General features: G+C 72.0%; 55 protein-coding genes and 2 pseudogenes (1 of these 57 running past the window's edge). 29 read left to right on the plus strand and 28 right to left on the minus strand.

Annotated features, from left to right (window positions below; all coding sequences use genetic code 11):
* Positions 1-315, minus strand: a pseudogene (locus AB0K07_RS25790) (hypothetical protein); the annotation flags it as partial.
* A gap of 1196 nt (positions 316-1511) precedes the next feature.
* Here AB0K07_RS25790 and AB0K07_RS25795 point away from each other — a divergent pair.
* The 4 genes from AB0K07_RS25795 (at position 1512) to mshC (ending at position 5111) form a co-directional block, all read left to right on the plus strand.
* The gene (locus AB0K07_RS25795; RefSeq protein WP_363758433.1) at positions 1512-2225 is read left to right on the plus strand and encodes an MSMEG_4193 family putative phosphomutase; all 714 of its coding nucleotides are present in this window, start codon (positions 1512-1514) and stop codon (positions 2223-2225) included.
* Between the two features lie 181 nt (positions 2226-2406).
* Positions 2407-2991, plus strand: a complete 585-nt coding sequence (locus AB0K07_RS25800; RefSeq protein ID WP_363758435.1) for a DUF3090 domain-containing protein — start codon at positions 2407-2409, stop codon at positions 2989-2991.
* Entirely contained in the window at positions 2988-3806 is an 819-nt protein-coding gene (locus AB0K07_RS25805; RefSeq protein ID WP_363758438.1) for an SCO1664 family protein, read from the plus strand. The genes AB0K07_RS25800 and AB0K07_RS25805 overlap by 4 nt, the downstream gene beginning before the upstream one ends.
* Positions 3807-3872: 66 nt before the next feature.
* A complete protein-coding gene (gene mshC / locus AB0K07_RS25810) occupies positions 3873-5111 on the plus strand; it encodes a cysteine--1-D-myo-inosityl 2-amino-2-deoxy-alpha-D-glucopyranoside ligase (RefSeq protein ID WP_363758441.1) in 1239 nt (412 codons plus the stop codon).
* Positions 5112-5266: 155 nt separating this feature from the next.
* Here mshC and AB0K07_RS25815 read toward each other — a convergent pair whose 3' ends face one another.
* On the minus strand, positions 5267-6058 hold the full coding sequence (locus AB0K07_RS25815; RefSeq protein WP_363758444.1) for a GntR family transcriptional regulator: 792 nt from the start codon (positions 6056-6058) through the stop codon (positions 5267-5269).
* A 128-nt stretch (positions 6059-6186) separates the two neighbouring features.
* Complete coding sequence (locus AB0K07_RS25820; protein WP_363758447.1) at positions 6187-7056, minus strand: PAC2 family protein; 870 nt, start codon at positions 7054-7056, stop codon at positions 6187-6189.
* 262 nt (positions 7057-7318) lie between these two features.
* Here AB0K07_RS25820 and metH point away from each other — a divergent pair, with 262 nt between their 5' ends.
* On the plus strand, positions 7319-10834 hold the full coding sequence (gene metH / locus AB0K07_RS25825; RefSeq protein ID WP_363758450.1) for a methionine synthase: 3516 nt from the start codon (positions 7319-7321) through the stop codon (positions 10832-10834).
* Between the two features lie 248 nt (positions 10835-11082).
* Here the strand turns inward: metH and AB0K07_RS25830 are convergent, their stop codons facing one another.
* Positions 11083-12285, minus strand: a complete 1203-nt coding sequence (locus AB0K07_RS25830; RefSeq protein ID WP_363758453.1) for an erythromycin esterase family protein — start codon at positions 12283-12285, stop codon at positions 11083-11085.
* A 231-nt stretch (positions 12286-12516) separates the two neighbouring features.
* Between AB0K07_RS25830 and AB0K07_RS25835 the strand changes: the two genes are divergently transcribed.
* Positions 12517-12957 (plus strand): VOC family protein, encoded by a 441-nt coding sequence (locus AB0K07_RS25835; RefSeq protein WP_363758456.1) that lies wholly within the window; start codon positions 12517-12519, stop codon positions 12955-12957.
* A gap of 17 nt (positions 12958-12974) precedes the next feature.
* Here the strand turns inward: AB0K07_RS25835 and AB0K07_RS25840 are convergent, their stop codons facing one another.
* Entirely contained in the window at positions 12975-13895 is a 921-nt protein-coding gene (locus AB0K07_RS25840; protein ID WP_363758459.1) for an NAD(P)H-binding protein, read from the minus strand.
* A gap of 310 nt (positions 13896-14205) precedes the next feature.
* On the opposite strand from AB0K07_RS25840, the gene AB0K07_RS25845 reads away from it, so the two are divergent.
* Positions 14206-14469, plus strand: coding sequence for a hypothetical protein (locus tag AB0K07_RS25845; RefSeq protein WP_363758462.1), 264 nt, complete (start codon positions 14206-14208; stop codon positions 14467-14469).
* Here AB0K07_RS25845 and AB0K07_RS25850 read toward each other — a convergent pair.
* Together AB0K07_RS25850 and AB0K07_RS25855 are read right to left on the minus strand one after the other, a co-directional pair.
* The gene (locus AB0K07_RS25850; protein ID WP_363758465.1) at positions 14466-15308 is read right to left on the minus strand and encodes a CPBP family intramembrane glutamic endopeptidase; all 843 of its coding nucleotides are present in this window, start codon (positions 15306-15308) and stop codon (positions 14466-14468) included. The two genes, AB0K07_RS25845 and AB0K07_RS25850, sit on opposite strands and share 4 nt — an antisense overlap.
* A 37-nt stretch (positions 15309-15345) precedes the next feature.
* Positions 15346-16089 (minus strand): methyltransferase domain-containing protein, encoded by a 744-nt coding sequence (locus tag AB0K07_RS25855; RefSeq protein ID WP_363758468.1) that lies wholly within the window; start codon positions 16087-16089, stop codon positions 15346-15348.
* Positions 16090-16191: 102 nt separating this feature from the next.
* Between AB0K07_RS25855 and mug the strand changes: the two genes are divergently transcribed.
* Entirely contained in the window at positions 16192-16755 is a 564-nt protein-coding gene (mug, locus tag AB0K07_RS25860; RefSeq protein ID WP_363758471.1) for a G/U mismatch-specific DNA glycosylase, read from the plus strand.
* Positions 16756-16761: 6 nt separating this feature from the next.
* Here mug and helR read toward each other — a convergent pair whose 3' ends face one another.
* The 3 genes from helR to AB0K07_RS25875 form a co-directional block, all read right to left on the minus strand.
* Positions 16762-18906: an RNA polymerase recycling motor ATPase HelR gene (gene helR / locus AB0K07_RS25865; protein ID WP_363758820.1), complete on the minus strand. Its 2145-nt coding sequence runs from the start codon at positions 18904-18906 to the stop codon at positions 16762-16764.
* Positions 18907-19107: 201 nt separating this feature from the next.
* Entirely contained in the window at positions 19108-19617 is a 510-nt protein-coding gene (locus AB0K07_RS25870) for an SRPBCC family protein (RefSeq protein ID WP_363758474.1), read from the minus strand.
* Complete coding sequence (locus AB0K07_RS25875; RefSeq protein ID WP_363758477.1) at positions 19614-19976, minus strand: metalloregulator ArsR/SmtB family transcription factor; 363 nt, start codon at positions 19974-19976, stop codon at positions 19614-19616. The genes AB0K07_RS25870 and AB0K07_RS25875 overlap by 4 nt, the downstream gene beginning before the upstream one ends.
* 152 nt (positions 19977-20128) lie before the next feature.
* On the opposite strand from AB0K07_RS25875, the gene AB0K07_RS25880 reads away from it, so the two are divergent.
* Positions 20129-21229 (plus strand): ionic transporter y4hA, encoded by a 1101-nt coding sequence (locus AB0K07_RS25880; protein ID WP_363758480.1) that lies wholly within the window; start codon positions 20129-20131, stop codon positions 21227-21229.
* A 9-nt stretch (positions 21230-21238) separates the two neighbouring features.
* On the opposite strand, the gene AB0K07_RS25885 is transcribed toward AB0K07_RS25880, so the two are convergent.
* Positions 21239-22516 (minus strand): DUF6596 domain-containing protein, encoded by a 1278-nt coding sequence (locus tag AB0K07_RS25885; RefSeq protein ID WP_363758483.1) that lies wholly within the window; start codon positions 22514-22516, stop codon positions 21239-21241.
* A gap of 3 nt (positions 22517-22519) precedes the next feature.
* Entirely contained in the window at positions 22520-22912 is a 393-nt protein-coding gene (locus AB0K07_RS25890) for a YciI family protein (RefSeq protein WP_363758823.1), read from the minus strand.
* A 227-nt stretch (positions 22913-23139) separates the two neighbouring features.
* On the opposite strand from AB0K07_RS25890, the gene AB0K07_RS25895 reads away from it, so the two are divergent.
* The gene (locus AB0K07_RS25895) at positions 23140-23352 is read left to right on the plus strand and encodes a hypothetical protein (protein WP_363758486.1); all 213 of its coding nucleotides are present in this window, start codon (positions 23140-23142) and stop codon (positions 23350-23352) included.
* A 4-nt stretch (positions 23353-23356) separates the two neighbouring features.
* Here AB0K07_RS25895 and AB0K07_RS25900 read toward each other — a convergent pair whose 3' ends face one another.
* Positions 23357-23719, minus strand: coding sequence for a hypothetical protein (locus AB0K07_RS25900; protein WP_363758489.1), 363 nt, complete (start codon positions 23717-23719; stop codon positions 23357-23359).
* A gap of 181 nt (positions 23720-23900) precedes the next feature.
* Here AB0K07_RS25900 and AB0K07_RS25905 point away from each other — a divergent pair, with 181 nt between their 5' ends.
* Entirely contained in the window at positions 23901-24644 is a 744-nt protein-coding gene (locus AB0K07_RS25905; RefSeq protein WP_363758492.1) for a neutral zinc metallopeptidase, read from the plus strand.
* Positions 24645-24764: 120 nt separating this feature from the next.
* The gene (locus AB0K07_RS25910) at positions 24765-25421 is read left to right on the plus strand and encodes an HAD family phosphatase (protein WP_363758826.1); all 657 of its coding nucleotides are present in this window, start codon (positions 24765-24767) and stop codon (positions 25419-25421) included.
* 10 nt (positions 25422-25431) lie between these two features.
* Here AB0K07_RS25910 and AB0K07_RS25915 read toward each other — a convergent pair whose 3' ends face one another.
* The 5 genes from AB0K07_RS25915 to AB0K07_RS25935 all read right to left on the minus strand — a co-directional run bounded on the left by AB0K07_RS25915 (position 25432) and on the right by AB0K07_RS25935 (position 31263).
* Positions 25432-25626 carry a carboxymuconolactone decarboxylase family protein gene (locus AB0K07_RS25915; protein ID WP_363758494.1) on the minus strand — a complete coding sequence of 65 codons (195 nt, stop codon included), beginning with the start codon at positions 25624-25626 and terminating at the stop codon, positions 25432-25434.
* A 124-nt stretch (positions 25627-25750) separates the two neighbouring features.
* Positions 25751-28306: an FtsX-like permease family protein gene (locus tag AB0K07_RS25920; protein ID WP_363758497.1), complete on the minus strand. Its 2556-nt coding sequence runs from the start codon at positions 28304-28306 to the stop codon at positions 25751-25753.
* On the minus strand, positions 28306-29073 hold the full coding sequence (locus AB0K07_RS25925; RefSeq protein WP_363758500.1) for an ABC transporter ATP-binding protein: 768 nt from the start codon (positions 29071-29073) through the stop codon (positions 28306-28308). The genes AB0K07_RS25920 and AB0K07_RS25925 overlap by 1 nt, the downstream gene beginning before the upstream one ends.
* Before the next feature lie 356 nt (positions 29074-29429).
* Positions 29430-30116, minus strand: a complete 687-nt coding sequence (locus AB0K07_RS25930; protein WP_363758503.1) for a response regulator transcription factor — start codon at positions 30114-30116, stop codon at positions 29430-29432.
* A gap of 232 nt (positions 30117-30348) precedes the next feature.
* The gene (locus tag AB0K07_RS25935) at positions 30349-31263 is read right to left on the minus strand and encodes a PD-(D/E)XK nuclease family protein (RefSeq protein ID WP_363758506.1); all 915 of its coding nucleotides are present in this window, start codon (positions 31261-31263) and stop codon (positions 30349-30351) included.
* A gap of 77 nt (positions 31264-31340) precedes the next feature.
* Between AB0K07_RS25935 and AB0K07_RS25940 the strand changes: the two genes are divergently transcribed.
* The 4 genes from AB0K07_RS25940 to AB0K07_RS25955 are packed head-to-tail and all read left to right on the plus strand — an operon-like array spanning position 31341 to position 34213.
* Positions 31341-32495 (plus strand): M50 family metallopeptidase, encoded by a 1155-nt coding sequence (locus tag AB0K07_RS25940; RefSeq protein WP_363758509.1) that lies wholly within the window; start codon positions 31341-31343, stop codon positions 32493-32495.
* 44 nt (positions 32496-32539) lie between these two features.
* Positions 32540-33493: a tRNA (adenine-N1)-methyltransferase gene (locus AB0K07_RS25945; RefSeq protein ID WP_363758829.1), complete on the plus strand. Its 954-nt coding sequence runs from the start codon at positions 32540-32542 to the stop codon at positions 33491-33493.
* 22 nt (positions 33494-33515) lie between these two features.
* The gene (locus AB0K07_RS25950; RefSeq protein WP_363758512.1) at positions 33516-33644 is read left to right on the plus strand and encodes a hypothetical protein; all 129 of its coding nucleotides are present in this window, start codon (positions 33516-33518) and stop codon (positions 33642-33644) included.
* Positions 33641-34213 carry a hypothetical protein gene (locus AB0K07_RS25955; RefSeq protein WP_363758515.1) on the plus strand — a complete coding sequence of 191 codons (573 nt, stop codon included), beginning with the start codon at positions 33641-33643 and terminating at the stop codon, positions 34211-34213. Before AB0K07_RS25950 ends, AB0K07_RS25955 begins: the two co-directional genes overlap by 4 nt.
* 54 nt (positions 34214-34267) lie before the next feature.
* Here the strand turns inward: AB0K07_RS25955 and AB0K07_RS25960 are convergent, their stop codons facing one another.
* Entirely contained in the window at positions 34268-34558 is a 291-nt protein-coding gene (locus AB0K07_RS25960) for a ferredoxin (RefSeq protein WP_363758517.1), read from the minus strand.
* 178 nt (positions 34559-34736) lie between these two features.
* Between AB0K07_RS25960 and arc the strand changes: the two genes are divergently transcribed.
* The gene (arc, locus tag AB0K07_RS25965) at positions 34737-36518 is read left to right on the plus strand and encodes a proteasome ATPase (RefSeq protein WP_363758520.1); all 1782 of its coding nucleotides are present in this window, start codon (positions 34737-34739) and stop codon (positions 36516-36518) included.
* Between the two features lie 67 nt (positions 36519-36585).
* Here the strand turns inward: arc and AB0K07_RS25970 are convergent, their stop codons facing one another.
* Positions 36586-36936, minus strand: a complete 351-nt coding sequence (locus AB0K07_RS25970; RefSeq protein ID WP_363758523.1) for a GtrA family protein — start codon at positions 36934-36936, stop codon at positions 36586-36588.
* 171 nt (positions 36937-37107) lie between these two features.
* On the opposite strand from AB0K07_RS25970, the gene AB0K07_RS25975 reads away from it, so the two are divergent.
* The 7 genes and pseudogenes from AB0K07_RS25975 to prcA form a co-directional block, all read left to right on the plus strand.
* The gene (locus tag AB0K07_RS25975) at positions 37108-38742 is read left to right on the plus strand and encodes a DUF2142 domain-containing protein (RefSeq protein ID WP_363758832.1); all 1635 of its coding nucleotides are present in this window, start codon (positions 37108-37110) and stop codon (positions 38740-38742) included.
* 37 nt (positions 38743-38779) lie between these two features.
* Complete coding sequence (gene dop / locus AB0K07_RS25980) at positions 38780-40297, plus strand: depupylase/deamidase Dop (RefSeq protein ID WP_363758526.1); 1518 nt, start codon at positions 38780-38782, stop codon at positions 40295-40297.
* A 77-nt stretch (positions 40298-40374) separates the two neighbouring features.
* Positions 40375-41646, plus strand: a complete 1272-nt coding sequence (locus tag AB0K07_RS25985; protein WP_363758529.1) for an acyltransferase — start codon at positions 40375-40377, stop codon at positions 41644-41646.
* A gap of 136 nt (positions 41647-41782) precedes the next feature.
* Positions 41783-41998 carry a ubiquitin-like protein Pup gene (locus AB0K07_RS25990; RefSeq protein WP_363758532.1) on the plus strand — a complete coding sequence of 72 codons (216 nt, stop codon included), beginning with the start codon at positions 41783-41785 and terminating at the stop codon, positions 41996-41998.
* A gap of 5 nt (positions 41999-42003) precedes the next feature.
* A complete protein-coding gene (locus AB0K07_RS25995; RefSeq protein ID WP_363758534.1) occupies positions 42004-42675 on the plus strand; it encodes an endonuclease VII domain-containing protein in 672 nt (223 codons plus the stop codon).
* Positions 42594-43433 carry a proteasome subunit beta gene (prcB, locus tag AB0K07_RS26000; RefSeq protein ID WP_363758537.1) on the plus strand — a complete coding sequence of 280 codons (840 nt, stop codon included), beginning with the start codon at positions 42594-42596 and terminating at the stop codon, positions 43431-43433. The genes AB0K07_RS25995 and prcB overlap by 82 nt, the downstream gene beginning before the upstream one ends.
* A gap of 61 nt (positions 43434-43494) precedes the next feature.
* A pseudogene (prcA, locus tag AB0K07_RS26005) lies at positions 43495-44205 on the plus strand (proteasome subunit alpha); the annotation flags it as partial.
* 186 nt (positions 44206-44391) lie between these two features.
* Here the strand turns inward: prcA and AB0K07_RS26010 are convergent.
* The 6 genes from AB0K07_RS26010 to rfbB are packed head-to-tail and all read right to left on the minus strand — an operon-like array spanning position 44392 to position 49671.
* A complete protein-coding gene (locus AB0K07_RS26010) occupies positions 44392-45417 on the minus strand; it encodes a glycosyltransferase family 2 protein (RefSeq protein WP_363758540.1) in 1026 nt (341 codons plus the stop codon).
* Entirely contained in the window at positions 45414-46721 is a 1308-nt protein-coding gene (locus AB0K07_RS26015) for a polysaccharide biosynthesis protein (protein ID WP_363758542.1), read from the minus strand. The genes AB0K07_RS26010 and AB0K07_RS26015 overlap by 4 nt, the downstream gene beginning before the upstream one ends.
* Positions 46718-47419 carry a glycosyltransferase family 2 protein gene (locus AB0K07_RS26020; RefSeq protein WP_363758545.1) on the minus strand — a complete coding sequence of 234 codons (702 nt, stop codon included), beginning with the start codon at positions 47417-47419 and terminating at the stop codon, positions 46718-46720. Before AB0K07_RS26020 ends, AB0K07_RS26015 begins: the two co-directional genes overlap by 4 nt.
* Entirely contained in the window at positions 47412-47783 is a 372-nt protein-coding gene (locus AB0K07_RS26025) for a DUF2304 domain-containing protein (RefSeq protein ID WP_363758548.1), read from the minus strand. The genes AB0K07_RS26020 and AB0K07_RS26025 overlap by 8 nt, the downstream gene beginning before the upstream one ends.
* Positions 47780-48673 (minus strand): dTDP-4-dehydrorhamnose reductase, encoded by an 894-nt coding sequence (rfbD, locus tag AB0K07_RS26030; protein WP_363758551.1) that lies wholly within the window; start codon positions 48671-48673, stop codon positions 47780-47782. Before rfbD ends, AB0K07_RS26025 begins: the two co-directional genes overlap by 4 nt.
* On the minus strand, positions 48670-49671 hold the full coding sequence (gene rfbB / locus AB0K07_RS26035; protein WP_363758554.1) for a dTDP-glucose 4,6-dehydratase: 1002 nt from the start codon (positions 49669-49671) through the stop codon (positions 48670-48672). The genes rfbD and rfbB overlap by 4 nt, the downstream gene beginning before the upstream one ends.
* Positions 49672-49758: 87 nt before the next feature.
* Between rfbB and rfbA the strand changes: the two genes are divergently transcribed.
* From rfbA to AB0K07_RS26055, 4 genes are all read left to right on the plus strand, one after another.
* Positions 49759-50646 (plus strand): glucose-1-phosphate thymidylyltransferase RfbA, encoded by an 888-nt coding sequence (rfbA, locus tag AB0K07_RS26040; RefSeq protein ID WP_363758557.1) that lies wholly within the window; start codon positions 49759-49761, stop codon positions 50644-50646.
* A complete protein-coding gene (gene rfbC / locus AB0K07_RS26045; protein WP_363758560.1) occupies positions 50643-51266 on the plus strand; it encodes a dTDP-4-dehydrorhamnose 3,5-epimerase in 624 nt (207 codons plus the stop codon). Before rfbA ends, rfbC begins: the two co-directional genes overlap by 4 nt.
* Positions 51267-51334: 68 nt before the next feature.
* Entirely contained in the window at positions 51335-52693 is a 1359-nt protein-coding gene (gene pafA, locus AB0K07_RS26050; RefSeq protein ID WP_363758563.1) for a Pup--protein ligase, read from the plus strand.
* Positions 52694-52760: 67 nt separating this feature from the next.
* Positions 52761-52955, plus strand: coding sequence for a hypothetical protein (locus tag AB0K07_RS26055; protein WP_210910883.1), 195 nt, complete (start codon positions 52761-52763; stop codon positions 52953-52955).
* Positions 52956-53137: 182 nt separating this feature from the next.
* Here AB0K07_RS26055 and AB0K07_RS26060 read toward each other — a convergent pair whose 3' ends face one another.
* On the minus strand, positions 53138-54223 hold the full coding sequence (locus tag AB0K07_RS26060) for a DUF3866 family protein (RefSeq protein ID WP_363758566.1): 1086 nt from the start codon (positions 54221-54223) through the stop codon (positions 53138-53140).
* Positions 54224-54281: 58 nt separating this feature from the next.
* On the minus strand, positions 54282-55283 hold the full coding sequence (locus tag AB0K07_RS26065) for a cation diffusion facilitator family transporter (RefSeq protein WP_363758569.1): 1002 nt from the start codon (positions 55281-55283) through the stop codon (positions 54282-54284).
* 129 nt (positions 55284-55412) lie between these two features.
* On the opposite strand from AB0K07_RS26065, the gene AB0K07_RS26070 reads away from it, so the two are divergent.
* Positions 55413-56135, plus strand: partial view of a WYL domain-containing protein gene (locus AB0K07_RS26070; protein WP_363758572.1) — the 5' portion only. The gene runs 273 nt beyond the window's last position; the window shows 723 of its 996 coding nt (coding positions 1-723); the start codon lies at positions 55413-55415; the stop codon falls past the right edge of the window.

A 56135-nucleotide genomic window follows, 5' to 3' on the forward strand; every position in this document is an offset into this window, starting at 1 on the left:
GTCGTGGTCGTTGCGGTCGCCGAGGTGGCCCAGGTTCTCCAGCTTCGACTCCTGCAGGCTCGTCGCGATCGAGATGACCGCGGCCCGCTTCGGCAGGCCGGCCTTCTTCGTGGCGGCGATGATCGCCTTGACGTTGGCGGTCTGCTCGTCGTTGAGGTCGATGTGCGACTGCGCACCCTGCGCCTTGGTCACCGCGACGGCGGCGGGCTTGCCCTCAACCGGGGCGGCGTGGGCGGCGATCGGACCGGCGAACACACCACCGGCGAACGCCAGACCAGCAACAGACAGCACGCTCTTACGAAGGATCGTGTTCATCGGGGGCTCCTTCAGGGGGTAGACACCCACCGGGCCGTTCGGGGGAACGGCACGCAGGGTGCAAGCACCTCGTCCGGCGCTCTCACAACGGGGGAAAGTCTTCGGGGGTCGGCGGCCATCCAAGCGCGGGGCTTGTGGCGCCGGGGGTCCGGCGACCTACGGGCGGGGGCCTCGTAGCGCCGGGTCCCTGTGTAACGACCGCTAGGCCGAGGTCATTCCGGGTTCGGCTCATCCATTGCCACCCTCGTGGAGGGTGCTGGTGCGGTCGTTCGGGGGGTCTGTAACGACCGCGGCCTGGCCGGCATTCCATCCCGGGCGGGCCCGGGGGTGGTGGGCCGTGGTCCTGCGATCGTCAGGGTATGTAACGACCCCCGGCCCGCCCCGATTCCACCCCACGAGTGCAGCCGGCCACACACCAGAGACCCCAATACCGGACATCCGGTGCCAGAACACCGGGTCTACGGGCGTCAGACCGGCCGATCAGGGGCTGATCGACTCCGTATCCCTGACATCGGGGGCATCCCCGCCACCGGGACCCCGCGACATCGCCGACACCGGAGTCGACCAGCCCGGGCGGGGCGGGGCGAGGTTGATGGTGAGCGCCATACCTCACAGGCATATCTATGACTCACAGGTATATCGCCAACAACAACAACCGCCGCCACAGCGGGTGTGGCAGCGCAGGGGCCAGGGACGGATGACGGTCGCCCGCCGGATGGAGCTCGTAGGACGACCGGGCGCAGGGATCGGGACGGACATTCGGGACAGCGCGGGCACCGAGCACGGACAACTCGGGACGGGACGTCCCGCCGGGCCCGCCGAGCCCTGCCCGTAGATCACGTCGGGCGGTACCCCGACCGAGGGTGGGCTTGCCGGACGCAGCGCACGGATCACGACGGACGGCGACCCCGACGGGGTGGGGCCCGCCGTGCCCGGCGCAGGGATCAAGCCTGACCGCCCGGAGCCGGGCACGGCGGGCCCCACCCCGCACGAGCCCGGCACAAACCGAGCCCGTCCCATACCGACCCCGGCACAAAACCCGAGCCCGGCCAAAACCGATCCCGGTTCGAAATCGAACCCGACACAACCCGAACCCCGGCACAAACCCCGAACCCGACACACAGAACGAAGCCGCACCGACAGGCTGCCCCCGGGACAGCCCGCCGCCGATCCGGAGCACGGGACCAGGCCCTAGGGTGGTCAGCGTGGCAACCCTTCTGCTTCTGCGACACGGCCGGACCACCGCGAACGCGGACGGTGGGCTGGCCGGCCGGCAGCCCGTCGAACTGGACGAGACGGGCCGGGCCCAGGCGACCGCGGTGGGCGAGCGGTTGCGGCAGGTGCCGCTCGCGGCGGTGGTGACGAGTCCGCTGATCCGCTGCCGGCAGACCCTGGAGCTGGCGCTTCCGCAGGCCACTCCGGTGGTCGAGGAGGGGCTGATCGAGTGCGACTACGGCAGCTGGGAGGGGCAGCCGCTGAAGAAGCTCGCCAAAGAGCCGCTCTGGCCGGTGGTCCAGCAGCACCCGAGCGCCGCGGTCTTCCCGGACGGGGAGGCGATGGCCGCGATGGCGGCGCGCGCGGTGGCGGCGGTGCGTTCGTGGGACGCCCGGGTGAGCGCCGAGCACGGGCCTGAGGCGGTCTGGCTGGCGTGCAGCCACGGTGATGTGATCAAGGCCATCGTGGCGGACGCGCTCGGCGTACACCTGGATCTTTTTCAGCGGCTCGTGGCCGACCCGGCGTCGGTGACGGCGATCCGGTTCACGCCGCTGCGGCCGTTCCTGGTCCGGCTCAACGACACCGGCGGTGATCTCGCCGCCCTAGTGCCGCCGCCGCGTAAGCGGCGCCGGCGGGCGACCCGCGCGGGTGACTCGGACGCGGCCGTCGGCGGTGGGGCGGGGGCGTCACGATGACCGCCGCGACGCCTCCGCCCGCTGACCGCGTCGACGCTCGCCGGCTGACGACGGCGTCGGCGGGCGGCCGAGGGGCCGCCACGCCCGGGCGCAGGCGCCGGTACGCCGGGCGCGCCGCCACCGGGGCGATTCGGGTCGGTGGGGTGCGCGATGGCACGGTGGGCCGGATAGGGTCGTGGGTATGACCCACCAGGTGCACGCCTTCGAACCGCCGGAGCGGTTCGTCGCCGGGACCGTCGGCCCGCCGGGGGAGCGCACGTTCTTCCTGCAGGCTCGCGGCGGCGGCCGGCTGGTCAGCGTCGCGCTGGAGAAGGTCCAGGTGTCCCTGCTCGCCGAGAAGCTTGAGGAGCTGCTCACCGAGGCGCAGCGCCGCTTCGGCGTGGACCTGCCCGAGGCCCCGGCGTCGGTGGGCGACAACGAGCCGCTGGACACTCCGGTCGACGAGGAGTTCCGGGTCGGGACCCTCGGGCTGGCCTTCGACGTGGACACCGCGACCGTGGTGATCGAGGCGATCGCCGCCGGCGAGGTCGAAGTCGAGGTCGAGCTGGGCGACGAGGACGACGAGGACGAGGACGACGACGAGGACGACGAGCCGGACGAGGACCTGGACCGGCTCCGGGTCCGGCTCACCCCGCAGGCGACCCGCCAGTTCATCGAGCGGGCCCGGCGCGTGGTGAACGCGGGCCGGCCGCCGTGCCCGCTGTGCGGCCAGCCGTTGGACCCCGCCGGGCACCTCTGCCCGCGGCACAACGGTTACCACCGGTGACGTCGTCCGGCCTCCAGCCTCGCCAGGACGGCGACGCCGCGCTGCGGCTGTTGCGTGACGGCGCACTCGACCTGGAGGGGCGGCTGGTCGACGCGTCGAACACCACCCTGCGCGGCATTCTGACGCTGGACGACCTCTCGGCCCGCTGCGTCTACAAGCCGGTCCGGGGTGAGCGCCCCCTCTGGGACTTCCCGGACGGCACCCTTGCGGGCCGGGAGGTGTCGGCGTACCTGGTGTCCCGGGCCACCGGTTGGGATCTGGTGCCGCCCACGGTGCTGCGGGACGGCCCGTTCGGCCCGGGCTCCTGCCAGCTCTGGATCGACGAGCCGGAGGACGCCGAGCCACTGGTGGGGTTCGTGCCCGCCGAGGAGCTGCCGCCGCGCTGGTTCCCGATCGCCGCGGCGCGTGACGACGACGGTGCCGCGTACGCGCTGGCACACGCCGACGACCCGCGGCTGGCCCGGCTCGCGGTGCTCGACGCGGTGATCAACAACGCGGACCGTAAGGGCGGCCACGTGCTGGTCGGTGACGACGACCGGATCTACGGCGTGGACCACGGGGTGAGCTTCCACGTCGAGGACAAGCTGCGTACGGTGCTCTGGGGCTGGGCGGGGAAGCAACTGCCGCCGGACGCCGTGGAGATGCTCGACGGGCTCGCCGGCCAGGTCGCCGGGCCGCTCGGCGCGGAGCTGGCCGACCACCTGACCATCAGCGAGATCGCCGAGCTGGCCGCCCGCATCGACCGGCTGCGGCAGACCGGCCGGTTCCCGCAGCCGTCCGAGGACTGGCCGGCGGTGCCCTGGCCGCCCATGTGATCCGCTGTCATCTTGATCACCCGTGGGGCGGCCCGGGCCGGCTGTGGGGCTGGCTAGGCTGAGGCCATGGAGTCTTGGGCGGGACACGAGGTGCCACGGCTGCCGGGCAGGGGCGAGCCGTTGGCGTTGTACGACTCGGCGCGGCAGGGCGTCCACCCGAGTGAGCCGGTCGACGCGGGAAGCATGTACGTCTGCGGCATCACCCCGTACGACGCCACCCACCTCGGCCACGCCGCCACCATGATCACCTTCGACCTGGTGCAGCGGATGTGGCGCGACGCCGGCCGTCCGGTGCGCTACGTGCAGAACGTCACCGACATCGACGACCCGCTGCTGGAGCGGGCCGCCCGCGACGGTGAGGACTGGGTGGTCCTGGCGATGCGCGAGACGGCGCTGTTCCGCGAGGACATGGAGGCGCTGCGGATCATCCCGCCGGAGCACTACGTGGGCGCCGTCGAGTCGATCCCGGACATCGCCGACAAGGTCGAGGTGCTGCTCAAGGACGGGGCCGCGTACCGGCTCGACGACGGCACCGGCGACGTCTACTTCGACGTCTCCGCCTCGCCGCGGTTCGGCTACGAGTCGAACCTGACCCGCGAGCAGATGCTGGAGATCTTCCCGGAGCGCGGTGGGGACCCGGACCGCGCCGGCAAGCGCGACCCACTGGACCCGCTGCTGTGGCGCGGCGCCCGCGAGGGTGAGCCGTCCTGGCCGGGCGGAGAGTTGGGTGAGGGCCGCCCGGGTTGGCACATCGAGTGCGCGGTGATCGCGCTGAACCTGCTCGGTGACCGGATCGACGTGCAGGGCGGCGGCAACGACCTGCTGTTCCCGCACCACGAGGCGTCCGCCGCGCACGCCGAGCGGCTGACCGGCCAGGCGCCGTTCGCGCAGCACTACGTGCACGCCGGGATGATCGGCCTGGACGGCGAGAAGATGTCCAAGTCCCGCGGCAACCTGGTCTTCGTCTCGCGGCTGCGCGCTGACAAGGTCGACCCGATGGCGATCCGGCTGGCGCTCCTGTCCGGGCACTACCGCAGCGACCGCACCTGGACCGACGAGCTGCTGGATGCCGCGCAGGAGCGGCTGGGCCGCTGGCGGCGGGCCGCCGCCGCGCCCGCCGGGCCGTCCGGGGCCGAGCTGCTGGCCGGGGTACGCGAGCGCCTCGCCGACGACCTCGACACACCCGGCGCCCTGGCGGTGGCCGACCGCTGGGCCGACGCAACCCTGTCGGGCACCACTGACGACGCCGACGCGCCTGCCCTCTTCACGAAAACGGTAGACGCCCTCCTAGGCATCCGCCTCTAACCCCACCGGGCTCCCCGGCCCCTGGCCCCCGCCCCGACGCTGTTGATCATGAAGTTATTGTGTCGACACGCCGCGATAGGTGGCAATAACTCCATGATCAACGGGCGGGCCGGTCCGGGGCTGGGCGGGCCGGGCGGTCTGGGCGGTCCGGCGGGTCAGCCCAGGACCAGGCCGGGGTCGGGTTCCGGGTCCGGGGTCGGGGCGGGGATCTTGTACTCCTCGGTGAGGGTCGTCATCGGGCCGGGCCAGGTGGCCTGGGCGACCTCGATCGGCTTGCGGTGGCTGTCGTACGCGACGTGCAGCAGGTGCAGCACCGGGGTGTCCGGCCGGATCTGGAGGGTCTCCGCCTCCTCCCGGCTGGGCTGGCGGGCGCTGATCGTGTCAGTGGCCGAGACGTACCGCCGCCCGGTGGCCTCCTCCGCCTCCTGGTAGAGCGGCCGGCCGAACGCCTCGGCGCGCTCCAGGGAGGTGCCGGCGGTGTCGGCGGGCAGGAACCAGGAGGCGCCGACCTCGACGGGGGAGTCGTCGGTGCGTACCAGGTGCCGGCGGCAGAGCAGGTCGGTGCCGTCGGGCACCCCGAACGCGTCGGCGACCTCGGCCGGGGCGGGAGCATGGCCGACCGAGACGAGCTGCTGGCGGTACCGGGCGGCCAGGTCGGTGTGGTAGCCGCGGAAGCCGCCGTACCGGCCGCGGGAGAGCCGGTTGAGCCGGCGGCGGGTGCCCCGGACGTACGTACCGGAACCGGGCTTGGTGATCAGGATGCCTTCGACCCGCAGCTGGTCGACGGCGCGTTGCACGGTCTGCTTGGCAACGCCGAACATCTCGGCGATGGCCGGGATGGACGGCAGACGCTCGCCCGGCGCCCAGTCGCCGCGGCGGACCTGGGCCTTGAGCTGCGCCGCGATCTGCCGGTGCGGGAACTCGGCGGCCCCGGGATTGATCTGCATACCCGCCTCCTTGATCACAGCTAGGTTCCTAGGATGCCGTAGAGGGTGTGACGGCGCCACCCCGGACACGCGAAAACGGGCCCCGAACCACGAAGGTCCGGGGCCCGCCGTAGAACGGGGGAGAGGCGCTACCAGGAGCCGGCGGTGGGGCCAGCCGAACCGCCCCGGCGCCGCAGGTACTTCTCGAACTCCTGAGCGATCTCGTCACCGGTCAACGGGGTGATCCCCTCGTCGCCGACCCGCTCCTCCAGCTCGCGGACGTACTCGCCGAGCTCGGCGTCCTGCTCGGCGGCGCTGCGCACGCGCTGCTCCCACTCGGCGGACTCCTCGGCCAGGTCGGCCATCGGGACCGGCAGGTCGACGATCTCCTCGACCCGGTGCAGCAGGGCCAGGGTGGCCTTGGGGCAGGGCGGGTTGTTGGCGTAGTGCGGCACGTGCACCCAGAACGAGACGGCGTCCACCTCGGCGCGGGTGCACGCGTCGTGCAGCACTCCGACGATGCCGGTCGGCCCGTCGTAGCGGGTGGGGGTGAGCTGGTAGCGCTCGGCGGCCTGCGCGTCGGAGGCGCTGCCGCTGATCGGCAGCGGCCGGGTGTACGGCACGTCGGCGAGCAACGCGCCCAGGAGCACCACCCGCTCCACCTCGAGGCTGTGGCAGATCTCCAGCACCTGCTCGCAGAACGTCCGCCAGCGCATGCTCGGCTCGATGCCCCGGATCAGCACCACGTCCCGCTCGGTGCCCTCCGGGCTGGCCACCATGAACCGCGTCGTCGGCCACTCCACCCGACGGGTCTCTCCGTCGGCCATGGTGATGGTCGGTCGGCTGACCTGGAAGTCGTAGAAGTCCTCCGGGTCCAGCTCGGTGACCTGCCGGGCGTTCCAGACCTGCTCCAGGTGCTCGACCGCGGCGGTGGACGCGTCGGCGGCGTCGTTCCAGCCCTCGAACGCGGCGATGGCCACCGGGGACCGCAGCACCGGCAGTCCGTCGAACTCGGTCACGCCGTCACCCCACCCTGCTCGTCGCGGCCGACGCCGGGGCCGTGCCCGGTCGTCGGGCCGTGGGGCACGGCGGCGTCCCTGTTGTCCTTCACGTCCGTCAGCCTACGTCCCGGGCGGGGGCGCGGCCCGTCGGCCGCGCCGGTCGGCCGGACCGACGACCGGGCATACGGCGACGAACCGGACGACGTGATCCCGCTGACACAATATGGGATCGGGCGCGGACGGCGGTGGGGCGCGCTGGGCGCCGCACTAACCTGAACGGGTGCGGACTTCGTTGATGGATGTGCTGGCCGATCGGATCCTCATCGCCGACGGGGCGATGGGCACGATGCTGCAGGCCGCGGACCTCACGCTCGACGACTTCGACGGGCTGGAGGGCTGCAACGAGATCCTCAACGTCACCCGGCCGGACGTGGTGCGCGGGGTGCACGACGCGTACCTGGCCGCCGGCGCGGACTGCGTGGAGACCAACACGTTCGGCGCCAACCTGGCCAACCTCGGCGAGTACGACATCCCGCACCGCATTCGGGAGTTGTCCGAGGCGGGTGCCCGGATCGCCCGGGAGGCCGCCGACGCGGCCAGCACCACGGAGCGGCCCCGGTTCGTCCTCGGCTCGATCGGGCCGGGCACCAAGCTGCCCACCCTCGGGCACGCCGATTACGCCACGCTGCGCGACGCGTACCAGGAGAACGCCGCCGGGCTGATCGCCGGCGGTGCCGACGCGCTGATCATCGAGACCTGCCAGGACCTGCTCCAGGTCAAGGCGGCGGTGGTCGGGTCGAAGCGGGCGATGGCGGAGCTGGGCCAGCCGGTGCCGATCATCTGCCACGTGGCCGTGGAGACCACCGGCACGATGCTGGTGGGCAGCGAGATCGGGGCGGCCCTCGCCGCCATCGAGCCGCTCGGCGTGGACCTGATCGGGCTGAACTGCTCCACCGGCCCGGCGGAGATGAGCGAGCACCTGCGGTACCTGTCGCAGCACTCCCGCATCCCCCTGTCGGTGATGCCGAACGCCGGCCTGCCGGTGCTGACCGCCGACGGTGCGTACTTCCCGCTCACTCCCGTGGAGCTGGCCGACGCCCTGGAGCGGTTCATCACCGAGTACGGCGTGTCGCTGGTCGGCGGCTGTTGCGGCACCACGCCCGAGCACATCCGGGTGCTGGCCGAGCGGCTGCACGGCGTCACCGCCGCGGTCCGGGAGCCGCGGCACGAGGCGGGCGTCTCGTCGGTGTACCACCCGGTGCCGTTCGCCCAGGACGCCTCGGTGCTGATGGTGGGGGAGCGGACCAACGCCAACGGTTCCAAGGCGTTCCGGGAGGCGATGCTGGCCGGGGACTGGCGGGCCTGCGTGGAGATCGCCCGCAGTCAGGCGCGCGACGGCTCGCACCTGCTCGACCTCTGCGTGGACTACGTCGGCCGCGACGGCACCCAGGACATGCGGGAGCTGGCCGGCCGGTTCGCCACCGCGTCGACGCTTCCGATCATGCTGGACTCCACCGAGCCGGCCGTGGTGGAGGCCGGGCTGGAGATGCTCGGCGGCCGGTGCGTGGTCAACTCGGTGAACTTCGAGGACGGCGACGGCCCCGAGTCCCGGTACGCGCGGGTGATGCCGGTCGTGCGGGAGCACGGCGCGGCGGTGGTGGCGCTGCTCATCGACGAGGAGGGGCAGGCGCGTACCCGGGAGTGGAAGGTACGGGTCGCGGCGCGGCTGATCGACGATCTGACCGGCCGCTGGGGGATGGACCGCGCCGACATCCTCATCGACGCGCTGACCTTCCCGATCGCCACCGGGCAGGAGGAGACCCGCCGCGACGGCATCGAGACGATCGAGGCGATCCGGGAGATCTCCAACCGCTACCCGGGGGTCAACTTCACCCTGGGCATCTCGAACATCTCCTTCGGCCTCAACCCGGCGGCCCGGCAGGTGCTCAACTCGGTGTTCCTGCACGAGTGCGTGCAGGCCGGGCTGACCTCGGCCATCGTGCACGCCAGCAAGATCCTGCCGATGTCGAAGATCCCCGCGGAGCAGCGCGAGGTCGCGTTGGACCTGGTCTACGACCGGCGCCACGAGGGGTACGACCCGGTGCAGCGCTTCCTCGAACTCTTCGAGGGGGTCGACGTGACCAGCGCCCGGGCCAGCCGGGCGCAGGAGCTGGCCGCGCTGCCGCTGGACGAGCGGCTCAAGCGGCGGATCATCGACGGTGAGCGCAACGGCCTGGAGGCCGACCTGGACGCCGCCATGGCCGGCGGCCGGTCCCCGCTGTCGATCATCAACGACATCCTGCTGGACGGCATGAAGGTGGTCGGTGAGCTGTTCGGGTCCGGGCAGATGCAGCTGCCGTTCGTGCTCCAGTCCGCCGAGGTGATGAAGACCGCGGTGGCCTACCTGGAGCCGCACATGGAGACCACCGAGGACGGCGGCAAGGGCCGGATCGTGCTGGCGACGGTCCGCGGCGACGTGCACGACATCGGCAAGAACCTGGTCGACATCATCCTGTCCAACAACGGCTACGAGGTGGTGAACATCGGCATCAAGCAGCCGATCAGCGCCATCCTCGACGCCGCCGAGCAGCACCGCGCCGACGCCATCGGCATGTCCGGGCTGCTCGTGAAGAGCACCGTGATCATGAAGGAGAACCTGGCCGAGATGGCCACCCGCGGGGTCGCCGAGCGGTGGCCCGTGCTACTGGGTGGGGCGGCGCTCACCCGGGCGTACGTCGAGGACGACCTGCGGTCGACGTTCCCCGGGCAGGTGCACTACGCGCGGGACGCGTTCGAGGGGCTGTCCCTGATGGACAAGGTGATGACCGCCAAGCGCGGCGGCGCGCCGGTGATCGACCCGGAGCGGGAGGCGGCCCTGGCGGCCCGGCGGGCCCGCCGGGAACGGCAACGGTCCATGGTCAGCGAGTCGCTGCCGGAGCTGCACGACTCATCGGTCCGCTCCGATGTGGCCGCCGACGTGGCGGTACCCACCCCGCCGTTCCTCGGCACCCGGGTGGTCAAGGGTGTGCCGATGGCCGACTACGCGGCGCTGCTCGACGAGCGGGCCACCTTCCGCGGGCAGTGGGGGTTGAACGGCGCCCGGGGCGGCAGCGGGCCGTCCTATGAGGAGCTTGTCGAGACCGAGGGTCGGCCGCGGCTGCGCTACTGGCTGGACCGGCTGATCGCCGACCAGGTGCTGGAGGCGGCCGTCGTGTACGGCTACTTCCCCGCGTACTCCGAGGGCAACGACCTGGTGGTGCTCGACGAGAACGGCCACGCCGAGCGGGCCCGGTTCTCCTTCCCCCGGCAGCGGCAGGAACGGCGGCTCTGCCTCGCGGACTTCTTCCGGCCCAAGGGCGACCAGCTCGACGTGGTCGCGTTGCAGCTGGTCACCGTCGGCCAGCCGGTCAGCGAGTACGCGGCGAAGCTCTTCGCCCGCAACGAGTACCGCGACTACCTGGAGGTCCACGGCCTCTCGGTGCAGCTCACCGAGGCCCTCGCCGAGTACTGGCACCGGCGCATCCGCGCCGAACTGACCCTGCCCGACGGCCGCACCCTCGCCGACGACGACCCGGCGGACCTGGCGGGCCTGCTGCGCAACGACTACCGGGGCTGCCGGTACGCGTTCGGCTACCCGGCCTGCCCCGACCTGGAGGACCGGGCGAAGATCGTGCAGCTGCTCGGGTCGGAGCGGATCGGTGTGGAGCTGTCCGAGGAGTTCCAGCTGATGCCGGAGCAGGCCACCGACGCCATCGTGGTCCACCACCCGGAGGCCAGCTACTTCAACGCCAAGTGACGCCCGCAGGTGCCCTGACCTGCGGGCGAGCACTCTTGCCGTCGTCGGCGGCGTAGTTCACTGATCGTACGATCACTGGCCAGACGGTGCGATGGACGCCGTTGTCATCACCCACGAGCACCCCGATCACTGGCCCGGCAATGACCGTGCCGCGTCAGTGGCAGCCGCAGAGATCGAGTTCGACGGCGTCGTGCTGGCGGCCGATGAGGGCCTCACCGTCACACTCGGGACACCACCCTGCCCGCGTCTCAGCTCCGTCGGGCGTCCTTGACGAACACGACCCCGTCCGTGTTGACCAGGTGCGCCGGGTCCAGCGGGGCGTAGCCGTACCAGGGGGACACGCGGGGGGCGGGCGTCGCGTCGGTGAGCGCGGCGGTCAGCCGGCGGGAATCGACCAGGCACTGCTGCTGCGGGAGCGCGTACAGCAGCCCCTCGACGGTGTCCGATGCAGGAACGTCCACTCCCTGGTGGGGGATGGTGCCGAGGGCCGTGGCCAGGACGGCGTACCCCTCGCCCAGGTGGGCGCTGACGAGCGCGCCGGCGCTCCACCACTGCACCGGCTGGCCGCCCATCCGCATCGTGCTCTTGTCCCGCTGGAGGTGGCCGTTGTGGGCGTTCACGAGCGTCGGGCCGCGTTCGGCGAGGGCGAGCAGGTTGGCGGCCATCATGGAGTCGCGCACGCCGAGCAGCCGCGCCATGCGGCCCGGTGAGGTGTCGGCCATCCAGCAGTGGTAGCGCAGCAGCCCGGTGGCGGTACGCCCGTACAGGCGTGCCCGGTCCCACTCGTCCGGTGTGGACGCCGCGATCAGGCGTGGCGTCTGCTCGTCGAGCAGGGCCACCAGGTCGTCGGCGAGCAGCCGCAGGTGGTTGGCGTCGGGCGTCTGACCCACGGACTGGGACGGGTCCATCATCGCGGCGGGGTTGGTCCACCGGTCGTCGGCGCCGAGCAGGCGGTCGAGCGTCTCGGCGGCGCAGGGGAGCAGGTCGGCGTCGACCCGGGCGGTGAGGTAGGCGTGGAGTGCGGTGAGGGACTGCCGGGGGCTCGCGGCCGCGGTGATCTCCAACGGGCCGTCGAACCCGGCGAAGCGCAGCCGCTCGGACGCGGGCCGGTCAGCGTTGTACGCGCGCATCCAGCGCACCAGCTCGCGGTTGCCCGCGAACGCGCCCCACTCGTGGCTGAAGCCGCGCTCCATGACCTCGTCGAGGACGCCGGTGCCTGAGGTGACGTGGTCGTCCACGATCAGACCCAGCACGCAGTCGCTCTCGATCGCGATCGTCCGGTAGCCCTCCTGCTCGACGAGTTGCCGGAAGAGATCGTTTCGCAGCTCGAGCAGAGTCTCCTCGCCGTGGGTGGGCTCGCCCAGGGCGAGCAGCCGCGGCCTGCCCGGGAGCAACCCCATGACGCTGACAGCGTCGACGACATGGACGGCCTCGGTGATTCCAACAGTCATTCCATCAACCGTATCGTTGAACCACCGGTAGAGGCTTTTCGCCGACCTCGGCAGTACGGAGGCCGCTCAACCTTCAAAGCAGCTGCCTCCTCAGACCAATTGACCTGGCGCGAGCGATCAGCGTCGGGAGGTTCCCGAAGAGATGCCGCAGTGGATGTCGAGAACGGCCTGGCTGCTCCGTCTCAGGGACGGAGGGGGCCACCGTGGCCGTACCACACAAGGAGACCCAGCATGACGATCCAGCGGATGGACAACGTCCTCATCGTTGTCGACGACCTCGACGCCACCATCTCGTTCTTCGTCGAAATGGGCATGGAGCTGGAGGGCAGGGCGCCGATCGAGGGACGTTGGGTGGAGCGTGTCATCGGTATCGACGAAGTCCGACAGGAGGTGGCGATGCTGCGGACCCCGGACGGCCACGGTCGAATCGAGTTGGCGATGTTCCACCGGCCGACGGCGATCAGCGCCGAGCCCAAGGACGCACCGGCGAACACGCTGGGCATTCGCCGCATCATGTTCGCCGTGGACGACATCGAGGACGTCGTTGCCCGTCTGCGCACGCACGGTGCCGAGCTTGTCGGGGAGCTGGCGCAGTACGAGGACAGCTATCGGCTCTGCTACGTCCGCGGCCCCGAGGGCATCATCGTCGGACTGGCCCAACAGCTCAGCTGAGGGGCCGGCGACTCGTGCTACGTGTCCGCTGTGTCGGCGAAGGTTTCGCGCAGCGCCGGGTCCAGTGATCGGCCGGTCGTCGGCTCGATGAACAGGTCGGCGAGCAGGAGGTCGGCGAGATAAGCCGGGTTGATGCCCGACTCCTTGCGGCCCAGGGCCTGCACCGCGCCGCCGAGTCGTAAGGAGGCCTTCACCGCGCCGGCCGGCAGGAGCTTGACCCGGCGACGACGGCCGACCGCCTCGGCGATCCGCGCGAGCATGTCGTTCCAGGTGAGGTTCTCGTCAGCGACCGGAATGTCGTCACCGCGGGCCTGTTCGAGAGCATCCACCGCGACCTGGGCCACGCTGCGCGCCGAGGCTGCGGCGGTCCCGCCGGCCGGGACTGCCAGGGGTGTACGCGACCGGGCCCAACGCTCCAGCGGGCCGGACCAGTTCGGTAGCCGGTCGCCGGCCCGCCCGAAGACGAACGGCAACTCGAGCACCGCAACCGGCAGATCCGGGCCGGCCGCCGCCCGCCCCTCCCGGGCCTGCTCCACCCGGCATCGGATGTACGTGTGGCGGGCCGCGAGTCGCCACTGCGGACAAAGCCGGTCGAAATAGGTGTAATACGAGCCCATGACGACACCGCGCGTGAGACCTTCCAGCCGGGCGGCGGTGAACAGGCGCACCACCGGCTCGACGTTGTCCCGGCGAAACGTCGGATAGATCGGCTTGCGCAGCGGTCGCTGCTCGTCCGTGCGGGTCGCGTACACGACGCCGTCGTGACCGGCGAGCAGCGACCGCAGATCGTCGACCGACCCGGACCCGACATCGATCAAATGATCGACACCCGGGTGGGCGGTACGCGCCACCGTCGTCGCGGCATGACCTCGCTCGCGCAGCACGTCCACGACGTGGGCGCCGATGAGACCACTTCCACCCACCACGAGAATCCGCACCCTGAATCGTCCACTCTGGAGCCTGTCGCTTGTCAAGTCACGACTCGGGGTCGTGATGCCTCCGATCCAGGACTGGCCCCAGTTGTTCGGCCAACTCGAAGCCCGGGGTGCCGGCGGAATCCTGAGCATCCGCGCGAGCGGCGCCCCGCCGGAGCAGTCAGCTCGCCTTGCCCTTTCGTTCCTTTTGGCGTGCTCGCCCGACCTGTCCCGTCTGCCGGGTGGCCGTCCGTTCCTCGGTCGAGGAACGCTGGACAGAGCCAACGGCGGCGGCATCGGGCATCGGCTCGGGACAGTCCGAGGAGGCACCCCCATGACCATCACCCCCACCACCCCACTGCCCGCGAAGGCCGACGCCCGTAACCGGGCCGCCCGTACCTTCGTGCAGGGTCTCATCACCGACCTGCTGATCGCCGTACTGCCGGTCCTCTACGAGGCGGTGTCCGGCTGGGACGGCGCGTTCACCCGGGAGTACTGGACGGTCGTCGGCATCTCCGTGCTGAAGACGATCGGGATCGCTGCCATCTCCTACGTCATGCGCCTGCAGCGCACCCCGCCCGGCAACCCGGCCACCTAGGCGACGTGGTCCGGGGTGAGGGCCCGCCAGTTCAGGCGGTCCCGGTGCAGCCGACTCATGGCGAGCCAGCCGAGCGAGAACGGTAGGGCGCCCAGGGCGAGGACTCCCAGGACGTCAGCCCCGGCCACGTCGAAGACGGCTCCCACGTCGCCGAACAACTGGGCGACGGTCTGGAAGGCCAGGTGGAAGCCGATGCCCGCCCAGATGTCACCGGTCGCGACGCGGAAGCCACCGAGGAGGAGCGCGAAGACGAAGAAGAGGAGGAGTCGGTCGGCGGAGGTGGCGGCGCCGACGAGGAACCCGAACAGGGTGAACAGCACGGCCTGCCCGATGACCGCCTGCCAGGCCGGCAACCGCGTGGCGAGGTTGCGGTGCAGGTAGCCGCGGAAGACGAGTTCCTCCGGCAGCGCCTCGTACAGGAAGACGAGCACGACCAGCAGCGCCGCCACGCGCAGGGCGTCCGCCGGGGAGGTGCGGACACTGACCTCGACCCAGCCGAAGCCGAGGCACAGCGCGAATCCCAGGGCGGCGGGGACGAGCCAGCAGGCCATGCCCAGCAACAGGTGCCGCCAGCCGGTGCGCAGGGAGGGCAGACCGAGGCCGGTCCAGGGCCGCCGGTCCAGCAGGCGGCGAGCGACAACCACCAGGGGTACGACGAGCAGCGTCGTCAGGACGGCCCGGGCGACGTGGGTCGGGCGGTCGTAGTCACGGCCGAGCAGAGGACCCTGGTAGAGGAACAGCCACACCAGCACGGTGCCGGCGAAGACGATGAGGATCCGCCAGTGCAGGGCGAGGCGAGCGTCGCGGGATGACCGGGGATCGCGAGGTCGACCGCTCACCACGCGTACGGTAGCCACCGAGGTCAAGGACGGACCGTCACCGACCGAGGACCAGGTAGGCGAGGCCGAGGATTCCGCGGTAGGCGGTGACGTACTGGCGCAGCCGGTCGTCGAGTTCCGCGCGGACCTCCGCCGCGCGGGGATCCTCCGGGTACGTCAGCAGCCACTCCTGGCGGCCCGCGAGCCAGGTCGACTCGAAGTCGTCCCACTCCCGCTGGTCGGCGGTGCTCAGGTGCAGGACCCGCCAGCCCCGCTCGCGTGCCGCCTCGATGAGGCCCGGCAGGTCGGTCACCTCGGTCCCGAAGATCCGCTCGGCCTCGACGCTGGGGGGACGCTCCCAGAACCCCTCGCCGAAGAGCAGCCGTCCACCGGGCCGGACCACGGCGGCGAGCGCGTCGAGGGCGGCGCCCGTGCCGCCGAAGGCGTGCGCCGAGCCGAGGCACAGAACCCGGTCCGCCGGCTCGTGCCAGGCCGCCGCTTCCCCCATCACGAACGCGACGTGCCGGTTCAGTGACCGGTCCGCGGCCAGCCTGCGCCCCCGGGCCAGTGCCGCGTCGTCGGTGTCGACGCCGACGCCCCTCGTCGCGACCGGGCCGGCGACACCGCCCGCGGCGACCGCCCGCAGCAGCAACTCGCCCCAGCCACAGCCGAGGTCGAGCACGCGCGAGCCGGGGCGCACGTCGAGGCGCCGCAGCAGCAGCGACGCGTGCTCCTCGGACAACGGGGTGTTCCACCGCATCCGGGCGTAGCGGCTGGTGGCGAGGTGGTCGGTTGCCTGCATCCGTTGAGGGTGTCAAGCCGTGATCGACGGCGTGCGCCCGGGCCGCCCCCGGCGCGCCGGAAGCCGTGACCGGTCGGCGGGCCGTACGGCAGGATCGGTGGGGTGGACACGGGCGAGCCGGGGCAATTCCGGCGGCCGACCCCGCAGGAGGTGGCGGCGGCGGCCGGGCGGGGTCTCGTGGACGTGATCGGCCCCGGCCTGCGGGTGCTGTTCTGTGGCTTCAACCCCGGCCTCTACTCCGCGGCGGTGGGAGAGCACTTCGCCCGGCGCGGCAGCCGCTTCTGGCCGGCCCTGCACCGCTCCGGCTTCACCGACCGTGAGCTGCACCCGTGGGAACGCGGCGAGCTGCTGCGGCAGGGTCTGGGGATCACCAGCCTGAGCAACCGGGCCACCGCCCGCGCCGACGAGCTGACGTCGGCGGAGCTGGTGGCCGGGGTGGCGGCGTTGGCGGTGAAGGCCGAGCGGTACCGGCCGCGGTGGGTGGCCATCCTCGGGGTGACCGCGTACCGGATCGCCTTTGTCCGGCCCGGTGCCGGGCTGGGTCCGCAGCCGGATCGGCTGGGCCCAGCCCGGGTGTGGGTGCTGCCGAACCCCAGTGGTCTGAACGCGCATTTCCCGCTGCCGGCGTTGACCGCCGAGTTCGCGGCGCTGCGGCAGGAGACGTAGACCTCGTCACGGTTTCGTGAGGATGACGAGCTGCTGGGTCGCCCGGGTCATCGCGACGTAGCGGTCGACCGCTCCTTCGATGCCGGTGCCGAACGCCTCCGGCTCGACGAGGACGACCAGGTCGAACTCCAGCCCCTTCGCCAGCTCCGGGGTCAGCGACCGGACGCGGGACGTCGCCTCGAAGCTGGGATCGCCGATGACGCAGGCGACCCCGTCGGCGTGCGCCGCGAGCCAGGTGTCCAGGATCGACGTCAGATCAGCAGCGGATCCGTGTACGACCGGGACGTCGCTGCTGCGGATGGAGGTCGGCACGTTGGCGTCCGGGAGCACGGCCCGGATGACCGGCTCGGCCTGCGCCATGACCTCCCTCGGCGTCCGGTAGTTGATGCTCAGGGAGGCCAGGGTGATCCGGTCGAGCCCGATCCGCTCGAGCCGTTCCTGCCACGACTCGGTGAACCCGTGCCGGGCCTGGGCGCGGTCCCCGACGATGGTGAAGCTCCGGGACGGGCAGCGGAGCAGCAACATCTGCCACTCGGCGTCGGTCAGCTCCTGAGCCTCGTCCACGACGATGTGCGCGAACGGCCCGGCGAGCCGGTCCGGCTCGGCGCTGGGCAGTGCCGCCTCGTCGATCAGGGCGTCCTGGAGATCCAGTTGGCGCAGGCTCGACAACACGCCTTCACCGTCGTCATAGGCGTGGGCCTCGATCAGCTCGTCGATGACCGTGGCCCTGCGCTCCCGTTCGACGGCGACGGTGGCGTCCTGCCGACGCTTGCGCCCGGACGCCTCCCGATCGCCGAGCCGCTGCCGTGCCGCGTCCAGGAGCGGCAGGTCGGACAGCGTCCAGGCCTGGGCGTCGGCGCGCTGCAACCATCGGACCTCGTCCGCGCTGAGCCAGGGCGCACACCTGCGCAGGTAGGCGGGGACCGACCACAGGTCTCCGACGAGGTCGGTCGCGTCGAGCAGCGGCCAGGCGCGGTTGAAGGTGGTGAGCAGTTCCCGGTTGCGCAGCAGCGAGCGGCGGACCAGGTCGTCCGGCTCATCGCCGTCGTACTTCTGCAGCAGGATCGTCAGAAGCTCCTCCCAGACCTCGTCACGCGCCTCGTTGTGCGGTGTGCCCGGTCCCGCCGCCTCGAACGCCTCGGCCCAGTCGTCGGCGCTGAGCCAGATGTCGGCCTCGTCGGTCGCGACCGCCATCGGTGTGGCCGGCGGCTCCTCGTAGAACCGGACGGCCGCCTCGATCGCCGTCACCAGCTCCGCCGACGACTTCAGGCGGGCCACCTCCGGGTCGGTCTCGACGGTCGCCGCGGCGCCCTCGGGCACGAAGTCCCGCAGGGTGCAGGTCTGCACGTCCTCCTCGCCGAGGCCGGGGAGGACGTCGGCGACGTACGCCAGGTAGGGCTCGTGCGGACCGACGAACAGCACGCCGCCCCGTCGGTGACCGAGGCGAGGGTCGGCGTAGCGGAGGTAGGCGGTGCGGTGCAGCGCGACGACCGTCTTCCCCGTACCCGGACCGCCGTCGACGACGAGCGCGCCGCTCGATCCCGCGCGGATGATGGCGTCCTGGTCGGCCTGGATCGTGCCGAGCACGTCCCGCATCCGGGACGACCGGCTGCCGCCCAGGCTGGCGATGAAGGCCGACTGGTCGTCGAGCGCGGCGTGCCCCTCGAACCCGTCCGGGGTGAACACCTCGTCCCAGTAGTCGCTGATCCGGTCGCGGGTCCACCGATACCGGCGCCGGCTCGCCAGACCCATCGGGTTGGCGTGGGTCGCTCCGAAGAACGGCTCAGCCGCGGGCGAGCGCCAGTCGAGCAGCAGGCGGCGGCCCGAACTGTCCGTGAGACCACGTCGTCCGACGTACACCGGCTCGGGGTCGTCCACGCCGACCATGCGTCCGATGCACAGGTCCAGACCGAAACGACGCAGCGCGCGCAGGCGGGCGGTCAGCCGGCGGACCTCCATGTCCCGGTCCACCGCCTGCCGGCCCTTGCCGCCGGGCGCCCGGCGGGCGGCGTCGAGACGGTCGGACAGGTCGGCGAACAACTGCGCGAGGCTCTCCGCCATGGCCGCGAAGTGCCGCTCGTCGCGGGCGATCAACGCCGGGTCGCCCTTGGGGGAGAGGTGCTCGGGAAGGTCGAAAGCGCTGGTGGTCAGAGGGTTCACTCATCGGCTCCGATCGGAGGCCGGGGGGAAACCGTGACTCCGGTTTCCGCAGGTCCTGGCCTCGACCGGCGATTCTGCGGCATGACGGGGGTCTTGCGGCAAGCCCCCCGGTGCGCTATACGTTAAGAGTGGCAGGGAGTGTGTGGCCTCCATTCCCTTGATGGTCCGCTGTCACGGCCGACCTCCTCGATCTCAACCTCCGACCTGCTGGGCGGCCAGTGCCTCGTAGTAGGGCCTCATCGCGGGGTGATACTCGTCGAACTCCGGCCGGGGCGAGCCGTCCCGGGAGGCGACGAGCATGTCCAGGTAGTACTCCCAACCGGCGCCCACCTCGGCGATGCCCTGCACGCTGGTGAGGTGCTGGACGAACCGCAGCTCGGTCCTGCCGTCCGCCTCGGACAGCTCCATCTCCAGCAGCCAGCTGCCGTAGCTGTCGATCATCGACACGGCGAGCCGCTTCCGCGGTTCGCAGTCGTCGATGTGGACCTCGCACCAGGGCTGCTGCTCCTCGTACGCCATCTGCACCCGGATGGTCCGGCCCGGCGCGGCGTCGCCCTCCCACGGGCCGAACCAGCGGGCCGTGCGCTCCGGTTCGGTCAGGCTGGCCCACACGTCCGCCGCCGGAGCGCGGAACGTCCGGGTGAGGACCAGATCGTGGCCGGTCGCGGTGCGAAACAGTCGTCCGGCGGGTGTACGGGTCATGCCGTGTGCTCCCTTCGGTGTTCCGCCGGGCCGCCGCTGCGGCGTTCCCGGCGGGTTCGATAGACCTCGGTCTCCAAGGCGTCGAGGTGCCGCTCCCACCGGTCGGCGGCGACGAGCTCGGCGAGCCAGTCGACGAGTTCGGCGAGCGGGCCGGGGTCGAGGCGGTAGATCCGCTTCCGGCCGACCAGGTCGTCGCGGACCAGTCCGCTCTCCCGCAACACCCGCAGGTGCCGGCTGATCGCGGGTCGGCTGATGGCGAACCGCTGGGCGATCTCGCCCGCGGCCAGCGGCTCGTCGCGCAGCATGGTCAGGATGCGCCGGCGTATCGGGTCCGCGATCGCGGTGGCCACCTCGTCCACTCGTGAAGCGTAACCTATGAGTTACGGTTTCCGCGCGAGCGGGAAGCCCCGGGCGGACTTCTCGTCACCACCGGGGCTTCACGACATCCGTCTCCCCGGACGACTGCGTCGATGGTGGGCACATGATCACTTGACCTGGCAGTCTTTACGGCATGGCCGCCCTGCTTCGTTCCCGACTGACCGACTGGACCGTCTCCGTACCCGTGCTCGCCGTGCTGGTGTTGCTCGTGACGTGGGGGCGGGAGCTACCCGGGCCCGTCGTCGTGGTCGTGGCGGCGTTGCTGGGCGGCGCGGTGCTCGCGGCCGTGCACCACGCCGAGGTGGTCGCCCACCGGGTGGGTGAGCCGTACGGCTCGCTGGTGCTCGCCGTCGCGGTCACCGTGATCGAGGTGGCCCTGATCGTCACGCTGATGATCAGCGGGCCGGAGAAGACCCAGTCGCTGGCCCGGGACACCGTCTTCGCCGCCGTCATGATCACCTGTAACGGCATACTCGGCCTGTCCCTGCTGCTCGGTGCGCTGCGCCGACGGGTGGCGGTCTTCAACCCGGAGGGCACCGGCGGGGCACTGGCCACAGTGGTCACCCTGGCCACCCTGAGCCTGGTCATTCCGACCTTCACCACGGCCCGGCCGGGCCCGGAGTTCAGCCCGGCCCAGCTCGCCTTCGCCGCCGTCGCGTCGCTGGCGCTCTACGGGCTGTTCGTGCTGGTGCAGACCGGCCGGCACCGCGACTACTTCCTGCCGGTCGACAGCCAGGGCCGGGTGATCGACGCGGAGGAGCACGCGAAGCCGCCGACGACCCGCGCGGCGCTGGTCAGCCTGGGGCTGCTGCTGGTGGCGCTGGTCGCCGTGGTCGGCGACGCCAAGACCGTCTCCCCGACCATCGAGGCCGGGGTGGCGGCCGCGAACCTGCCGCACGCGTTCGTCGGTGTGATCATCGCGCTGCTGGTGCTGCTGCCGGAGACCCTCGCCGCCGCCCGCGCCGCCCGCCGCGACCGGGTGCAGATCAGCCTGAACCTCGCGCTCGGGTCGGCGATGGCCAGCATCGGCCTGACCATCCCGGCGATCGCGATCGCCTCGATCTGGTTGGAGGGCCCGCTGCTGCTCGGCCTCGGCGGCACCCAGCTCGCGCTGCTCGCGCTCACCGCCGTGACCGCGGTGCTCACCGTGGTGCCGGGCCGGGCCAACGTTCTGCAGGGCGGCGTACACCTGGTGCTGCTGGCCGCCTTCGTCTTCCTGGCCGCCAGCCCCTGACCACCGCCGTCACCCGGCCCCTCCGCCGCCGACCGTCGGTGGCTCGCCCGCCAACCGGTCCGCGCGGGCGTTCAGGTAGCGCTGCTGGGCCAGGTTCGTCGACCGCGCCGCCGCCATCCGGAACGCCTCCCGCGCCGCGACCCGCTCACCGGTCAGCTCCCACAGGTGGGCGCGGGCGGCCGGCAGGCGGGGATCGTCGGCCAGCCGGGCGTCGTCGGCCAGCTCGGCGAGCAGCGCCAGCCCGGCCGGCGCGCCCCGACTCATCGCCACCGCCACCGCGTGGTTGAGCGCCACGACCGGGTTCTCGGAGATGGCCAGCAGCACCTTGTACAGGGCGGTGATCTGCGCCCAGTCGGTGGCCGCCGCGTCGGGCGCCTCGTCGTGCACGGCCGCGATGGCCGCCTGGAGCTGGTACGGCCCGACGACCCCGCGCGGCAGTGCCGCGGTGATCAGGGCGATGCCCTCGGCGATCTGGTCGGCCCGCCACCGGCGGCGGTCCTGCTCGGCCATCGGCACCAACTCGCCGTTCGGGCCGGTCCGGGCCGGGGCGCGGGCATCGGTGAGCAGCATCAGCGCGAGCAGCCCGGTGACCTCGGGATCGTCCGGCAGCAGACGCTGCACCAGGCGGGTCAGCCGGATCGCCTCGGCGGTCAGGTCGCCGCGCAGCAGCCCCGGCCCGGCGGTGCGTGCGTACCCCTCGGTGAAGATCAGGTACAGCACGTGCAGCACGGCGGCGAGCCGGTCGGCGCGCTCCGGGCCGGTGGGCGGCGCGAACCGCAGCCCGCTGTCCCGGATCCGCTGCTTGCCCCGGCTGATCCGCCGGGTCATCGTCGCCTCCGGCACCAGGAACGCCCGCGCCACCTCGGCGGTGCTCAGCCCGCCCACCGCCCGCAACGTGAGCGCGATCTGCGAGGCCGGCGAGAGCGCCGGATGGCAGCAGAGGAACAGCAGGATGAGCGTGTCGTCGGCGTCCGCCGGCGGCCGGTCGGCGGCGGGAGCCTGCCACTGCTCGGGCAGCACCCACCGCGCCACGGTGTCCTCGCGCCGCCTCCGGGCCTGCTCGCCGCGCAGCAGGTCGGTCAGCCGACGGGACGCGACGGTGATCAGCCAGCCCCGGGGATTCTCCGGTACGCCGTCGCGCGGCCAACCGCTCGCCGCGACGATCAACGCCTCCTGGACGGCGTCCTCGGCGCTGTCGAAGTGCCCGTAGCGACGCACCAGCGCGCCGAGGACCTGCGGCGCCAGCGCACGCAGCAGGCCCTCGACGGACGAAGCGGCCTCCGACACCGGTCAGCCGGCCAGGTCCTCGACGCCTTCGAGCACCGGCCGCACGTCCACGTACCCGCCGGGCGCGTCGGGGTCGACCAGGCCGGAGGCGATCTCGGTGGCCCGGTCGAAGCTGGCGCACTCCACGATCGTGTAGCCGGCCAGCACCTCCTGCGTCTCCGGGTACGGGCCGTCGGTGACCACCGGCGCGCCGTCGCGCACCTGCACCCGGCGGGCGTGCACCGGCTCACTGAGCCCCCGGGCGTCGACCAGCTCCCCGGACTCGGCGAGTGCCTGGTGGAACGTCTCCATGTGCTTGTGCATGGCCGCGACCTGCTCGGCCGACATGGCCGGACGGTCGGTCGCCCGGCCGGACAGCACGTCGTAGTCCTGCTGTGAGCCGTAGAGCAGGATCATGTACTTCACGGCGGTCCCTCCTTCTCCGGCGCCACGACGGCGCCGCTCCACCAGAGACGTCGAAGCCAGCCACCCCATCCGGACACGCTAGTCCCACAAACACGACCGATCCGTTGACCATGAAGTTGTCGTCACGACACGCCGCGCCACCGGGCAACAACTTCATGATCACCAGGCGGGGGAGCGGGAGGGTGGAGGGGGTGGCGGGGGGTGGTTAGCGTGGCGGGATGACGACGGTCTGGGTGGTGGTCGGGGTCTTCGTGGTGGTGGCGGGTGGGGCGTTCGCGGTGGTGGCCTGGCGTGATCGGTTGCGCGGGGGCTCCATTGGGGACAGCGCCGCCGGCCGGGCCGGCCGGGCCAGGCAGCAGCGGTACGAGGCCGAGCGGCACGCCGACCAGGGCGACACGTGGCAGCGCGGCAGCGACGGCACGGGCGGCTGACCGGTCACTGCCCGTAGGAGAGCCGCAGCCGGTCGTTGATCAGGTAGTTGAGCCGGTGTCGCAGGTACCCGAGGGTGCTCTCGCTCGGCAGGTCCCCGTCGGTGGTGAGCGTCCAGCGCAGCGCGCAGTCCGAGCCGGGCGACTGGGGAGCCAGGTCGAAGCGGATCCGGTCGAGCGGCCGGTGCGGCCACAGCGACGACCAGATCAGCAGCACCGGCGCGTAGCCCGCCACCACCCGGGGCGGCACCTCGTCGTCGCGCAGCTCCAGCCAGGGCCGGCTGCCGGCCGCGTACGGGTCGCGCAGCGAGCGCCACACGATGTGCGGCGGAGCCGGCTGGCTGCGCCGGCGGCTGCCCAGCACGTGCACCGCGGTCTCCTCCCCGGACGGTGACACCCGCCCGGGCCCATTGTGGCCGCCCAGCGCCGACGCCGTGAACCGAGTTGATCCCTGAACCATCGAGCGGTCCCGCACGTGAATGAGGTGGTGGGCGTGGCGACCGTATCGTCGGGGTACTGCGTGGCTCAGCACCGACGGCAGGGGAGGCACCGTGGGGGCACGACCAGGACGCGACGCCCGGGGTCCACTGGCGGGCCTGCTGATCGCCGCGCTGGCGTCGGCCGCGTGCGCCGTCGGTGGGGTGGCCGAGCCGGAGGGTGACCGTCCGGCGCCGAACCCCTCGGCGGCCTCGCCGGGGCCGAGCACCACCCGCGCCGACAGCACCACCAGCGTCGCCGAGTTCGAGCAGGACGTCGCCGACGCGCAGGCGGTCGCCGAGCGGTACTGGGCGGCCCAGTTCAAGGCGTCCGGGCAGCGTTTCCAGCCCATCCGGCGGATCACCCCGTACCAGCGGGCGGGCGAGGTGTCCTGCGGCGGCCAGGCGCTGCCGCGCAACAACGCGGTCTACTGCTCGCAGGGTGACTTCATCGCGTACGACATCGCCTGGTCGGTGGCGGCGTTCCGCCAGGTCGGTGACGCGTTCGTGTTCTACCTGCTCGGCCATGAGTACGCCCACGGCATCCAGGTGCGGCTCGGCATCAACTACAGCTTCACCATCCAGCAGGAGTTGCAGGCCGACTGCATGGCCGGGGCGTACCTCGGCGACTCGGTGCGCTCCGGCGCCCTGAGCCTGGCCGAGGGTGACCTGGACGAGTTCCGGGAGGGGGTGGCGGCGGTCGGCGACGACCCGGACCAGCCGTGGTTCGCCGAGGGCTCACACGGCACCTCCGAGCAGCGCACCGAGTCGTTCTTCCGCGGCTACGAGCGCTCACTGGGAGCCTGCGACCTGGGCTGAGCGGGTTGCCCGCGTCACCCCGGCGCCCGCCGCCGCCACCCGCGGCGGCCGCCCCTGGCAGGATCGCCGGTGTCGGCCACGACCCTGGAGGATCCGCTGAGCAGCCATCACCCCGCCGCCGTGCTCTTCGACATGGACGGCACGCTGGTCGACAGCGAGAAGCTGTGGGACGTCGCCCTGCAGGAGCTCGCCCGGGAGTACGGCGGGGAGCTCTCCCTCGCCGCCCGCCGGTCGATCATCGGCACCAGCATGGCCGAGTCGATGCGCATCCTGCACGACGACCTGGGCCAGCCCGAACGGGACCCGGAGATCAGCGCGGCGTGGATCAACGGGCGCATCCTGGAGCTGTTCCGTACCGGGCTGCGGTGGCGTCCCGGGGCGTTCGCCCTGCTGCGCGCGGTGCGGACGGCGGGCATCCCCACCGCGCTGGTCACCTCCAGCGGCCGGCCGCTGGTCGAGATCGCCCTGGACACCCTCGGGCGGGACAGCTTCGACGTGGTGGTCTGCGGCGACGAGGTGGTCGCCGCCAAGCCGCACCCGGAGCCGTACCTGACCGCCGCCCGGCTGCTGGGCGTGCCGATCGGCCGCTGCGTGGCGATCGAGGACTCGCCGACCGGGGTGGCCAGCGCGCTCGCCTCCGGCGCCGCGGTGCTGGCCGTACCCGCGGAGGCGCCCCTGCCGGTCACGGCCGGCGTACACCAGTTGGAGAGCCTGACCGGCGCGGACCTGGAGCTGCTCGCCGCGCTGCTGGTCGACCGGGCCGGCGCGACCGGCTGACCGGCGCGGGTCAGGGACGCTCGGCGAAGACCGCCGCCACCACCTGGTAGCCGTCGAACGCCCGGGCGGCGCCCGCGTACGCGGCCAGGTGGATGAACAACTCGACGATCTCCTCCTTGGTCACGCCGGAGTGCAGCACGAGCGGCTGGCCGAGCAGCCGCTCGGCGGTGTCCAGCGCCCGCTGGTGGGCATCCTGATCGGTCACGTCACCCCTTCCGGTCCGCACGGTCATCCTGGCAGCTCGACGTCGGCGCCCGGGGACGTTCGGCCAGGCCGTACGGCACGAGACCCCGGCGCCGCGAGCGGCGCCGGGGTCTCGTGGTGACCGGTCAGTCGTGGGCGATCGCGCCCAGGACGTTGATCCGGGCCGCCCGGACCGCCGGGAGCACCGCGGCGACCACCCCGATGAACGCGGCGAGACCGAGGAAGACCCCCATCTGACCCCAGGGCAGGATCAGGTCGGTGATGCCCTCGTCCTTGAGCGCCTCGACCACCGCGGCGCCGAGGCCGCTACCGACCACGACGCCGAGCAGCGCGCCGAACACGGAGATCACCACGGCCTCCACGGTGATCATGCCCATCGTCTGCCCACGGCGCAGGCCGATCGCCCGCAGCAGACCCAGCTCGCGGGTCCGCTCCAGCACCGACAGCGCCAGGGTGTTGATGATGCCCAGCACGGCGATCACGATGGCCAGCGCCAGCAGGATCTGGATCATCGTGAGCAGGCCGTCGAGCTGACCGGTCTGCTGCTTGATGAACGCGCCGCGATCGGCCACCGACACCTCAGGGCTGTCCGCGAGCAGCGTCTCCACCTGCGGCTGCACGTCCGCGACCCGCGTGCCGGGGGCCAGCTGGATGAAGCCCTGGATCGGCTGCGGGATGGCGAAGTCCTTCGCCGCCGACACCGGCAGCGTCACCGGGTTGGTCAGCTGGGAGGACTCGTAGATGCCGCTGACCGTGTACGTCCGTGCCTCACCGCGGGTCAGCTGCACGTTCACGGTCGAGCCCACCGACCAGCCACGGGAGGTGGCGGTGTCCGAGCTGGCCAGCATCTCGGTCGGCGAGAGCCGGTCGATGTCGCCGGCCGTGGGCTTCGCGCCGAAGATCTGCCGCAGCGACGCGACGTCGCTGCTCGCCGCGACCCAGGTGCTCTCGCCGTCGACCTTGGCCATGTCGCCGTACTCGCCGTCGACCATCTGCACGCCGGGCAGGGCCTTCGCCCGGTCCAGTACGCCCGGGTCGAAGCTCGGCGGCCGTGGGCCGCCCTGCACCCCGGAGATCACCAGCTCGGCCTTGATGGTGTCCTCGGCGAGAGCGCTGATGCTGCCCTTGGCCGAGTCGAGGATCACCGTGACGCCGGTGACCAGCGCGATGCCGACCATCAGCGCGGCAGCGGTGATCGCGGTGCGGCGCGGGTTGCGCCCCGAGTTGAGCCGGCCCAGCTTGCCCGGCACCGACCAGGAGAAGATCGCGCCGAGCAGGCTCACCACCGGCCGGCTGATCAGCGGGGTCAGCAGCGCCACCCCGATGAAGGCGAACAGCACCCCACCGAGGATGGTGGGCAGGGTCTGGCCGTCCGCGTTGCCGCTGAGCCCCAAAAAGAGCAGCACGGCGCCGATGGCGGTCACCAGCGACCCGGCCACGGTGACCTTGGTCAGCGGCCGGTCCGGGGTGGCGACGTCCTGCATCGCCGCGATCGGCGGGATCCGGGACGCCCGCAGCGCCGGCAGCAGCGCCGCCACCACGGTGATGATCAGACCGACGGCGAACGAGCCGATCACCGCCGCCGCCGGCACGCCGATCCCGGCCAGGGTGAGCCCGCCGGCCAGCTTGCCGAAGAGGAACGCCAGCAGCGCGCCCACCCCGATGCCGGCCGCCAGGCCGAGCACCGAGGCGATCAGCCCGACCGCGATGGCCTCCAGCACCACCGAGCCGATGATCTGCCGGCCACTGGCCCCGATGGCCCGCATCAGCGCCAGCTCCCGGGTCCGCTGGGCGACGATGATCGAGAAGGTGTTCAGGATCAGGAAGGTGCCCACCAGCAGCGCCACCGCCGCGAAGCCGAGCAGGATCTTGTTGAAGAAGGACAGGCCCTCCTTCAGGCTGGCCGAGGCGTCCGCGGCCACCTGCTCGCCGGTCTTCACCTCGTAGTCCGCGCCGAGCGTGCGGGCCACGTCGTCGCGCAGCGTCTCGTCGGAGACCCCGTCGGCGGCCCGTACGGTGATGCTGCTGAACGCGTCCGGCGCGCCGAGCATCAGCCGCTGCGCCACCGGGGTGGTGAAGAAGACCTCGTTGACGCCGCCGATCGAGTCCCGGTCACCGCTGTAACCGAGGATGCCGACGAGCGTGAACTCCCGCTTCTTCGACTCGAACGCGGTGAGCACCCCGACCTTCTGGCCGACCTGCACCTTGGCCGTGGTGGCCAGCGACTTGTTGACGACGATCTCGTCCTCGGCCTGCGGCCCGCGGCCCTCGCGCAGCTGCATCAGCTCGCTCTCCCCGGTCCAGTTCTCGCCCAACTGCGGCGGACCGAACGAGGTGACGACCTTGCCGTTGCTGCCGATCACGCGGGCACCGTCGGCGTTGACGATGCCGGTCGCCGAGGCCACCCCCGGCACCTGCTTCACCCGGTCCACCACGGCGGCGGGCACCGGGTTGGCGGTCTGCTCGCCCTCGACCTCGCTGACCTCCACCTTCGGCTTCGCCGCGACGTTCACGTCGATCTCGGAGAACCCGTCGGCGAAGACCGAGTCGAAGGAACGGCCCAGCGTGTCGGTGAGCACGAAGGCGCCGGAGACGAACATGACCCCGAGCACCACCGCCAGCCCGGACAGGATCAGCCGGACCTTGCGGGCCAGCAGACTCTTCAGCGTCGCGCGGACCATCAGTTGCCCACCTCGGCCGGGGTGTCGAGCTTCTTCATGGTGTCCAGCACCGTGTCGGCGGTCGGCTCGATCAGCTCCGACACGATCTGCCCATCGGCGAGGAAGACCACCCGGTCGGCGTACGCGGCGGCGGTCGGGTCGTGGGTGACCATCACGATGGTCTGGCCGTGCTCACGCACCGAGTTGCGCAGGAAGTTGAGCACCTCCGCGCCGGAGCGGGAGTCCAGGTTGCCCGTCGGCTCGTCCGCGAAGATCACCTCGGGGCGGGAGACCAGCGCCCGCGCGCAGGCCACCCGCTGCTGCTGACCGCCGGAGAGCTGCGCCGGCCGGTGGTCCAGCCGGTCCCGCAGGCCGACCGTGTCGATCACCGTGTCGTACCAGGCCGGGTCCGGCTTGCGCCCGGCGATGGACAGCGGCAGCAGGATGTTCTCCTTCGCGGTCAGCGTCGGCAGCAGGTTGAACTGCTGGAAGATGAAGCCCACCTTGTCCCGGCGCAGCTTCGTCAGCCCGGAGTCACCGAGCCCGGTGACCGTCGTCTCACCGATCGCCACCGTCCCCCGGGTCACCGAGTCCAGACCGGCCAGGCAGTGCATCAGCGTCGACTTTCCGGAACCCGACGGGCCCATGATCGCGGTGAACCTGCCGCGCTCGAACTCCGCGCTTACCCCCCGTAGCGCGATGACCTGCGCCTCGCCGCTGCCGTACACCTTCCACACGTCGTTCGCCCGGGCCGCGGCCTGCGCCTCCTGGCCTACCGTCGCGGTCACGTCATCTACCTCTTCCGTCTCTGCCGATACGCGCCGCCCCCGCTGGTCCGGCGCGACAGTTCCATCATCGGCGCTGCTCGCGCCCATCCCGTCCGCCCACGGGGGGACCCGGCGCGGATTTCACGCTGCGGGTGCACCCCCATGCCGGCTCAGGGTTGCCCCTGACCCGACGGCCGGTCCACCGTGTTTCCCGGCCGGCGGAACGCGTCCCCCGGCCGGCTGCCAGGGGCCGACCCCACGAGAGGGTCAACCGCGCCGGGCCATTTCCGGTCACGGTAGGTGAGCGCGGCAACCCCGGTCGTCCCCCAGCGGAGGGATCTGTGCGTACGCCGGGTGAGGTAGCGGTCGGCGGAGGGCTACGCCCGGGGGCGGACCAGCCCCGACTCGTACGCCAGCACCACCGCCTGCACCCGGTCGCGCAGCCGCAGCTTGGTCAGCACGTGCCCGACATGGGTCTTGATGGTGGTCTCGCTCACCGACAGCACCGCCGCGATCTCGGCGTTGGACAGCCCCCGGGCCACCTGCACCAGCACCTCGCGCTCCCGGTCGGTGAGCGTGCTGAGCGCCGCCGACGGCGTCGCCGCCGGGTCGGGCAGCAGGTCGGCGAACCGGTCCAGCAGCCGCCGCAGGATCCGGGGCGCCACCACCGCGTCCCCGCCGGCCACCGTACGGATCGCCGCGATCAACTCCTCGGCCGGCACGTCCTTGGCCAGGAACCCGCTGGCGCCGGCGCGCAGCGCGCCCACCACGTACTCGTCCAGGTCGAACGTGGTCAGCACCAGCACCCGCACCGGCAGCCGGGCGTCGACGATCGCCCGGGTCGCGGCCACCCCGTCCATCCGGGGCATCCGGATGTCCATCAGCACGACATCGGGCAGCAGCCGGCGGGACAGCTCCACCGCCTCCAGGCCGTCGCCGGCCTCCGCCACCACGTCGAGGTCGCACTCGGCGCCGAGCACCATCCGGAACCCGGTGCGCAGCAGCGGTTGGTCGTCGGCGAGCAGGATCCGCACCGGCCGCGCAGAGGCCACCCGATCGGTCATCTCGTCTCCCTGTCCCGCGCCGACGCGTGCTGCCGCACCGGTCATCCTCGCGCACGACGGCCGATGCGTCGCGGACCACCGTAGAGGTCGGCCCGCCGCCGCGTCCCGACCGGCGCGGCACCGATCCGGTCGGTTCCGCGGCCCCGCGGGTGGGGGAGGTGGCCGGCGCGAGTGGTCAGACGGCCCCGGTGGGCGCCGGAGCGGTCGCCCGGCGCCGGCGCGTCACGACAGGTCAGTCGTCGGCGCCCGGCGCCGCCGGAGCGGACCGGGCGTCACGCAGCGGGTCGGCGCCAGCCACCCCCACCGGGAACGGCGGCGGGGTGCCGCCGTAGCTGGGGCACAGCGCCTGGTGGCTGCACCAGTCGCAGAGCCGGCTCGGCCGGGGCCGGAAATCCTGCCGCTCGGTGGCCTGCTCGATCGCCCGCCACAGCGCCACCACCGTGCGCTCGAAGCGGACCAGCTCCTCGGCGTCGGGCGTGTAATCCAACACCTCGGCGTCGCGCAGGTAGAGCAGCCGCAGCACCCGGGGCACCACCCCCCGGGTGCGCCACAGCACCAGCGCGTAGAACTTCAACTGGAACAGCGCCCGCGCCTCGAACGCCTCCCGCGGGGCGCCGCCGGTCTTGTAGTCGACCACCCGCAGCGCGCCGTCCGGCGCCACGTCGAGCCGGTCGAGGTAACCCCGGATCAGCAGCTCCTCGTCGACCACCGCCGAGATCAGACTCTCCCGCTCGGCCGGCTCCAGCCGGGTCGGATCCTCCACCGCGAAGTAGCCCTCCAGCAGGCCGGCGGCGGAGCGCAGGAACTCGACCGGACCGGCCGGCTCCGCGCCGTCGAAGATCCCGGCCAGCTCCGGCTGCTCGGTGACCATCCGGTCCCACTGGGGGGCCACCAGGTCACCCGCCGCGGCCGGGGTGCGGCCCTCGGCGGGCAGGTCGAACAGGCGCTCCAGCACCGCGTGCACCAGGGTGCCCCGGGCCTGCTCGATGGTCGTCCGCTCGGGCAGTCGGTCGATGCTGCGGAACCGGTAGAGCAGTGGGCAGGTCTTGAAATCCGCCGCCCGCGACGGGGACAGCGAGGCCCGCACCGCCGGCGGCGTCTGCGCCGGGGAGGGGGACTGGTGGGTGGTGACCGGTTCCGCCGTCATGTGGGCAAAGGTTAGGGCACCGGTGTGACACCGACCGCCGCCCGCCCCCGGCGCCGCCGGTCCGTAGCATCGTCCCGATGGAGCAGACATCCCGGCCGCCGCGGCGACCCGACCGGCGCGCCGGCCTGAGCGTGGGCCGGGTGTTCGGGGTGCCGCTGCACCTCAACGGCTCGATGCTCCTGCTGGCGCTGCTGGTCGCCGTGCTGTACGCCGAGTTCGCCCGCCGGCAGCTGGACCTGCCGCAGGTCGGCGGCTACCTGATCGGCTTCGGGTTCGTGGTGTCGCTGCTGGGCTCGGTGCTGCTGCACGAGCTGGGCCACGCGCTCACCGCCCGGCGGTACGGCATCGGTGTGCGCGGGATCACCCTGGAACTGCTCGGCGGCTACACCGAGATGGACCGGGACGCCCCGTCCCCCCGGGTCGACCTGCTGGTCTCGCTGGCCGGCCCCGCGGTCTCCGCGGTGCTCGGCGCCGTCGCGGTGGCCGCCACGCTGGCCCTGCCCTCGGGGACCGTGGCCCACCAGCTCGCGTTCCAGCTCGCGGTGAGCAACGTCATCGTCGCGCTGTTCAACATCCTGCCCGGCCTGCCGCTGGACGGGGGCCGGGCGCTGCGCGCCGCGGTGTGGGGGCTGACCCGTGACCGGCACCGTGGCACCGAGGTCGCCGGCTGGGCCGGACGGGTCGTCGCCCTCGGCACCGTCGCCCTGGTCGTGCTGCTCACCCTGGCCGACTACCTGGCGCCCTTGGCGCTGCCGCTGATGCTGCTGGTCGCCGTCACCCTCTGGCGCGGCGCCGGCCAGTCGATCCGGGCCGCCCGGGTCAGCCGCCGGTTCCCGCTGATCGACCTGTCCCGGCTGGCCCGACCGGTCTGGCCGGTGACCACCGGCACACCGCTGTCCGAGGCCCAGCGCCGACGCGCCGAGGGCGGGCAGCCCGCCGCCGCGCTGCTGGTCACCGACTCCGCCGGCCGGCCGGTCGCGCTGGTCGACCCGGCCGCCGCCGAGGCGGTGCCCACCGAGCGCCGCCCGTGGCTGGCGGTGGACGCCGTCGCCCGGTCGCTGGGCACGCTCCCCGTGCTGCCGGTCGGGCTGGACGGCGAGCGGGTGGTGGAGGCCGTACAGAGCCACCCGGGCGCGCAGTACGTGGTGACGGCAGGCGAAGATGTCGTCGGCATTCTGCACATCGCGGACCTTGCGCAGCTCCTCGAACCCAACCGGAAGATGACATCGTGACCGCAACTCCCTCCACCGTCGGAGCCAACGCCGCCACACCGGCGCTGACACCTGTGCACCGCGGCCCGTTCCGGCCCGGCGACCGGGTGCAGCTGACCGACCCGAAGGGGCGGATGCACACCGTGACGCTGGAGCCCGGCAAGGAGTTCCACACCCACCGCGGCATCCTGGCGCACGACGCGCTGATCGGGCTCCCCGATGGCAGCGTGGTGACCACCACCGGCGGCGGCACGGCGTTCCTGGCGCTGCGGCCGCTGCTGTCGGACTACGTGCTGTCCATGCCGCGCGGCGCGCAGGTGATCTACCCGAAGGACTCGGCGCAGATCGTCGCGATGGGCGACATCTTCCCCGGCGCGAAGGTCCTCGAGGCCGGCGCCGGCTCCGGCGCGCTCAGCTGCTCGCTGCTGCGCGCGGTCGGCACCGAGGGGGAATTGCACTCGTTCGAGCTGCGTGACGACTTCGCCCAGATCGCCCGGCGCAACGTCGAGGCGTTCTTCAACGGGCCGCACCCGGCGTGGCACCTGCACGTCGGTGACGTCGCCCAGTGCCAGGAGACCGGCTTCGACCGGATCATCCTGGACATGCTCACCCCGTGGGAGACCCTCGACATGGTCGAGCGGGCACTGGTGCCCGGCGGCGTCTTCATCGGCTACGTGGCCACCACGCCCCAGCTCTCCGAGCTGGTGGAGGCGCTGCGCGAGCGCGGCGGCTGGACCGAGCCGCGGGCCTGGGAGTCGCTGGTGCGCGACTGGCACGCCGAGGGGCTCGCCGTCCGGCCGGACCACCGGATGATCGCGCACACCGCGTTCCTGGTCTCGGCGCGCAAGCTGGCCCCCGGGGTCACCGCGCCGCCGCGGCGGCGCAAGCCCAGCAAGGGCACCGAGGCGTACGCGCAGCGCCGGCAGGTGCTGCGCGAGGCGGAGGCGGCCCGGCAGGCCGCCGCCGCGCAGGCGGCAGGTATGGAACCCGACGCGACGGGGGAGATGGACAGGCCGTGACCATCGAGCTGGGCGGGCCGGCGTGAGCACGCGTGCGGGTGTGGACGCCCGGGCCGGCGTGAGCGGGCGGGCCGGCGTGGGTGCGCGGGTCGGCCGGGCCGGCACGCGCCGGGGTGCGGGCGTCGCCGAGCGGGGGGAGGCGGCGGCATGAGCCGACCGGGCTACGGCGGCGGCGACCTGCCCGCGGTGTTCCCGGACTGGTCGCCCTACCAGGACCTGGAGTCGGCGGCGCGGGCCTACCTGCGCGACCCGGACGTGGCCCTGGAGGCGCTCGGCGGGGTGCTGCGCGGCGCTTCGGTGCTCGGTTTCACCCTGGAACGCTTCGTCAACGAGGTCAACGGCGTGTGGCAGGAGGTCGTGGTCTGCGACGGCAGCCGGCTGATCCTGTGGCACGGCGAGGACGTGCCGCCGGGGGAGGGCCCCCCGGGGTCGATGACCTCGTCGCTGCGGGTGGTGCCGGTCTCCACCGTCACCGAGGTCGGTTGCCGTCGCCGGCTCAACCGCACCGACAGCGGCGAGATCCGGGTCGACAGCATCGACGTGTACCTGCTGCTCACCTCGCTGGACGAGGCGCCGCCGAGCGAGGAGGTCGTCGGCACACCGCGGCACGACGCGCTGCGCTTCGGCAAGACCCTCGACGACGGCGGGGCCGGGCAGATCGCCCGGCTGGAGGAGTTCGCCCGGCTGGTCGCCTCGGTGGTCGGCCGCCCGATGCTCTGAGCCGTACCCCGGGCCGGGCCGCGCTGTCCGCGCGGTGCCGGCCCGGCGGGTGGCTCAGTCCTCGGCGTCGGGGCCGGCCACCTCGACACCGTCGCCGCGGACGACGTGGATGCAGTCGCCCGGGCACTCCTTCGCGGAGTCGATCACTTCGAGCCGCAGGTGCCCGGGCACGTCGACCCGGCTGCCCGGTGCCATCCGCAGCTCACCGTCGGCGCCCTTGACGTACGCCAGGCCGTCGATGTCGAATTCGAACACCTCCGGCGCGTACTGCACGCACAGCCCATCGCCCGTGCAGAGATCCTGGTCCACCCAGACCTGCAACTGGTCGGTCGCGACCTCGGCCACCGGTGCACCCCCCATGTTCTCGCGTCCAACGGTCCGACGGTACCTGAACGCCGGTACCGGCCCGCCAGGCCACCCTTGGCGATCAAGGTTCGGTGACGAGGGTGTTGCGTGGGACCGAATCGGCCTCATAGCGGCTAGTGTTAGGGCAGAACGTTCAAGCCCCCCGGGGAGGTGGGACGTGGCACGCAGCGACGACGCGGACTCGCGCGCCGCACGGTGGGAGAAGGAAGCCCACGATCTCTCCACGCAGGTCGCGTTTCTTCAAGAGGAACTCGCCCTGGTGCGGCGCAAGTTGACCGAAAGCCCCCGACACGTCCGGCAGCTCGAAGAGCGGCTGGCGGCCACCCAGGCACAGTTGGCGCGGCTGACCGAGAACAACGACCGGCTGGTGAGCACCCTCAAGGAGGCTCGCACGCAGATCGTGACGCTCAAGGAGGAGATCGACCGCCTCGCACAACCGCCGAGCGGCTACGGCGTCTTCCTGGCCAGGCACGACGACGGCACGGTGGACGTCTTCACCGGCGGTCGCAAGCTACGGGTCGCCGTCTCGCCCTCGCTCGACGTGGCCGAGCTGCGCCGTGGCCAGGAGGTCCTGCTCAACGACGCGCTCAACATCGTCGACGCGTTCGGCTACGAGCGGGTCGGCGAGGTGGTGATGCTCAAGGAGATCCTGGAGGGGCCGGGCGGTGCGCCGGGCGACCGGGCACTGGTGGTCTCCCACTCCGACGAGGAGCGCATCGTGCACCTCGCCGAGACGCTCATCGGCTCGGCGATCCGGGCCGGCGACTCGCTCATGATCGAGCCCCGTTCGGCGTACGCGTACGAGCGGATCCCGAAGAGCGAGGTCGAGGAGCTGGTCCTGGAGGAGGTGCCGGATGTCGACTACACCGACATCGGTGGCCTCCAGTCGCAGATCGAGCAGATCCGCGACGCGGTGGAGCTGCCCTTCCTGCACGCGGACCTGTTCCGGGAGCACCAGCTCCGCCCACCCAAGGGCATCCTGCTCTACGGCCCGCCCGGCTGCGGCAAGACGCTGATCGCCAAGGCGGTGGCCAACTCGCTGGCCAAGAAGATCGCCGAGCGGCAGGGCAAGGAGAAGCACACCAGCTTCTTCCTCAACATCAAGGGCCCGGAGCTGCTCAACAAGTACGTCGGCGAGACCGAGCGGCACATCCGGTTGATCTTCCAGCGCGCGCGGGAGAAGGCCGGCGAGGGCACCCCGGTGATCGTGTTCTTCGACGAGATGGACTCGATCTTCCGGACCCGTGGCTCCGGTGTCTCCTCCGACGTGGAGAACACGATCGTCCCGCAGCTGCTCAGCGAGATAGACGGTGTGGAGGGGCTGGAGAACGTCATCGTCATCGGCGCCTCCAACCGGGAAGACATGATCGACCCGGCGATCCTGCGCCCCGGTCGGCTCGACGTGAAGATCAAGATCGAGCGACCGGACGCCGAAGCGGCCAAGGACATCTTCTCCAAGTACATCCTCTCCGGGCTGCCCCTGCACCCGGACGACCTGGCCGAGCACGGCGCCGACCCGCAGGCCACCGTCGCGGCGATGATCGACGCCGTGGTGCTGCGGATGTACTCCGAGACCGAGGAGAACCGCTTCCTCGAGGTCACCTACGCCAACGGGGACAAGGAAGTCCTCTACTTCAAGGACTTCAACTCCGGTGCGATGATCCAGAACATCGTCGACCGGAGCAAGAAGATGGCCATCAAGGAGTTCCTCACCTCCGGCCGCAAGGGGCTGCGCCTGCAGCACCTGCTCGACGCCTGTGTCGACGAGTTCCGGGAGAACGAGGACCTGCCCAACACCACCAACCCCGACGACTGGGCCCGCATCTCCGGCAAGAAGGGCGAGCGGATCGTCTACATCCGCACGCTCGTCTCCGGCGGCAAGGGCGCCGAGGCCGGCCGGTCCATCGAGACCGCCAGCAACACCGGCCAGTACCTCTGATCACAGCAGCGGGGGTGTCCGCCATCGGGCGGACACCCCCGCTGTCTGCGTACGGGCCGGGGACCGGTCAGGCGAAGATCCACCGCTTCGACACCACGTAGTTGAGCGCCGACAACGACGCCGTCACCAGCAGCTTCGCCAGCAGGTACGGGGTGCCCGCCCAGGTCAGCGCGGAGACCAGCACCACGTTGGCGGTCAGATTCGCCAGGACCAGCGCGAAGTAGCGCCCGACCTGCGGCACCATCTGCGCGGACGAGCCGAACGACCACGCCCGGTTGAGCCCGAAGTTGACCCAGAACGAGGTCAAGAACGACAGGGCCGCCGCCACCGGCAGCACGATCTTGAGAACCCCGTGATAGACGAAGAGCGAACCGGTGTCCACGGCGACGCTCAGGCCCCCGACGACCAGGAACCGCACAGCACTGTGACGGGACAGAAGGCGGACGGAGTCGGCAACAGGTGACAGCAAGAAGATCTCCAAGGGGGGACCCGGAGCGGTGAGGACGACGAGGGAGTCTATCGTCTGTCCATCCACCCAGCGGGGCCTGCCCGCGCGAGCCGCGAGGTTGACGTGCCTGAACCCGGAAGTGTGACGCCAACGGCCAATGGCGGGAACCCGGAAGCCCGTCCGCGATCAGCCCGCAAGCACTGGGCACTCGCCTTCGTCGCGTTCTTTCTGCTCATCTTCGCGTGGTCGATGGCCGCACCCTACGACGGCACCCCCGACGAGCGGGAGCACATCGTCCGGGCGGCCGGCGTCGCCGCCGGGCAGATCGCGCCCCCGCCGGACGCCGCGAAGAAGGGCACCGGCGCCTTCCAGACCGTCCCCGGCGGCCTGGTCCGCGACCAGTGCTGGCAGTTCAAGAAGGACGTCTCGGCGGCGTGCGCGCAGCCGCCGGGCAGCGACCGTACGCCGACCCGCACCGGCACCGGCGCGGGCCGCTACTTCCCCGCCTACTACGCCCTGGTCGGCGCACCCACGGTGCTGTGGCCCGGCTGGTCAGGTGTTCTCCTCGCCCGGATGATCACCGCCCTGTGCTGCGCGGCCCTGCTCGCCAGCGCGTACGTCGTGATCCGCAACCGGTCGCGCAGTGGCCTGATGATGGGCGCGCTGGTCGTGGTCACCACCCCGATGGCCGTGCACATGGCCAGCGCCGTCAACCCGAACGGCCTCGAGATCGCCGCCGGCGTCGCCTTCTTCAGCGCCGTCATCCCCCTGATGATCGGCCCACCGGGCCCGCGGCGGGGCCTCATCCTGCTCGTCGGGATCAGCGGCCTGCTCCTGGCCATCCTGCGCCAGACCGGCCCGCTCTGGCTGGCGACCGCCTTCGTGGCGTTCGCCTTCCCGCTGCGGCACAGCAACCTCGTCGGGCTGCTCCGGGAGCGGGCAGCCCGGCTCTGGGCGGCCGGCATCGTCCTGGCCACCGTCGCCGTGCTCGGCTGGAGTGTCCGCCAACAGACCTCCGACCTCGGCGACTACTCGTCCGCCGAGCGGCTCACCGCCGGGCAGGCGGCGCTGCGCGAGGCCGACCGGTGGCGCGGGTACCTCGACCAGATCGTCGGCGTCACCTCCTGGCTCGACACCCGGATGCCCGCCCCGCCGTACGTGATCTGGCAGCTCGTCGCCGGCGCGCTGCTGATCCTCGGCATCGTCTGGGGCAGCACCCTGGACCGCTGGCGGCTGCTCGTCCTGCTCGGCGGCGGCGTGGTGGTGCCGTCCGTCATGCAGATCGCCCTGGTCAACGAGAGCGGCTTCGTCACGCAGGGCCGGTACATGCTGCCCATGCTGGTCGGCGTCCTGCTCTACGCCGCCTGGGCCGCCGAACAGCGCGGCTTCGAGATCGCCAAGGCCCGTTCGTTCAGCCGGCTCGCCGTGCTGATCCTGCTGCCGATCCACCTGTTCTGTCTCGCCTACACGATGGTCCGCTGGCAGAACGGGCTACCCGCCAACCTCGGGTTGAGCAGCCTCAACCCGCTCGCCGGCGACTGGCACCCGGTGGTCGGCTCGGTGGTCCCGCTGCTGTCCGCCACGCTGGGTCTGGTGCTGTTCGGGTGGCTCGTGTGGACCGCCCGCCCCGCCGGAAACGACGAGCCGACTCCGGACGCCGCGACCGAGGTACCCACCCGAGCGGACCGTCCCGCCGGCGATCACACCGAACTGTTGCGGCCCGCCGGCTCCCGCCTACGGGGTGCGGGCCCCGAGGGCGGACTACGCTCGACCTGACGGGGGACCGGGTCGGGCGAGCGAAGCGGGTAGGTCGATGAGCGTAAGACGGATCATGGGCACCGAGATCGAGTACGGCATCTCCGTGCCCGGCCAGGCCGGAGCCAACCCGATGGTCACCTCGTCCCAGGTGGTCAACGCCTACGGAGCCCGACCGGAGTTGAACCGCGGCGGGCGTGCCCGGTGGGACTACGAGGAGGAGTCGCCGCTACGCGACGCGCGCGGCTTCACCTACTCCGGGGCGGCCTACGACCCGGCCGAGGCGCTCGCCGACGAGGATCTCGGCCTGGCCAACGTGATACTCACCAACGGGGCCCGGCTCTACGTCGACCACGCCCACCCGGAGTACTCCACCCCCGAGGTGACCAACCCGCGCGACGTGGTGCGCTGGGACAAGGCCGGCGAGCGGGTGATGGCCGAGGCGTCCCGCCGGGCCGCCACCATCCCCGGCAGCCAGCCGATCCACCTCTACAAGAACAACACCGACAACAAGGGCGCCAGCTACGGCGCGCACGAGAACTACCTGATGCGCCGCCAGACCCCGTTCGCGGACATCGTGGCGTACCTGACGCCCTTCTTCGTCACCCGCCAGATCGTCTGCGGCGCCGGCCGCGTCGGCATCGGCCAGGACGGCGGCCAGAGCGGCTTCCAGATCTCCCAGCGCGCCGACTTCTTCGAGGTCGAGGTCGGTCTGGAGACCACCCTCAAGCGGCCCATCATCAACACCCGGGACGAGCCGCACGCCGACGCCGACAAGTACCGGCGGCTGCACGTCATCATCGGCGACGCCAACCTCTCCGAGATCTCCACCTACCTCAAGGTCGGCACCACCGCGTTGATCCTCAGCATGATCGAGGAGAAGGCGCTCGGCGCCGACCTCGGCATCGCCGACCCGGTCAGCGAGCTGCGGGCCGTCAGCCACGACCCGTCCCTGTCGCACCGGATGCGGCTGCGCGACGGCCGCCGGCTGACCGCCCTGGACGTGCAGTGGGCCTACCTGGAGCGCGTCCGGTCCTTTGTTGACGACCGCTACGGCACGGACGTCGACGAGCAGACCACCGACGTGCTCGACCGTTGGGAGAGCGTGCTCGACCGGCTGGGCCGCGACCCGATGCTCTGCGCCGACGAGCTGGACTGGGTGGCCAAGCTGCGGCTGCTGGAGGGCTACCGGGAGCGGGAGAAGCTCGGCTGGGGCGCACACAAGCTCCAACTGGTCGACCTGCAGTACTCCGACGTCCGGCCGGAGAAGGGCCTCTACCACCGGCTGGTCTCCCGGGGCGCCATGAAGACCCTCCTCACCGAGGAGGAGACGCGAACCGCGATGACCGAGCCCCCCGAGGACACCCGGGCCTACTTCCGCGGCCGCTGCCTCGCGCAGTACGCCTCCGAGGTGGTCGCGGCGAGCTGGGACTCGGTGATCTTCGACGTGGGTCGGGAGTCGCTGGTCCGGGTGCCGATGATGGAACCGGAGCGGGGCACCCGCGCGCACGTCGGAGCGCTGTTCGACCGCTGCGCCAGCGCCAAGGACCTCCTGGAGACGCTGACCGGCCGGTGAGCGGCGGTGCGCCCGCTGCGGATCACGCTGTGGCATGCTAGGCCGTCCCCCGATTCCTCGACCCTCACGGTGATCCGATGCTCCCCTCTGCCCGGCTGGTCGCCCGGCGTGCGGTGACGGCAGTTCCGCTGTCGAACGCGTACGCCGGCCGCGCCAACAGTTTCGGCTTCCTGCGGCTCTGCTTCGCCATCGCGGTCGTCCTCGCGCACACCGCGGTGATCGGTTACGCCCGGCCGCTGACCGAGGTGGTGGACGTGGCGGGCCTGGGGGTGGCCGGATTCTTCGGTATCTCCGGGTTCCTCATCACCCGCAGCGCCAGGCGCAGCTCCCTGCCCCGTTACCTGTGGCACCGCGCCCTGCGCATCTGGCCCGGCCTCTGGGTGTGTCTGCTGTTCATCGGTCTCGTGGTGGCCCCGGCCGTCTGGTACGCCGAACGCGGCCACCTGGACGGGCTGTGGCGCCACCCCACGGGGGTGGTCAACTTCCTGCAGGCCAACTGGTGGGGCGGCTACCGCCAGCAGGGGATCGTCGACGTCTTCCGGGACACGCCGTACGGCGACCAGACCCGTCGGAGCGTCCTCGACGGCTCGCTCTGGACCCTCAGCTACGAGATCTTCTGCTACCTGATCGTGGCGGCGCTGGCCGTGGTGGCGGTGCTGCGCCGCGCCCGCTGGCTGGTGCTCGTGGCCGCAGTGCTCGTCTTCGGCCTGCTCTGCTGGAACCAGTACGAGACGCTGCGCTTCGGCGGGTCGACCTACTTCACCAGCGGCACCCTCGGTCCGCTTCCGCTACTCGGCGGCCTCAGCAAGCTCTGGTTCCTGCGGTTCGGTTTCATGTTCCTGGTGGGCGCGGTCGCCGACCTCTACAGCGACAAGCTGCCCATCAGCGACGTCCTCGGGGTGGCCGCTCTCGTCCTGACCGGCTGGCAGACCCTGGAGGGCCACCTGTTCGGCCCCGCGCTGCTCGCCTACGAGTACGCCATCCTCTACCTGGCGGTGCGGCTGCCCCGGCTGCTGCACGCGGTGGGCCAGAAGAACGACTACTCGTACGGCATCTACATCTACTCCTTCGTGGTGCAGCAGACACTGGCCTGGCTGGGGGCCGCGGCCTGGGGGTTCGTCGGCTACTTCGCGGTGATCATGGTGTGCACCGTCGGGCTGGCGTTCCTGTCCTGGCACCTGGTGGAGAAGCAGGCACTGCGGTTCAAGGACTGGAAGCCGCGCCTCCGCCGCCGCCCGGGGTCGCCCAGCGGCGCTCCGGTGGAGCAGCCGCGCCAGCGGGAGCCGGAGCGCGGGCCGGTCGCCGAGCCGGTGCCGGTCGCGGCCGACGGGCCGGCGCACCGCGGCTGACGGCCGGCACGTAGCTGCCGCTGTGCCCGCACTGATCGCCGACGGCGATCGGTGCGGGCCGAACACGGCTGACGCGGGGGCTTCCTGTCGCCTCCGCGGGGTAGATTTCATGCCAGGCGATCTGGAGGAGGCAGCAATGGCCACTCGTGACAGCGGCGGTCAGTCGCAGTCCGGCAAGTCCCGGCAGGACGAGGAGATCGAGGACGTCACCACCGAGGCCAACCCCGAGGTGGCCGAGCGGCACGCCGAGATCACCGAGGACGTCGACGACCTGCTCGACGAGATCGACTCCGTCCTCGAGGAGAACGCCGAGGAATTCGTGAGAGGTTACGTGCAAAAAGGGGGCCAATGAGCCCTATGTCCGATTTGCCCTCAGGATCGGACAAAGAGTGCCCGCAGTGTAAGCGGCTGCTGCTTTCCACGGATTTCCACCGTGATCGTCGGCGGGCGGACGGCCTCGCCTTCTACTGCAAGGCGTGTGCCGCTGCCCGGTCCGAGGCGAGTCGGCGCAAGCGCGGCGTAGCCCCACAACGGAAGTCGTCGACGCCAGTCGCCGAAGGTCTCAAGTGGTGCCCGGACTGTGAGCAAATCAAGCCGCTGGAAGCGTTTCCCACCACCACGACAAAAGCCAGTGGCCGGCACAGCTACTGCAAACCCTGCCATAATGCCCGAGGCAAGGAGAGCAAGCAGCGGCTGTACGGCGGTAGCCGCGAGTACCACCTGCGGCGGCGCTACGGCATAGGGGAGAAGGAGTTTCAGGAGCTCCTGGCCGAGCAGGGCGGGGTCTGCGCGATCTGCGGCGGCGCGGACCCGCAACATCTGGACCACGATCATCGCACCGGATGGGTGCGCGGGATACTCTGCTTCAACTGCAACGGTGGTCTTGGCCAGTTCCGTGACAGTCCCATGAGGCTGGCCAGGGCGATCACGTACCTGAGAGGAACCACGTGGCAGCGGGCTTTGATCCATCCGGGCGTCTACCAGATGTGTTCACCAACGCGGGGACGTCCTCCTTCACCACGTTCCTGAGCCGGGTGGCGCCCGAGATGCTGCCCGGTCGACGGCCGCTACCGCCGGGCATGGCCGCCGACCTGGCACCGCACGCGACCACCATCGTGGCCATCTCGGCCGTCGGCGGTGTGGTGATGGCCGGCGACCGTCGGGCCACCATGGGCAACCTGATCGCCCAGCGCGACATCGAGAAGGTGCACCCGGCCGACGCGTACTCGCTGGTCGGCATCGCGGGCACCGCGGGCATCGGCATCGAGCTGATGCGACTGTTCCAGGTGGAGCTGGAGCACTACGAGAAGATCGAGGGCGCGATGCTCTCGCTGGACGGCAAGGCCAACCGGCTGGCCTCGATGATCCGGGGCAACCTGGGCGCGGCCATGCAGGGGCTGGCGGTGGTGCCGCTCTTCGCCGGCTTCGACCTCGCCTGCGCCGACCCGGCGAAGGCCGGCCGGATCTTCAGCTTCGACGTGACCGGCGGCCCGTACGAGGAGACCGGCTACGACGCGATCGGCTCCGGCTCGCTGTTCGCGAAGTCGGCGCTGAAGAAGCGTTTCCGGGCTGGCCTGTCCGTCGACGACGCGACCCGGCTGGCGGTCGAGGCGCTCTACGACGCGGCCGACGACGACACCGCGACGGGCGGACCGGACCTGACCCGACGGATCTACCCGGTGGTGATGACCGCGACCGCCGAGGGCACCCGACGGCTGACCGACGCCGAGACGGCGGCGATCGCCGAGGGCGTGGTCTCCGGCCGGATGGAGAACCCGGGCGGTTGAGCCCCGTCCACCCCCACCAGTCAGCAGTCGTCAGCACAGCGCCGTAAGGAGAACCGCCGCCGTGGCCATGCAGTTCTACGCCTCGCCCGAACAGATCATGCGCGACCGCTCCGAGCTGGCCCGCAAGGGCATCGCTCGGGGTCGCAGCGCGGTGGTCCTCAGCTACTCCGGTGGAGTGCTCTTCGTCGCGGAGAACCTCTCCAGCGCCCTGCACAAGGTCAGTGAGATCTACGACCGGATCGGCTTCGCCGCCGTCGGCCGGTACAACGAATTCGAGAACCTGCGCCGCGCCGGCGTGCGGATGGCCGACCTGAACGGGCTCAGCTACGACCGGCGGGACGTCACCGGCCGGGCGCTGGCGAATGCGTTCGCGCAGACGCTCGGTGCGATCTTCACCGAGCAGTCGAAGCCGTTCGAGGTGGAGATCTGCGTGGCGGAGGTCGGTGCCACCCCGGAGGACGACGAGCTGTACCGGCTCACCTATGACGGCTCGGTCAACGACGAGCCGGGCCGGATGGCCATGGGTGGCCAGGCCGAGGCGATCACCGGCGTGCTGAAGTCGCAGCACCGTGCCGACATGTCCCTGGCCGAGGCGGCCAGGGTGGCCGTGCAGGCGCTGAGCAGCGTCGGCGGGGAGGGCGGCGCCGCCCGGACGATCGCCGCCAACCAGCTCGAGGTGGCAGTGCTGGACCGCCAACGGGTGGGCCGTACCTTCCGCCGGATCACCGGCGGGGCGCTGACCGCGCTGCTGGACGGCGATGTCGCGTCCGCCGAGGAGCCGACGGAGGCCGCGGGCGGTCCCGGCACGCCCACGGTCCCGACCGGGGAGGCGCACAAGCCGACGACGTCGGCGGGATCGGCCGACCTGGAGGACAGGCCGGCCGATGGCGGCGAGCGGTAGCTGAGTTCCGTGCCGGTGCTGGTGCCGCCCGCGGGCGGCACCAGCACCAGCCGTGTTCTACCGTCGCAGCAGCGGCCTGGTCAGGGCCCAGTAGCCACCGGCGAGGGCGTTGAACGCGCCGAGCCCCAGTGCGGTCGGCACCCCCGAGGGGGTGACCCGGCCGGTCATCAGCTCGGCGATGACGCCGTCAGGCACCCGGCGCTCCGCCTGCAGCTGCCGCCGGCGGGCGCGTACCCAGGCGCGGTTGCGCCACAGCCAGCCCCAACCCCGGATCTTCTGCTTCGTCCAGCCGCCGAAGATCGCGGCGGTGAGCATGGCGACCTCGGTCAGCACCAGCGCCGGGGCGAGGACGGCGAGGGTCCGGGCCTCGTACGCGGTGAACAGGGTGACCAGCCTGTTCCGCTCGACCAGGTAGAGCTTCAGGGCGTTGCGGGAGAACTCGTAGTGGTGGCGCACGACGGCGTCCGGCACGTACTCCAGGCGCAGGCCGCGTTGCCACAGCCGCAGGCTGAGTTCGGTGTCCTCGTGGTAGGCGAAGTACTCGGCGGCGAAGCCGTCGAGCTCCTGCCACAGCCGGCGGCTGATGACGAAGCAGCAGCCGCTGAGAGAGGGTACGACCCGCCGCTCGGCGTGGGCGCTGGCCGGCTCACCGTTGCCGCCGGCCCAGGAGAGCCCGGTGAAGTGCAGGGGGTTCCCACTGGTGTTGATCAGCTCGGGGGTGTCGGCCAACCGGATCGACGCCATGGCGGCGCCGACACCCGGCTCGGCGGCCACGGCGGTGGTCTTCGCCAGGGCGTCGTGGGCGACCACGGCGTCGGAGTTGACGAACGCGAGCCAGTCCCCGGTGGCCTCGGCCGCGCCCACCCGGCAGCCGCCGGAGTAGCCGGTGTTCTGCTCTGGTCGCACCACCCGTACCCCGGGGAAGCCCTTGACGACGTCGATGCCGTCCCCGGTGCAGCCGTTGTCGACCACGATCAGTTCGACGTCGACATCGGTGCTGGCCATGACGGCCTGGGCGGCGGTGACGAGGTAGGGCTCCGGGCCGTAGGCGAGCATGACCGCGCTCACCCGGGGTCGGGTCATCGAATGCCTCCGGAGGGGCCGACGGCGACGGTGTCGCGTGCTGGGGCGGGCGAGGGCGCGACCCGGACGGCGCCGCGGAGCAGGATGGCCATGACGGCGGCCACCACCAGCGAGCCGCTGGCGTAGCCGAGCTCGACGCGGAGGGCGACCGGGAGCGGGATGAGCGTCACGGCGACGAGCACCGCCACGCCGGCGCACCAGGCGACGGCCTGGGCCCGGTGCCGGTCGAGGGCGAGCAGTGCCTGACCGAGCACCATCGCCCACAGGTAGGCGAGGGTGGCCGCGGCGAGCCAGGCGAAGTCGTCGTGGCCGAGGACGTCCGGGGCGTCGAAGAGGGTGCGTACCAGCCAGGGGCCGAGCAGGATGGCGAGCAACGCCCCGGTGACGCCCAGGGCGGTGACCACGCCCAGGGCGCGGCGCAGCAGGCTGTGGAAGGCGGCCTGGGCGCCGGTGGCGGCCGAGGTGGCCAGGCCGGGCAGCAGCGACGCCTGGAGTGAGGCGAAGACGAACAGGGGGATGCGGACCAGGACGAGGGCGGAGAGCAGCGCCCCGGCGGTCGCGACGTCGGACGGGGCGAGCACCCGGACGTTGATCACGCCGATGTTGACGACGACCTGGGAGAGCAGGCTCGAGACGACGAGCAGGCCGAGGCCGCGCAGCAGCGGCGTCCAGGCCACGGGGGTTCCGCCGCCGAGTGCCCGCAGCACGGGCGGCGTGGTCAGCGCCACCCCGAGCAGGGGGGCGATGACGAGCACGGCGCCGAACCACACGGCGGAGGTGACGCCGGTGAGGCCGAGCAGGAGGACCAGGCCGATCCGCAGTCCGCCGTCGAGGGCGAGCTGCGTGCCGTACCAGGGGAACAGCTGCAGGCCGGAGAGCACCCCACGGGTGGTGTGCGCCACCGCGAGTGCGGCGAGCGCTCCGACCAGCACGGTGACCATCGTGCGGTCGCCGTCGAAGAGCCGGTCGGCGAGCGGCCCGCGGGCGACGACGATCAGCACGACGAGCACGAGCAGGACGGCGGCCGCGAGGGTGCCGCCCCGCACGAGCACGGGCCCCGCCGGTTGGCCCTGGCTGCGCCGCGCGGCGACGATCCGGGCGATTTCCTGTTCGAAGGGCATGAACAGGCCGATGCCCAGGGTGAACACGATCGTCCAGAGCACCGAGAGCGAGGAGTAGTCGGCCTCGGTGAGGCTGTGCCCGGCCACGGCCAGGTGCACGTACGAAGCGAGCCCCAGAAGGGCCAGCCCGGCACCGACGGCGACGGTACCGGGCGGGACCAGACTCAGCAGCCGCCGGATCACCGGCGGATGAGCGCCAGCGTGAGCACCGCGAACGCCCGACCCAGGTAGATCATCGCCTTGGCGGGGGAGTGGCTGGGGGTGCCGGCCATCCGCTTGCGCATCGCCACCGGCACCTGCCGGATGCGGTAGCCGCGGCGGGCGGTGTGCACCAGCGTCTCCACCGTGTCGCCGAGATATTCGGCCGGGTACCAGCTGGCGAACATCTCGATCACCCGCCGGTTGGCCGCCCGGAAGCCCGACGTGGTGTCGGTGAGCTTGGTCCGGGCGACCCGGGACAGCACGGCGGAGAGCATGACCATCGCCCAGCGGCGGGGGCCGCGGACGCTGTAGTCACCCTCGCCGGCGAACCGGGCACCGATGATCAGGTCGTTGTCGTCGAGCATGTCGACGAGCTTCGGCACGTAGCGTGGATCGTGCTGGCCGTCGGCGTCCACCTGGATGGCCACGTCGTAGTCGTGGTCGCGGGCGTACCGGTAGCCGAGGCGCATCGCCCCGCCGACACCGAGGTTGTACGGCAGTTTGGCGACCCGGGCGCCGGCGGCGGCGGCGACGGCCGCGGTGCGGTCGGTGGAGCCGTCGTCGACGACGAGGACGTCCACGCCGGGCAGTTCGCCGCGGACCTCGCCGACGACGTCGGCGATGGAGCCCGACTCGTTGAGGGCCGGGATGATGATCAGGGTGCGCTTGCCGTTAACCATCGGTGGACACCAGTTCGTCTCGGGCTGCCTTGTCCGCGTCGATCTGCGCGCGGAGGAGGGCGAAGTCTTCGGCCAGGGTGCGGGTCTCCTCCTCCAGGGCACTGACCTCCCAGCTGAGGTGCACGCAGACCAGCAGCAGGAAGACGATGCCGAGGAAGAGCACGAGGCTGACACCGGAGGCGACGCCGAGGAGTTCGGCGACGTTGTCGAGCAGCCGGGGGAAGAGGGACAACGGGATGACGATCACCAGCACGCCCAGCCAGAGCATGCCGTACTTCTCGCGCAGCTGGCGGCGGCGCAGCAGCTCGATGATGGTGGCCAGCAGTATGAGGCCGGTCAGGCCGGTGACGAGGGTGAGTTTCATGTGACCTTCCACGGGGCGGCGGGCGAAGCGGCGGAGGAGTCGAAAGCGGCACCCAGCGTGGCCCGCCAGTCCGGCAGCAGTGGCAGGCCCGCAGCGGCCCAACGGCCGTGCGCTAGCACACTGTACGCCGGTCGGGGAGCGGGACGCGGAAACCGGTCGCTTGTGGTGGGTCTGATCCGGTCCGGGTCCAGCCCGCGCAGCGCGAAGGCCTCCCGGGCCAGCCCGTACCAGGTGGTCTGGCCGGTGCAGGTGCCGTGGTAGACGCCCGGGGCGGCCCGGCCGGCCAGCGCCGCGTCGGCGAGGGCCACCAGCCGCTCGGCGAGGGCGTAGGACCAGGTGGGCTGGCCGTGCTGGTCGTCGACCACGTCGAGGTGCTCGCGCTGCTCGGCGAGCCGGAGCATGGTGGAGACGAAGTTCGGGCCGTGGGCGCCGTACAGCCAGGCGGTGCGCACGACGTAGCCGCCGTCGGGCAGCACCCGGGCGACGGCCCGCTCGCCGGCGAGCTTGCTGCGGCCGTACGCGTTGACGGGCGCGGTGGGCGCGTCCTCGGCGTACGGGGTGTCGGCGTCGCCGGCGAAGACGTAGTCGGTGGAGACCTGGATCAGCCGGGCGCCGGTGTCCGCGCAGGCCGACGCCAGGTGCGCGACGCCGTCGCCGTTGACCAGGGTGGCGGCGGCCTCGTCGGCCTCGGCGCCGTCGACGTCGGTCCACGCCGCCGCGTTGATCACGACGTCGTGCCCGGTCACGGTGGCCCGGACCGCCGCGGCGTCGGTGAGGTCGAGGTCGGCGCGGGTGGCGGCGGTCACCTTCAGGTCCGGCCGGCCGTCGAGCACGGCGGTCAGGTCCCGGCCGAGCATGCCGCCGGCGCCGGTGACGAGCAGTCGGGTCATGCGGCCGGGGCCGACTTCAGCGGCTCCCACCACGCCCGGTTGTCCCGGTACCAGCTCACCGTGTCGGCGAGGCCGCGGTCCAGGTCGATGCTCGGCGCGTACCCCAGCTCTTCGTTGATCTTGGTGATGTCGAGCGAGTAGCGGCGGTCGTGGCCCTTGCGGTCGGCGACCGGGACGACCCGGTCCCAGCCGGCGCCGCAGGCGTCCAGCAGCCGGCCGGTGAGCTCCTTGTTGGTCAGCTCGGTGCCACCGCCGATGTTGTAGACCTCGCCGGCGCGACCCTTCTGCTGCACGAGGGCGATGCCCCGGCAGTGGTCGTGCACGTGCAGCCAGTCGCGGATGTTGCCGCCGTCGCCGTAGAGCGGGACGGTCCCCCCGTCGAGCAGGTTGGTGACGAACAGCGGGATGACCTTCTCGGGGAACTGGTACGGCCCGTAGTTGTTGGAGCAGCGGGTGACCACTACGTCCATGCCGTGGGTGCGGTGGTAGGCCAGGGCGAGCAGGTCGGAGCCGGCCTTCGAGGCCGAGTACGGCGAGTTCGGGGCGAGGGGCCAGGTCTCGGTCCAGGAGCCCTCGTCGATCGAGCCGTACACCTCGTCGGTGGACACGTGCACGAACCGGCCGGTGCCGTGGCGCAGCGCGGCGTCGAGCAGGGTCTGGGTGCCGAGCACGTTGGTGGTGACGAACGGGGCGGCGCCGGCGATGGAGCGGTCGACGTGCGATTCGGCGGCGAAGTGCACGATCACGTCGTGTCCGGCGACAACCTCGTCGACCAGGGTCGGGTCGCAGATGTCACCCTGCACGAACCGCAGGCGGGGGTCGTCGCGTACCGGATCGAGGTTGGCCCGGTTGCCCGAGTAGGTCAACTTGTCGAGCACGGTCACGGCCGCCGGTTCGAGCGCGGGCACGCCCGCGGCGCTGCCCATGGGCTTGCCGAGCAGCAGGCGAACGTACTCCGACCCGATGAATCCGGCTCCGCCGGTGACGAGGATCCTCACGGGTCCGGAAGTGTACGCGAAACGCGGCGGCGACCCTAGGACGCGACCCCCGCGCACGTTCCGTATCCATGCCGGTAGGCTCCCTCGGTGCGCGGAATCCTACTCGCCGGTGGCACCGGATCCCGGCTCTGGCCGATCACCCGGGCGGTGTCCAAGCAGCTGATGCCGGTGTTCGACAAGCCGATGATCTACTACCCGCTCTCCACCCTGGTGATGTCCGGGGTGCGGGAGATCCTGGTGATCACGACACCGGAGGACCAGGACCAGTTCCGCCGGCTGCTCGGCGACGGCAGCCAGTTCGGGCTGCAACTGGAGTACCTGAGCCAGGCGCGCCCGGAGGGCATCGCGCAGGCGTTCATCCTCGGGGCGGACTTCATCGGCGACGAGTCGGTGGCGCTGATCCTCGGCGACAACATCTTCCACGGCGTCGGCCTGGGCCGGCAGCTCGCCGACCACCGTGACCTGGTCGGCGGCCGGGTCTTCGCGTACCCGGTGGCCAACCCCCAGGAGTACGGCGTGGTCGACTTCGACGCCGACGGTCGGGTGCTCTCGATCGAGGAGAAGCCGGCCCGGCCGAAGTCCCGCTACGCGGTGCCGGGCCTGTACTTCTACGACAACCGGGTCGTCGGCATCGCCGGCAAGCTGACCCCCAGCGCCCGGGGCGAGCTGGAGATCACCGCGGTCAACGAGGCGTACCGGGAGACCGGGGAGCTGTCGGTGACCGTGCTCGACCGAGGGACCGCCTGGCTGGACACCGGCACCTTCACCTCGATGATGCAGGCGGGCGAGTTCGTCCGGGTGGTCGAGGAGCGCCAGGGCCTCAAGATCGGCTGCGTCGAGGAGGTGGCCTGGCGGGCCGGCCTGATCGACGACGCGCAGCTCCGCGCGCTCGCCGAGCCGCTCACCAAGAGCGGCTACGGCGACTACCTGCTCGGCCTGCTGGCCGAGCAGGACGGGCCGCAGGTGAGCCGATGAAGATCCGGGAACTGGGCATCGAGGGCGCCTGGGAGATCACTCCGCAGCAGCACGGCGACCCGCGCGGCATGTTCATGGAGTGGTACCGCTTCGACCGGCTCGCCGAGGTGGTGGGGCATCCGTTGCGGCTGGCCCAGGCCAACCTGTCGGTCTCCGCCCGCGGGGTGGTGCGCGGCATCCACTTCGCCGACGTGCCGCCCGGGCAGGCCAAGTACGTCACCTGCGTACGGGGTGCGGTGCTCGACGTGGTGGTGGACCTGCGGGTGGGCTCGCCGACCTTCGGCCGGTGGGAGGGCGTCCGGCTGGACGACACCGACCGCCGGGCCGTCTACCTCAGCGAGGGGCTGGGGCACGGGTTCTGCGCGCTGACCGACGACGCGACGTTGAGCTACCTGTGCTCGGCCACCTACAACCCGACCGGCGAGCACGCGGTGCACCCGCTGGACGAGGAACTGGGCATCGACTGGCCCGCCGACGTCCCGCTGCTGTCCGCCCGCGACGACGCGGCGCCGACGCTGGCGCAGGCCCGCGAGCGGGGGCTGTTGCCGGAGTACGACAGCTGCCGGCGCTTCGTGGCGAGCCTCGGCCAGGACGGAATGTCGCACTCAGCCGGTATGTGACCGCCCCTCGGGCACGACCTGTGGTGTGACAGTGACGAACGGGCCCTCCGGGCGGCTAATGTCACACCATGGAGCGGCGAATCTTCGGCCTCGAGACCGAGTACGGCGTCACCTGCACCTATCGCGGGCAGCGGCGGCTGTCCCCGGACGAGGTCGCGCGGTATCTGTTCCGTCGCGTCGTGTCCTGGGGTCGGTCGAGCAACGTGTTCCTGCGTAACGGGGCCCGGCTCTACCTGGACGTCGGGTCACACCCGGAGTACGCCACACCGGAGTGCGACTCGGTGACCGACCTGGTGGCCCACGACCGGGCCGGCGAGCGGATCCTGGAGGGCCTGCTCGTCGACGCGGAGAAGCGCCTGCACGACGAGGGCATCGCGGGTGAGATCTACCTGTTCAAGAACAACACCGACTCGGCCGGCAACTCGTACGGTTGCCACGAGAACTACCTGGTCTCCCGGCACGGCGAGTTCGGCCGGCTCGCCGACGTGCTCATCCCGTTCCTGGTCACCCGGCAGTTGATCTGCGGGGCCGGCAAGGTCCTGCAAACCCCGCGCGGCGCGGTCTACTGCCTGTCGCAGCGGGCCGAGCACATCTGGGAGGGCGTCTCCTCGGCGACCACCCGCAGCCGCCCGATCATCAACACCCGTGACGAGCCGCACGCCGACGCCGAGCGCTACCGGCGCCTGCACGTGATCGTCGGCGACTCCAACATGAACGAGGTCACCACGCTGCTCAAGGTCGGCACGGCCGACATCGTGCTGCGGATGATCGAGGCCGGGGTGGTGATGCGCGACCTGTCCCTGGAGAACCCGATCCGGGCGATCCGGGAGGTGTCGCACGACATCACCGGCCGGCGCAAGGTCCGCCTGGCCTCCGGCAAGGAGGTCAGCGCACTGGACATCCAGCAGGAGTACCTGGCCAAGGCCACCGAGTTCGTGGAGCGTCGCGGCGGCGACCAGGGGGCCAAGCGGGTGGTCGAGCTGTGGGGCCGGGTGCTGCACGCGGTGGAGACCGGTGACCTGGAGCCGGTCTCCCGGGAGATCGACTGGGTCACCAAGCTGCGGCTGATCGAGCGCTACCAGCGCAAGCACGACCTGCCGCTGTCGCACCCCCGGGTGGCGCAGATGGACCTGGCCTACCACGACCTGCGCCGCGGTCGTGGCCTCTACGGGCTGCTGGAGCGCCGCGGTGAGGTCGATCGGGTGGCCACCGACCCGGAGATCTTCGAGGCCAAGGAGACCCCGCCGCAGACGACCCGGGCCCGGCTGCGCGGCGAGTTCATCCGGCACGCCCAGGAGAAGCGGCGGGACTTCACCGTCGACTGGGTGCACCTGAAGCTCAACGACCAGGCGCAGCGCACCGTGCTCTGCAAGGACCCGTTCCGGGCGTACGACGAGCGGGTGGAGCGGCTGATCGCCAGCATGTGACCGGTGTGCCGGCCCCGGCGGTGGTGTCCGCCGGCGGGGCCGGCCGGCCCGGTAGGCTGGGCGCGCCATGACGACTTCTGGACCTTCCGACCGCTCCGAGCGCGGCACCGAGCGGCAGAACTGGGTCGAACGCCGGCGGGAGAAGATCCGCGCCGAGATCGACCGTAACCGGCGCGGTGAGTACACCGTGCCGACGTGGGTGCTGGCCCTGGCGCTGGTGCTCATCGTGGGTGGCTGGCTCGCCCTGATCTTCCTCGCCTGATCCCCGCTGGCCCGGCCGGGCCACCGCTGGCCCGAGCGGGCCGCCGGGTCGGGTAACCGTCGCCGGTCACCGGACGCCCGATCCCGCGGCGCGCCTGCGTCGGGAGCTGATCGAAGCCCTGCCCCGCGACCAACGCCCCGTGATCCGCTGACCCGCGTGCGTCGGCTCGCCCTCGGCGAGGGTCAGGGGAGCAGGGTGGTGGCGTGGCGGCCCGCCGCGGCGGCGGCCAGGAAGTAGGGGTGGTCGGCGTCGAGGCCACGGCCCATCGTGGACAGTGGCACGGCGCTGGCCCGCAGCGCGGCGTCGAGGCCGGCCGTGGGCACCCGGACGATCCGGTGCCGGGCCGCCAGGGGGGCCAGCGCCTCGTCCACCTCGGCGGCCAACGCCGCGTCCAGCTCGTCGGGCACCACCAGCTCCGCGGAGGCGAGCGCCACCCGGCCGTACGCGGTGAGGCTGTGGTGCGACACGCCCCGGTGCCGGGGGCGGGGGTCCGCGGCGGAGATCCGCAGCGATCCGACCGGTCGGCCGCCCAGCGTGGCGATCGCGTTGACCGCCTCGCCGACGGCGACCCCGGAGAAGCCCCACCGGGTGCCGGTGCCCAGGTTGCCGGGCCCCTGCGCGACCACGGCCACGTCGGCGCGCAGCACGTACCGGGCGGCGAGCAGGCCGCCGTGCAGGGTGGTGGCCTCCAGGTCGCCGCCGAACGCCTGCCCGACGGTGATCGTGCCGGCCAGCTCGGCGCGCAGCCCGGCGAGGGTGCGGGAGAACCAGGCCGGCAGCGCCCCGCCGTCGGTGAGCAGGTACGCCACCCGGGCGTGCGGGGCGTCGGCCCGGATGCCGGCCAGGATCGCCGGGAGGGCCGAGTGCAGGTCGGCGGTCACGACCGGCAGCCCGCCCAGGTCGTCGGCGTCGGCCAGCACGTCCCGGTGCGGGGACGCCTCCTCGTCGACGCCGAGCAGGATCGGTTGCAGCGGGGTGTAGCGGGCCTTGACGAGGTGCCCCGCGTCGCGGGTGTCGCCGGCGTCGGCCGGGTCCGGCGGCAGCCGGTCCGGCAGGGCCACCACCAGGGCGTACCCGCCGGTGCCCAGCCCCATCAGCAGCGCCCCGGCGTTGAGCAGCACCCGGTCGCCGGGTTCGGGCGTGCCGACCAGCTCCGGATAGGCCAGCGCCCGCATGCGGGTGCCGTCGGGCAGGTCGACGTCCAGCTCGACCGCCCCGGTCCACTGCCGTCGCAGCGCCGCCACCGTCCCCGCCCGCCATCGCACCATGACGGGCACGCTAGCCGCGCGGGCCCGACGCCCCGCGCCCGGGTGGTCCGGGCGTGGTTCAGGTCGGGTCGGGTTCGCCGCCGGCGTCCGGGCTCGGCCGGGCCTGGGTGTTCCGGGCGCCGCCGGCCGCGCCGGGCAGTGAACGGGTGGGGTCGAGGAAGACGTAGCGGATCTCCGGGTACCGCCCGGTGAGCCGGCGTTCGGCCTCGTCGGCGGTGGCCTCGATGGCCGCGCCGGTGGCCTCGTCGCGGAAGTCGACCTTCGCGGCGACCAGGATGTCGTCCGGGCCGAGCTGCATGGTCAGCAGGGTGTCGATCCGTTCCACCTCGGGCAGCCCGGCCAGCTCCCGCTCGATCTCCTGATGCAGCCGGGCCGGGACCGCCCGGCCCACCAGCAGCGACAGGTTGTTGCTGGCCAGGATCCCGGCGACGGCCAGCAGCAGCAGACCGATCAGGATCGACGCGATGCCGTCCCACACCTCGTCGCCGGTGGCGTGCGACAGGCCGACTCCGAGACCGGCCAGCAGCAGACCGATCAGGGCGGCGCTGTCCTCCAGGAAGACCGCCTTGACGGTGGTGTCGGCGGTCAGTCGCAGGAACCGCTGTGGGGTCGTCTCCCAGCGTCGGGACTCGCGACGGACCTGGCGTGCGGCCCGGGCCAGCGAGATCGACTCGATGACGAAGGACACCCCCAGCACGATGTACGAGATCAGGTAGTCGCCGCTGTGCTGGTGCACCAGGATCGTGGTCACGCCGTGGGTGACGGCGAAACCGGCGCCGGCGACGAAGGTGAACATGGCGGCGAAGAACGCCCAGACGTAGCTCTCCTTGCCGTACCCGAAGGGGTGCAGGGCGTCCGCCGGCCGCGCGCCACGGCGCAGCGCCTGGTAGAGCAGCACCTCGGTGGTGGTGTCGGCGACCGAGTGCGCCGCCTCGGAGAGCATCGCGGCCGAGCCGGAGATCAGCCCGGCGATCAGCTTCGCGACCGCGATGGCGAGGTTGGCCGCCCCGGCGACGACGACGGTGCCGACGCTCTCGGTCTTGACCTCCGCTTCCGACATGAGGGCCAGCCTATGGCCGGTCGCGGCCCGGCCGCTCGGCTTGTGCTTCCGGTCCGACCGATCCGAACAGATGTGCGGCACGCCAGCGTGGGTGCACGTCTCGGGCGTGTCGACTGCTAGCGTCTACCCGTGTCGCGGACCCGCACCGAACGCCTGGTCAACCTGGTGATCTGCCTGCTGTCCACGCGACGGTTCCTGACCGCCGCGCAGATCGCCGCGACCGTGCCCGGTTACGAGCACGATCCGGACGACGCGCGTGACCACGAGGCCTTCCAGCGCAAGTTCGAACGGGACAAGGCCGAGCTGCGTGAGCTGGGCGTGCCGCTGGAGACCGGGACGGCCAGCGTCTTCGACGCCGAGCCCGGCTACCGGATCGCCCACCGCGAGTACGCGTTGCCCGACATCCCCCTCGAACCGGACGAGGCCGCCGCCGTGGGGATCGCCGCGCGGCTGTGGCAGCACGCCGGTCTCGCCGCCGCCGCGTCGTCGGGGCTGGCCAAGCTGCGCGCCGCCGGGGTGGACGTGGACCCGCAGGCCACGCTGGGCCTGGAGCCGATGGTCACCGTCGACCCGGCGTTCGCGCCGCTGACGGCCGCCGCCCGCGACCGCCGCGAGGTCGGGTTCGACTACCGGGTACCCGACCGGGACGCGCCCAGCCGCCGGCGGTTGCAGCCGTGGGGCGTGGTCTGCTGGCGTGGCCGGTGGTACGTGGTCGGCCACGACCTGGACCGCGCGGCGACGCGCTGCTTCCGGCTGTCCCGGGTGGTCGGCGCGGTCCGGGTGGCCGGCGCGCCCGGTGCTTACCAGCCGCCGGCCGGCGTCGACCTGATCAGCCACGTGGCGCGCTGGTCG

The organism is Micromonospora sp. NPDC049301 (assembly GCF_040678715.1).
GTDB lineage: Bacteria > Actinomycetota > Actinomycetes > Mycobacteriales > Micromonosporaceae > Micromonospora.

What these genes read in the sequence shown, in the direction of transcription:
- AB0K07_RS25800 (WP_363758435.1), top strand. Translation starts at nt 2,407, where the DNA reads ATGACCCACCAGGTGCACGCCTTCGAACCGCCGGAGCGGTTCGTCGCC.
- mshC (WP_363758441.1), top strand. Translation starts at nt 3,873, where the DNA reads ATGGAGTCTTGGGCGGGACACGAGGTGCCACGGCTGCCGGGCAGGGGC.
- AB0K07_RS25815 (WP_363758444.1), bottom strand. Translation starts at nt 6,058, where the DNA reads ATGCAGATCAATCCCGGGGCCGCCGAGTTCCCGCACCGGCAGATCGCG.
- AB0K07_RS25830 (WP_363758453.1), bottom strand. Translation starts at nt 12,285, where the DNA reads ATGACTGTTGGAATCACCGAGGCCGTCCATGTCGTCGACGCTGTCAGC.
- AB0K07_RS25835 (WP_363758456.1), top strand. Translation starts at nt 12,517, where the DNA reads ATGACGATCCAGCGGATGGACAACGTCCTCATCGTTGTCGACGACCTC.
- AB0K07_RS25845 (WP_363758462.1), top strand. Translation starts at nt 14,206, where the DNA reads ATGACCATCACCCCCACCACCCCACTGCCCGCGAAGGCCGACGCCCGT.
- AB0K07_RS25855 (WP_363758468.1), bottom strand. Translation starts at nt 16,089, where the DNA reads ATGCAGGCAACCGACCACCTCGCCACCAGCCGCTACGCCCGGATGCGG.
- AB0K07_RS25870 (WP_363758474.1), bottom strand. Translation starts at nt 19,617, where the DNA reads ATGACCCGTACACCCGCCGGACGACTGTTTCGCACCGCGACCGGCCAC.
- AB0K07_RS25880 (WP_363758480.1), top strand. Translation starts at nt 20,129, where the DNA reads ATGGCCGCCCTGCTTCGTTCCCGACTGACCGACTGGACCGTCTCCGTA.
- AB0K07_RS25890 (WP_363758823.1), bottom strand. Translation starts at nt 22,912, where the DNA reads ATGATCCTGCTCTACGGCTCACAGCAGGACTACGACGTGCTGTCCGGC.
- AB0K07_RS25895 (WP_363758486.1), top strand. Translation starts at nt 23,140, where the DNA reads ATGACGACGGTCTGGGTGGTGGTCGGGGTCTTCGTGGTGGTGGCGGGT.
- AB0K07_RS25920 (WP_363758497.1), bottom strand. Translation starts at nt 28,306, where the DNA reads ATGGTCCGCGCGACGCTGAAGAGTCTGCTGGCCCGCAAGGTCCGGCTG.
- AB0K07_RS25930 (WP_363758503.1), bottom strand. Translation starts at nt 30,116, where the DNA reads ATGACCGATCGGGTGGCCTCTGCGCGGCCGGTGCGGATCCTGCTCGCC.
- AB0K07_RS25935 (WP_363758506.1), bottom strand. Translation starts at nt 31,263, where the DNA reads ATGACGGCGGAACCGGTCACCACCCACCAGTCCCCCTCCCCGGCGCAG.
- AB0K07_RS25940 (WP_363758509.1), top strand. Translation starts at nt 31,341, where the DNA reads ATGGAGCAGACATCCCGGCCGCCGCGGCGACCCGACCGGCGCGCCGGC.
- AB0K07_RS25955 (WP_363758515.1), top strand. Translation starts at nt 33,641, where the DNA reads ATGAGCCGACCGGGCTACGGCGGCGGCGACCTGCCCGCGGTGTTCCCG.
- dop (WP_363758526.1), top strand. Translation starts at nt 38,780, where the DNA reads ATGAGCGTAAGACGGATCATGGGCACCGAGATCGAGTACGGCATCTCC.
- AB0K07_RS25985 (WP_363758529.1), top strand. Translation starts at nt 40,375, where the DNA reads ATGCTCCCCTCTGCCCGGCTGGTCGCCCGGCGTGCGGTGACGGCAGTT.
- AB0K07_RS25990 (WP_363758532.1), top strand. Translation starts at nt 41,783, where the DNA reads ATGGCCACTCGTGACAGCGGCGGTCAGTCGCAGTCCGGCAAGTCCCGG.
- AB0K07_RS25995 (WP_363758534.1), top strand. Translation starts at nt 42,004, where the DNA reads ATGTCCGATTTGCCCTCAGGATCGGACAAAGAGTGCCCGCAGTGTAAG.
- AB0K07_RS26010 (WP_363758540.1), bottom strand. Translation starts at nt 45,417, where the DNA reads ATGACCCGACCCCGGGTGAGCGCGGTCATGCTCGCCTACGGCCCGGAG.
- AB0K07_RS26020 (WP_363758545.1), bottom strand. Translation starts at nt 47,419, where the DNA reads ATGGTTAACGGCAAGCGCACCCTGATCATCATCCCGGCCCTCAACGAG.
- AB0K07_RS26025 (WP_363758548.1), bottom strand. Translation starts at nt 47,783, where the DNA reads ATGAAACTCACCCTCGTCACCGGCCTGACCGGCCTCATACTGCTGGCC.
- rfbD (WP_363758551.1), bottom strand. Translation starts at nt 48,673, where the DNA reads ATGACCCGACTGCTCGTCACCGGCGCCGGCGGCATGCTCGGCCGGGAC.
- rfbC (WP_363758560.1), top strand. Translation starts at nt 50,643, where the DNA reads ATGAAGATCCGGGAACTGGGCATCGAGGGCGCCTGGGAGATCACTCCG.
- pafA (WP_363758563.1), top strand. Translation starts at nt 51,335, where the DNA reads ATGGAGCGGCGAATCTTCGGCCTCGAGACCGAGTACGGCGTCACCTGC.
- AB0K07_RS26055 (WP_210910883.1), top strand. Translation starts at nt 52,761, where the DNA reads ATGACGACTTCTGGACCTTCCGACCGCTCCGAGCGCGGCACCGAGCGG.
- AB0K07_RS26060 (WP_363758566.1), bottom strand. Translation starts at nt 54,223, where the DNA reads ATGGTGCGATGGCGGGCGGGGACGGTGGCGGCGCTGCGACGGCAGTGG.
- AB0K07_RS26065 (WP_363758569.1), bottom strand. Translation starts at nt 55,283, where the DNA reads ATGTCGGAAGCGGAGGTCAAGACCGAGAGCGTCGGCACCGTCGTCGTC.